The organism is Flavobacterium sp. (genome assembly GCF_043778725.1).
In the GTDB taxonomy this organism is placed as follows: domain Bacteria; phylum Bacteroidota; class Bacteroidia; order Flavobacteriales; family Flavobacteriaceae; genus Flavobacterium.
The window spans coordinates 1-57,671 of sequence record NZ_JAYWFT010000068.1 but is presented as its reverse complement, the minus strand read 5'-3'; the positions used below and the strand labels follow the sequence as shown (position 1 = coordinate 57,671).

General features: G+C 31.8%; 50 protein-coding genes and 1 other RNA gene (1 of these 51 running past the window's edge). 29 read left to right on the top strand and 22 right to left on the bottom strand.

Annotated elements, in window-relative coordinates; translation table 11 throughout:
* The 6 genes from ACH2CG_RS05950 to ACH2CG_RS05925 form a co-directional block, all read right to left on the bottom strand.
* Positions 1-1,638: the beginning of a PAS domain S-box protein gene (locus ACH2CG_RS05950; protein ID WP_395063180.1), read on the bottom strand. Its footprint begins 2,349 nt before the window's first position; only the first 1,638 of its 3,987 coding nucleotides appear in the window; it begins with the start codon at positions 1,636-1,638; its stop codon lies off the left edge, out of view.
* 118 nt (positions 1,639-1,756) lie between these two features.
* Positions 1,757-3,085 carry an aldehyde dehydrogenase gene (locus ACH2CG_RS05945; protein ID WP_395063178.1) on the bottom strand — a complete coding sequence of 443 codons (1,329 nt, stop codon included), beginning with the start codon at positions 3,083-3,085 and terminating at the stop codon, positions 1,757-1,759.
* 2 nt (positions 3,086-3,087) lie between these two features.
* Complete coding sequence (locus ACH2CG_RS05940) at positions 3,088-4,464, bottom strand: hypothetical protein (protein ID WP_395063176.1); 1,377 nt, start codon at positions 4,462-4,464, stop codon at positions 3,088-3,090.
* Between the two features lie 73 nt (positions 4,465-4,537).
* A complete protein-coding gene (locus tag ACH2CG_RS05935; RefSeq protein WP_395063174.1) occupies positions 4,538-5,233 on the bottom strand; it encodes an RluA family pseudouridine synthase in 696 nt (231 codons plus the stop codon).
* Between the two features lie 34 nt (positions 5,234-5,267).
* Positions 5,268-6,086 (bottom strand): 3-methyl-2-oxobutanoate hydroxymethyltransferase, encoded by an 819-nt coding sequence (gene panB / locus ACH2CG_RS05930; protein WP_395063172.1) that lies wholly within the window; start codon positions 6,084-6,086, stop codon positions 5,268-5,270.
* Positions 6,087-6,216: 130 nt separating this feature from the next.
* Positions 6,217-8,691 carry a glycoside hydrolase family 3 C-terminal domain-containing protein gene (locus ACH2CG_RS05925; RefSeq protein ID WP_395063170.1) on the bottom strand — a complete coding sequence of 825 codons (2,475 nt, stop codon included), beginning with the start codon at positions 8,689-8,691 and terminating at the stop codon, positions 6,217-6,219.
* Between the two features lie 162 nt (positions 8,692-8,853).
* Between ACH2CG_RS05925 and ACH2CG_RS05920 the strand changes: the two genes are divergently transcribed.
* On the top strand, positions 8,854-9,600 hold the full coding sequence (locus tag ACH2CG_RS05920; RefSeq protein WP_395063168.1) for an NUDIX domain-containing protein: 747 nt from the start codon (positions 8,854-8,856) through the stop codon (positions 9,598-9,600).
* Positions 9,601-9,801: 201 nt separating this feature from the next.
* Here ACH2CG_RS05920 and ACH2CG_RS05915 read toward each other — a convergent pair whose 3' ends face one another.
* The gene (locus ACH2CG_RS05915; RefSeq protein ID WP_395063166.1) at positions 9,802-10,275 is read right to left on the bottom strand and encodes a PA2169 family four-helix-bundle protein; all 474 of its coding nucleotides are present in this window, start codon (positions 10,273-10,275) and stop codon (positions 9,802-9,804) included.
* Positions 10,276-10,455: 180 nt separating this feature from the next.
* Here ACH2CG_RS05915 and ACH2CG_RS05910 point away from each other — a divergent pair, with 180 nt between their 5' ends.
* The 10 genes from ACH2CG_RS05910 (at position 10,456) to ACH2CG_RS05865 (ending at position 21,546) form a co-directional block, all read left to right on the top strand.
* The gene (locus tag ACH2CG_RS05910) at positions 10,456-11,793 is read left to right on the top strand and encodes a sigma-54-dependent transcriptional regulator (protein ID WP_395063165.1); all 1,338 of its coding nucleotides are present in this window, start codon (positions 10,456-10,458) and stop codon (positions 11,791-11,793) included.
* Between the two features lie 170 nt (positions 11,794-11,963).
* Positions 11,964-12,245 (top strand): hypothetical protein, encoded by a 282-nt coding sequence (locus tag ACH2CG_RS05905; protein ID WP_395063163.1) that lies wholly within the window; start codon positions 11,964-11,966, stop codon positions 12,243-12,245.
* A gap of 83 nt (positions 12,246-12,328) precedes the next feature.
* A complete protein-coding gene (locus tag ACH2CG_RS05900) occupies positions 12,329-12,406 on the top strand; it encodes a potassium-transporting ATPase subunit F (protein WP_073246669.1) in 78 nt (25 codons plus the stop codon).
* 79 nt (positions 12,407-12,485) lie between these two features.
* Positions 12,486-14,186, top strand: coding sequence for a potassium-transporting ATPase subunit KdpA (gene kdpA, locus ACH2CG_RS05895; protein ID WP_395063161.1), 1,701 nt, complete (start codon positions 12,486-12,488; stop codon positions 14,184-14,186).
* Positions 14,187-14,196: 10 nt separating this feature from the next.
* The gene (gene kdpB / locus ACH2CG_RS05890; protein ID WP_395063159.1) at positions 14,197-16,215 is read left to right on the top strand and encodes a potassium-transporting ATPase subunit KdpB; all 2,019 of its coding nucleotides are present in this window, start codon (positions 14,197-14,199) and stop codon (positions 16,213-16,215) included.
* Positions 16,216-16,304: 89 nt separating this feature from the next.
* Positions 16,305-16,865, top strand: coding sequence for a K(+)-transporting ATPase subunit C (locus ACH2CG_RS05885; protein WP_395063157.1), 561 nt, complete (start codon positions 16,305-16,307; stop codon positions 16,863-16,865).
* A 106-nt stretch (positions 16,866-16,971) separates the two neighbouring features.
* Positions 16,972-18,054 (top strand): porin, encoded by a 1,083-nt coding sequence (locus tag ACH2CG_RS05880; RefSeq protein ID WP_395063155.1) that lies wholly within the window; start codon positions 16,972-16,974, stop codon positions 18,052-18,054.
* 87 nt (positions 18,055-18,141) lie between these two features.
* Positions 18,142-19,269, top strand: coding sequence for a sensor protein KdpD (locus ACH2CG_RS05875; protein ID WP_395063153.1), 1,128 nt, complete (start codon positions 18,142-18,144; stop codon positions 19,267-19,269).
* A gap of 117 nt (positions 19,270-19,386) precedes the next feature.
* On the top strand, positions 19,387-21,105 hold the full coding sequence (locus ACH2CG_RS05870; RefSeq protein WP_395063151.1) for an ATP-binding protein: 1,719 nt from the start codon (positions 19,387-19,389) through the stop codon (positions 21,103-21,105).
* A gap of 93 nt (positions 21,106-21,198) precedes the next feature.
* Positions 21,199-21,546, top strand: coding sequence for a hypothetical protein (locus ACH2CG_RS05865; protein ID WP_395063149.1), 348 nt, complete (start codon positions 21,199-21,201; stop codon positions 21,544-21,546).
* Here the strand turns inward: ACH2CG_RS05865 and ACH2CG_RS05860 are convergent.
* Positions 21,543-22,970, bottom strand: a complete 1,428-nt coding sequence (locus tag ACH2CG_RS05860) for an L-serine ammonia-lyase (protein WP_395063147.1) — start codon at positions 22,968-22,970, stop codon at positions 21,543-21,545. The genes ACH2CG_RS05865 and ACH2CG_RS05860 overlap by 4 nt on opposite strands.
* A gap of 229 nt (positions 22,971-23,199) precedes the next feature.
* On the opposite strand from ACH2CG_RS05860, the gene ACH2CG_RS05855 reads away from it, so the two are divergent.
* Positions 23,200-24,093, top strand: coding sequence for an EamA family transporter (locus ACH2CG_RS05855; protein WP_395063145.1), 894 nt, complete (start codon positions 23,200-23,202; stop codon positions 24,091-24,093).
* 2 nt (positions 24,094-24,095) lie between these two features.
* Here the strand turns inward: ACH2CG_RS05855 and ACH2CG_RS05850 are convergent, their stop codons facing one another.
* The 3 genes from ACH2CG_RS05850 to ACH2CG_RS05840 all read right to left on the bottom strand — a co-directional run bounded on the left by ACH2CG_RS05850 (position 24,096) and on the right by ACH2CG_RS05840 (position 32,705).
* Entirely contained in the window at positions 24,096-26,372 is a 2,277-nt protein-coding gene (locus ACH2CG_RS05850) for a BamA/TamA family outer membrane protein (RefSeq protein ID WP_395063143.1), read from the bottom strand.
* Positions 26,365-31,374 (bottom strand): translocation/assembly module TamB domain-containing protein, encoded by a 5,010-nt coding sequence (locus ACH2CG_RS05845; protein ID WP_395063141.1) that lies wholly within the window; start codon positions 31,372-31,374, stop codon positions 26,365-26,367. The genes ACH2CG_RS05850 and ACH2CG_RS05845 overlap by 8 nt, the downstream gene beginning before the upstream one ends.
* Before the next feature lie 80 nt (positions 31,375-31,454).
* Positions 31,455-32,705, bottom strand: coding sequence for an NAD(P)/FAD-dependent oxidoreductase (locus ACH2CG_RS05840; RefSeq protein ID WP_395063139.1), 1,251 nt, complete (start codon positions 32,703-32,705; stop codon positions 31,455-31,457).
* A gap of 323 nt (positions 32,706-33,028) precedes the next feature.
* Between ACH2CG_RS05840 and dnaK the strand changes: the two genes are divergently transcribed.
* The 7 genes from dnaK to ACH2CG_RS05805 all read left to right on the top strand — a co-directional run bounded on the left by dnaK (position 33,029) and on the right by ACH2CG_RS05805 (position 39,497).
* A complete protein-coding gene (dnaK, locus tag ACH2CG_RS05835; protein ID WP_395063137.1) occupies positions 33,029-34,915 on the top strand; it encodes a molecular chaperone DnaK in 1,887 nt (628 codons plus the stop codon).
* Positions 34,916-35,089: 174 nt separating this feature from the next.
* Positions 35,090-35,281, top strand: a complete 192-nt coding sequence (locus ACH2CG_RS05830; RefSeq protein ID WP_395063135.1) for a hypothetical protein — start codon at positions 35,090-35,092, stop codon at positions 35,279-35,281.
* Positions 35,281-35,553: a type II toxin-antitoxin system YafQ family toxin gene (locus ACH2CG_RS05825; protein ID WP_395063133.1), complete on the top strand. Its 273-nt coding sequence runs from the start codon at positions 35,281-35,283 to the stop codon at positions 35,551-35,553. The genes ACH2CG_RS05830 and ACH2CG_RS05825 overlap by 1 nt, the downstream gene beginning before the upstream one ends.
* A gap of 147 nt (positions 35,554-35,700) precedes the next feature.
* Positions 35,701-36,561, top strand: a complete 861-nt coding sequence (locus ACH2CG_RS05820) for a helix-turn-helix domain-containing protein (protein ID WP_395063131.1) — start codon at positions 35,701-35,703, stop codon at positions 36,559-36,561.
* Positions 36,562-36,633: 72 nt separating this feature from the next.
* On the top strand, positions 36,634-37,032 hold the full coding sequence (locus ACH2CG_RS05815) for a heme-binding protein (protein WP_395063129.1): 399 nt from the start codon (positions 36,634-36,636) through the stop codon (positions 37,030-37,032).
* Between the two features lie 363 nt (positions 37,033-37,395).
* The gene (locus ACH2CG_RS05810; RefSeq protein WP_395063127.1) at positions 37,396-38,400 is read left to right on the top strand and encodes an adenine-specific methyltransferase EcoRI family protein; all 1,005 of its coding nucleotides are present in this window, start codon (positions 37,396-37,398) and stop codon (positions 38,398-38,400) included.
* Entirely contained in the window at positions 38,397-39,497 is a 1,101-nt protein-coding gene (locus tag ACH2CG_RS05805; RefSeq protein ID WP_395063125.1) for an HNH endonuclease family protein, read from the top strand. The genes ACH2CG_RS05810 and ACH2CG_RS05805 overlap by 4 nt, the downstream gene beginning before the upstream one ends.
* A gap of 67 nt (positions 39,498-39,564) precedes the next feature.
* Here ACH2CG_RS05805 and ACH2CG_RS05800 read toward each other — a convergent pair whose 3' ends face one another.
* On the bottom strand, positions 39,565-40,449 hold the full coding sequence (locus tag ACH2CG_RS05800; RefSeq protein WP_395063123.1) for a Brp/Blh family beta-carotene 15,15'-dioxygenase: 885 nt from the start codon (positions 40,447-40,449) through the stop codon (positions 39,565-39,567).
* A 116-nt stretch (positions 40,450-40,565) separates the two neighbouring features.
* Here ACH2CG_RS05800 and ACH2CG_RS05795 point away from each other — a divergent pair, with 116 nt between their 5' ends.
* A complete protein-coding gene (locus ACH2CG_RS05795; RefSeq protein ID WP_395063121.1) occupies positions 40,566-41,291 on the top strand; it encodes a bacteriorhodopsin-like in 726 nt (241 codons plus the stop codon).
* A 121-nt stretch (positions 41,292-41,412) separates the two neighbouring features.
* Positions 41,413-42,000, top strand: a complete 588-nt coding sequence (locus tag ACH2CG_RS05790) for a hypothetical protein (RefSeq protein ID WP_395063119.1) — start codon at positions 41,413-41,415, stop codon at positions 41,998-42,000.
* Positions 42,001-42,280: 280 nt separating this feature from the next.
* Here ACH2CG_RS05790 and ACH2CG_RS05785 read toward each other — a convergent pair whose 3' ends face one another.
* Positions 42,281-43,357, bottom strand: a complete 1,077-nt coding sequence (locus ACH2CG_RS05785; RefSeq protein ID WP_395063117.1) for a glutaminyl-peptide cyclotransferase — start codon at positions 43,355-43,357, stop codon at positions 42,281-42,283.
* A gap of 87 nt (positions 43,358-43,444) precedes the next feature.
* Between ACH2CG_RS05785 and ffs the strand changes: the two genes are divergently transcribed.
* The 5 genes from ffs to fsa all read left to right on the top strand — a co-directional run bounded on the left by ffs (position 43,445) and on the right by fsa (position 46,764).
* An RNA gene (ffs, locus tag ACH2CG_RS05780) (signal recognition particle sRNA small type) lies at positions 43,445-43,542 on the top strand.
* A 49-nt stretch (positions 43,543-43,591) separates the two neighbouring features.
* Entirely contained in the window at positions 43,592-44,590 is a 999-nt protein-coding gene (locus ACH2CG_RS05775; protein WP_395063115.1) for an enolase C-terminal domain-like protein, read from the top strand.
* Positions 44,591-44,627: 37 nt separating this feature from the next.
* Positions 44,628-44,996 (top strand): bleomycin resistance protein, encoded by a 369-nt coding sequence (locus ACH2CG_RS05770; RefSeq protein WP_395063113.1) that lies wholly within the window; start codon positions 44,628-44,630, stop codon positions 44,994-44,996.
* Between the two features lie 81 nt (positions 44,997-45,077).
* The gene (locus ACH2CG_RS05765; RefSeq protein WP_395063111.1) at positions 45,078-45,881 is read left to right on the top strand and encodes an SDR family oxidoreductase; all 804 of its coding nucleotides are present in this window, start codon (positions 45,078-45,080) and stop codon (positions 45,879-45,881) included.
* 226 nt (positions 45,882-46,107) lie between these two features.
* Positions 46,108-46,764 carry a fructose-6-phosphate aldolase gene (gene fsa, locus ACH2CG_RS05760; RefSeq protein ID WP_395063109.1) on the top strand — a complete coding sequence of 219 codons (657 nt, stop codon included), beginning with the start codon at positions 46,108-46,110 and terminating at the stop codon, positions 46,762-46,764.
* Between the two features lie 97 nt (positions 46,765-46,861).
* Here fsa and ACH2CG_RS05755 read toward each other — a convergent pair whose 3' ends face one another.
* A complete protein-coding gene (locus ACH2CG_RS05755) occupies positions 46,862-47,680 on the bottom strand; it encodes a 2,3,4,5-tetrahydropyridine-2,6-dicarboxylate N-succinyltransferase (RefSeq protein ID WP_395063107.1) in 819 nt (272 codons plus the stop codon).
* 154 nt (positions 47,681-47,834) lie between these two features.
* On the opposite strand from ACH2CG_RS05755, the gene ACH2CG_RS05750 reads away from it, so the two are divergent.
* The 3 genes from ACH2CG_RS05750 to ACH2CG_RS05740 all read left to right on the top strand — a co-directional run bounded on the left by ACH2CG_RS05750 (position 47,835) and on the right by ACH2CG_RS05740 (position 49,471).
* Positions 47,835-48,419: an META domain-containing protein gene (locus ACH2CG_RS05750; RefSeq protein WP_395063105.1), complete on the top strand. Its 585-nt coding sequence runs from the start codon at positions 47,835-47,837 to the stop codon at positions 48,417-48,419.
* Positions 48,420-48,545: 126 nt separating this feature from the next.
* Positions 48,546-48,959 (top strand): Holliday junction resolvase RuvX, encoded by a 414-nt coding sequence (gene ruvX / locus ACH2CG_RS05745; protein ID WP_395063103.1) that lies wholly within the window; start codon positions 48,546-48,548, stop codon positions 48,957-48,959.
* A 35-nt stretch (positions 48,960-48,994) separates the two neighbouring features.
* Complete coding sequence (locus tag ACH2CG_RS05740; protein WP_395063101.1) at positions 48,995-49,471, top strand: Lrp/AsnC family transcriptional regulator; 477 nt, start codon at positions 48,995-48,997, stop codon at positions 49,469-49,471.
* Here the strand turns inward: ACH2CG_RS05740 and argH are convergent.
* From argH to ACH2CG_RS05700, 8 genes are read right to left on the bottom strand one after another with little or no spacing between them, the layout of a single operon-like run.
* Positions 49,468-50,778, bottom strand: a complete 1,311-nt coding sequence (argH, locus tag ACH2CG_RS05735) for an argininosuccinate lyase (protein ID WP_395063099.1) — start codon at positions 50,776-50,778, stop codon at positions 49,468-49,470. The two genes, ACH2CG_RS05740 and argH, sit on opposite strands and share 4 nt — an antisense overlap.
* Positions 50,779-50,781: 3 nt before the next feature.
* A complete protein-coding gene (locus tag ACH2CG_RS05730) occupies positions 50,782-51,852 on the bottom strand; it encodes a M20 family metallo-hydrolase (RefSeq protein ID WP_395063097.1) in 1,071 nt (356 codons plus the stop codon).
* On the bottom strand, positions 51,830-52,621 hold the full coding sequence (gene argB / locus ACH2CG_RS05725) for an acetylglutamate kinase (protein ID WP_395063095.1): 792 nt from the start codon (positions 52,619-52,621) through the stop codon (positions 51,830-51,832). The genes ACH2CG_RS05730 and argB overlap by 23 nt, the downstream gene beginning before the upstream one ends.
* Positions 52,608-53,567: an acetylornithine carbamoyltransferase gene (locus ACH2CG_RS05720; protein WP_395063093.1), complete on the bottom strand. Its 960-nt coding sequence runs from the start codon at positions 53,565-53,567 to the stop codon at positions 52,608-52,610. Before ACH2CG_RS05720 ends, argB begins: the two co-directional genes overlap by 14 nt.
* Before the next feature lie 3 nt (positions 53,568-53,570).
* A complete protein-coding gene (locus ACH2CG_RS05715; RefSeq protein ID WP_395063091.1) occupies positions 53,571-54,707 on the bottom strand; it encodes an aspartate aminotransferase family protein in 1,137 nt (378 codons plus the stop codon).
* Between the two features lie 11 nt (positions 54,708-54,718).
* Positions 54,719-55,693, bottom strand: a complete 975-nt coding sequence (argC, locus tag ACH2CG_RS05710; RefSeq protein WP_395063089.1) for an N-acetyl-gamma-glutamyl-phosphate reductase — start codon at positions 55,691-55,693, stop codon at positions 54,719-54,721.
* A 7-nt stretch (positions 55,694-55,700) separates the two neighbouring features.
* Positions 55,701-56,900: an argininosuccinate synthase gene (locus tag ACH2CG_RS05705; RefSeq protein WP_395063087.1), complete on the bottom strand. Its 1,200-nt coding sequence runs from the start codon at positions 56,898-56,900 to the stop codon at positions 55,701-55,703.
* Positions 56,875-57,450 (bottom strand): GNAT family N-acetyltransferase, encoded by a 576-nt coding sequence (locus tag ACH2CG_RS05700; RefSeq protein WP_395063085.1) that lies wholly within the window; start codon positions 57,448-57,450, stop codon positions 56,875-56,877. Before ACH2CG_RS05700 ends, ACH2CG_RS05705 begins: the two co-directional genes overlap by 26 nt.
* Positions 57,451-57,671: the final 221 nt, after the last annotated feature.

Here is a 57,671-nt window from a genome sequence, read left to right as displayed (position 1 = left end):
TGTTTCTATTGCCTTAAAATAGTTGGGATAGTCTTTTTTATAAAGCACAAATCCTTTTTCAAAATAGTCTTTGTTGGCTATATATAACTCTGAACATTTTATTTTATCGGTATGGTAGTTCCAAAAACTTACTCTGTTTACATCAATTTTTTCGGCAACTATTTTAAGTACATATTTTAAAAATGCATCAAAACTTTCTTGGCTAGAAAAACTTTTTAAAGTAAGTTTATAGATAACATCATTATAGCGTCTTATTTTTTTTTCTCTTCTTAAACTTTCAATTTCAATATTTTTTACAACTGTAATATCTCTTGCAATAACTGTAAATCCAATAATTCTATTGTTTTCATTTCTTTTGGCAGATACATTTTGTGATAACCAAATGGTATTGTTGTATTTGTCTAAAACAGGAAGAATAAAGGTTGGATAGACATCAATATCTTTCAATAATTTATTGTAAAACTCTTGTGCTTTCTCTTTATAATCTTTTCTAATAAAAAAGGAAAAATGTTTTTTATACATTTCCTCTATCGAATACCCCATTATTTTTTCAGAATATTTATTGATATAGGTGTATTTTCCTGTTGTATCAGTTTCATAAATTATATCTGTGGCATTTTCTATAAGATTTCGATGTTGGTTTTGAATATGAATTTGTTCTGTAACATCTTGACCAATTCCAATTATTAAATTTTCATTAAATTTTTTATCCTTCCATTGAATGTATTTGAATTCTCCATTTTTGCATTTTAAACGTCTTACATACAGCCTGTTATCGGTATAATTGTTGTGGTATTCTTGACCTATAAATTCTGGATCTTCGGTGAGTTTCCAGAAATTCATTCCCAATACTTCTTGCGGTAAATAGCCTAAAAAATCTTTTACTTGATCGCTACAATATGATAATTCTCCTTTTTTATTGGTTGCTATAGTGATTGAATTTCCTTTATTTACGATTTCATTTGCAAATAAAAATTTGTTTTTGGTATTTACTAATGCAATGTGTCTAGCAGTGTGAATGGCTATAATTGCCAAAAAAGAATTGAATAGAATAATAACTAAATTGGTATTTATTAAATTTTGGTGGTACAAACTAATGGTGAAAAATAAAACTATAACAGAGAAAACCCAATACTGTATTAAACTTTTAAATGCATTATAGGCAAGAAAAAAAGTGATTATAAGTTCAATATATGATACTAGTTCAAAGCCTGAAAATAGTATTGAATAGAAGCTGTAACCAAAATAAAGTAGGTACAGAAATATGAAAATACAGTTTAAATAATTTTTTATTAAGTTGGTTTTGGTACTAATAAAATAGGTTATTACCAGTACGCCGCCAAAAATGCAATTGGGAATTAAAAATGAGGTTGCTCTCACTTTAAATATTTCAAAAATGAGTTCTACCAGAGGCAAAGTTATGCCCAAAAAAAGTAGGTAAAGGTTGTACTGTTGCTCTTTGGGTTCAAATTCTGAAAAATCATTTTCAAAATTTAATTGAAAATTGCGGGTTTTATCTGCTATTGTATAGATTAGGTATAAAACCAAAACAAGAACGGCAGCTAAAATCCAACCATTATTGTAAAAAAAAGTGAACGATGATTCTTTAATAAATAAAATGCAATAAATAAATTTCATAAAAGCACTATTCAATTTCACATTGAAAAAAAAAAGTACTGCTTTATTAGAGGTTAACATTGATATTATGTTAAAATTATCAAAGCAATATACAAATAATATTTAAATAAATTTACATTTAGAATAATTGTAGTATTTTTTTTAAAAATTTAAGTTTATTGCTGTAAGGTGCATATCTAAAAGGAATGTCTAGCCAAGTTGCTTTTTTTACTATTGCTTTTTGGTGCGAGAAGGCATCGAAACTTAATTTTCCATGGTAGGCTCCAATTCCGCTATTTCCAACGCCACCAAAAGGTAATTTATTATTAGAAAAATGTACTATAGTATCATTAATGCAACCTCCACCAAAAGAATATTTTTTTACTATTTCTTTTGCCCATCTTGTATTGTTTGAAAAAACATAGAGCGATAATGGCTTTTCATATCTTGAAATTATGGCATCAATTTCGCTTTCGTTTGCATAACTGATAATTGGTAAAATGGGTCCGAAAATTTCATCTTGCATGACCAAGCTTTCCAATTTAGATTCGTCCAAAAGGGTAGGCGCAATGTAACAATTGGATGCATTTGATTGTCCGCCACAAAGTACTTTTTCATTAATTAGAGAATCATGAAGACGTTGCCAGTTTTTAGTATTTACAATTCTCGCAAAATCGGGTGATTTTTCTGGATTTTCACCATAAGCGAGAATTATTTCTTCTTTTATGGCTGCACTAATTTTAGATTTTATTTTTGCATTTACCAATACATAATCGGGTGCAATACAAGTTTGTCCTGCATTAAGAAATTTTCCCCAAACAATTCTTTTGGCGGTTAATTTTATATTACAATTTGCATCAATAATACATGGGTTTTTTCCGCCAAGTTCTAATGTTATAGGTGTTAAAAATTGGGCTGCTGCTTTGGCAACCACTTTTCCAACGGCTACACTTCCTGTAAAGAAAATATAATTCCAACGTTGCAACAATAATTCTTGCGAAACTTCAATGCCGCCTTCTTTCACCATTACATGATTTTCATCAAATACTTCGGTAATTATTTTTTTAATTATTGACGATGTATTTAGTGTTAATTCGGACGGTTTAAGTACCACTTTATTTCCTGCAGCAATTGCGGCAATTAATGGACAAAGTGCCAATTGATAAGGATAATTCCATGGTGAAATTATTAAAACACTGCCATAAGGTTCGCTTAAAACATAATCTGACGATGGGAAATTAAAAATAGAAGCCGCGACTCGTTTGGGTTTTGCCCACTTATTTATGTTGTTTATGGTTTGTTTTAAATCGGAAATTACATAGTTTGTTTCAGTGATAAAGGCTTCAAATTCTGGTTTTTTAAAATCATTATACAAAGCCATAGTTATATCATTTTCATATTTGATAATAACATTTAAAAGTTGTTTTAACTTTTCTTTTCTGTAATTGACATTAAATTGGTAGTCCATTTTTAAAGAAATGCGTATCTAAAACCTGCATAAAAATCGCCTTGTTTGCTGTCGTTTATCAATGCCGTTACAATAGAACTTGAGCCAAGATAAAAGCCTGCAAGTCTAAAACCTATTCCGCCATTTAAACCAGAAATTTCGCTTTGTGTCCATGGCGAATAGACTTCAAAAAAGCCTAAATTTACTCTTGGAGTTATTGTAAAACTATTTTGAACCGAGATTTGATCGTTGGCATTATCATCATTCACTTTATGTTGAATATATCCAGTTATGTGTAAAGTTGAGATAATTTTCACATCGGCATAAGCAGAAAAAAGTGTAGGTAGTTTTACTTTAAAATCTTTTTTAGAGGGTACAATATTTAGATAACCTTGATTAACAAGTAGCGTTTCAATATCTTGAAGATTATCTATATTTTCAAATTGATTAAGGTTCAATCCAAGCGGTCGTGTTGGTGTTGATTGAATGTTAAGCTGATAATTGGTATTGTAATTATTATCATCTTTAAACGTCATAGCACCCATATTTCTCAATGCCAAACCAGCATTTATTATATATTTATTTAGATTTTTCTTCGGATTGGTTTCTGGTTTGTCTTTCCATTGAAAATTGACGCCAATATCTCCAGAAAAACCATTTAAACCGCCAAAAACGGATTGTGAATAATCACTAAAATTAGAAAAACTATTGGCCAATCCGCCCGAATAAGCAATATTTAAATTGGCTGTTGTGTTATTTAAATATACTTGACCAGCATTGTTTGTTATGGTACCTTGAAATTTATCTAATCCAAGATTGGCATACGATCCAGGAAAAAGAAGTTTGAAAGTTGCTCCAACATTTAATTTATATTTTTCTGTATCCAATAAATTTCTTGATAATGTAAATCCAACTTCACCCCAAGTTGTACCACTCAATCGTTGGTTGTAATCATTTTTTATCGTTGATGAACCAAAGATACTATTGGCTCCGGCATTAACCAATGCATCTCCAAGTCTTGGGTCAACATCAATAACGTCTAATCTTCCGTTGGCTTTCGAAGTAATAGCTAAACCCCATTTTTTATACTTCATAGCTACTCCTAAACCATAAATTTCAGTAGTTGCTCTTAAATTTACCGGTTCATTTCCTTTAAAGAGTAGGGTTTCAAAATCTGTATCAGAAAATAAATCGCTATAACCAACTTTATTATTAGAAACATTTACGCTCAATCCTACAAGATTTATTTCAAACTTATTAGACATATTTGCTAATTCGGCAGGATTTATAGATGTGCTCATAATTCCTACACGACTTGAAGTGCTTAATCCAGCAAAATGATCTTGGGAAAACCCCATAAAAGTTGTTAGTAATAAGGCAATTAAACTTGATTTTTTCATGTTTTTAAATTTTAGGTTAGGTAGTATAAAGGTAGGACAACTATTTAATAAACGAAAAAAATGTAGAAATAGTTTAAACCGCTTTCCAAATTACGTCATCTGGTGTTGGTGCAACAATTTCAATATTTTCTTTAGAAACAGGATGTATAAAAACCAATTTTCTGGCATGAAGATGTATGCCACCATCGGGATTGCTTCGGTCAAAGCCATATTTTAAGTCGCCTTTTATTGGACTTCCAACGGCTTGCAATTGTGCACGAATTTGATGATGTCTTCCAGTATAAAGATTGATTTCTAGAGCGAAATAATTATTTAATTCTTTTATAATTTTATAATCTAAAGAGGCCAATTTGCTGTCTGGAACTTCTCTAGAATGTGCTTTAGAAGTATTGTTTTTTTCATTTCTTTTTAGATAATGAATAAGTTTATCTTGGGTTTTGGGCGGTTTGTTTTTTACCACTGCCCAATAGGTTTTTTGAGTTTCTCTATTGCTAAAAAGTTCGTTTAAACGTGTTAGTGCTTTACTTGTTTTAGCAAAAACTACAATTCCGGTTGTTGGTCTGTCTAACCTGTGAACTACACCCAGAAAGACTTCGCCTGGCTTATTGTATTTTTCTTTAATATATTCTTTTACAACTTCAGAAAGCGGTTTATCGCCAGTTTTGTCGCCTTGTACAATATCGCCAACGCGCTTGTTAACCACAATGATGTGATTGTCTTCGTGAAGAATTTGGAGATTGGATTTATTGGAAACTATTTTTTCTGCCAAAATTGCTGTTTGCTAGTTACTAAATAATTAATTACTAATATTGCTCATTAGCATTAGGGAAATCTTTACTTTTTACATCGGCAACATAATTTCCAATTGCTTTTGTCATTTGATCGTATAAATCTAAATATCTTCTCAAAAATCGTGGACTGAATTCATTATTCATTCCAAGCATATCGTGAATTACAAGAACTTGACCATCAACACCGCCACCAGCTCCAATTCCTATTACTGGGATCGAAATACTTTGGGCTACTTTTTGGGCTAAGTGCGCAGGAATTTTTTCAAGTACAACTGCAAAGCAGCCTAGTTTTTCTAAAAGTTTGGCATCTTCCATTAATTTTTCTGCTTCTTCATCTTCTTTAGCACGTACAGAATATGTTCCAAATTTATAGATTGATTGTGGTGTCAACCCTAAATGTCCCATTACAGGAATTCCAGCGTTTAATATTTTTTTTATAGATTCTTTTATTTCGCTTCCACCTTCAAGTTTTACTGCATGTCCGCCACTTTCTTTCATAATTCTTATAGAAGAGCGCAATGCTTCTTTAGAGTCTGATTGGTAACTTCCAAAAGGTAAATCTACCACAACTAATGCACGTTCTATGGCGCGAACAACACTTGATGCGTGGTAAATCATTTGATCTAAAGTTATTGGCAACGTAGTTTCGTGACCAGCCATAACATTACTTGCAGAATCACCAACTAAAATCACATCTACACCTGCAGAATCAACAATTTTCGCCATTGTATAATCGTAAGCTGTTAGCATGGAGATTTTTTCGCCATTGGCTTTCATTTCAATTAATGATTTTACTGTAATTCTTTTGTAATCTTTTTTGGCTACTGACATTGAATATTATGTTTTAGATTTCAAATATTAGATTTAAAGCTGTAAAAGTAGTAAAACATATTCTTATGAAACAAAAAAAATGGATTTGATATAATTCAAATCCATTTTTAAAAAAGTTAAAAAATTAAATTTATTTTTTTAAATCTGTAAATTTCTCATCTGCAGCAAATGATGCATTTGTTTTTTCAACAACCAATTCTTTTGCAACTTTAAAATCGGCCGTTTTCTTGATGTTCAATGATGAAGATCCAACAGCTACTTTATACGAACCAGCTTCGGCAATCCAAGCATTTTTAGAAGTAATAAACGATGCTAAATCTTTGGGATTTAATGTCATTGTTAAAGTTTGACTTTCACCTGGTTGTAATAAATTGGTTTTTGCAAATGCTTTTAATTCAGATGTTGGTTTGTCAATAGATTTAGAAGGAGCAGATACGTATAATTCAACCACTTCTTTACCAGCTGTTTTTCCTGTATTTTTTACAGTTACCGTAACGTTTAATTTACCTACAAAAGAGCTTGAACTCAATTTAATATCAGAATAATCAAATGTAGAATACGATAAACCATATCCAAATTCGTAGGATGGTTTTACATTGAATGTATTAAAATATCGATATCCAACATAAACTCCTTCTTGGTAGGTTACACTTGTAGGGTTTTCTACTGGTGTTCCTATCCAGTTTTTAGTTGCTGCGGCATCCTCATAATTTACAGGAAAAGTCATTGTTAGTTTTCCAGAAGGATTTACCTTTCCAGAAAGAATATCGGCTACAGAGTTTCCTCCTTCTTGTCCTGGTTGCCATGGTAAAATAATAGCATCTACTTTGTTTTTCCAGCTAGCAGTTTCAATTACACCACCAATATTTAAAACAACTATTACTTTTTTTCCTTTTGCATGAAAAGCTTTAGAAACAGCGTCAATCAAGACAACTTCATCTGGAGCCAAATTAAAATCTGCATCTACTTTTCTATCGTCACCTTCACCTGAATTTCTTCCAATGGTTAGTAAAGCAATTTCCGATGTATTGGCTTTGTTTTCAATCATATCATTGCTTAACATCAATTCTTCTATACGCTTAGGCGAAGCCATTAATCCACCATTTTTTTCACGACGTTCTAGTTCTTTAGCTTTTTGATCTGCCGAATAAGGTTTGTATAAACCTTCTAAATCTTTATCGATAGAAAACCCAGAATTTGTTAATCCGTCAATTAGCGAAATAGTATAAGCTTCATTTACATCACCACTACCAGTTCCGCCAGAAATAAAATCGTATGAGGTAACCCCAAAAACTGCTAATGCTGTTGTTTTAGATGTTAATGGTAAAGCATTGTTATCGTTTTTCAATAAAATTGTTCCTTCTGCCGCAGCTTGTCTAGTAACTTCGGCATTGGCTTTAAGATTTGGTTTGTCAGAATATTTATAATTATTCATTGACGGCGATTTCATTACCAATTCTAATATTCGAGTTAAATCTTTATTTACATCTTTGGCAGCTAATTTTCCGCTTTTAATATTATCTAAAATAGCTTGTTTTTGCGTAGGCATTCCGGGCATCAATAAATCATTACCAGCCGATAATTGTGCGGTAACATTACTAACCGAATTGGGTGCAAATGGAGAATTTTTACCTCCAAAACCATCATATCCACCAAACCAGTCACTCATTACTAAGCCTTTAAAACCCCATTCGTCTCTTAAAACAGTTGATAATAAATCTTTTCTTTCAGAAGTATATGTTCCGTTAATTAAGTTATAAGACGACATTATTGTCCAAGGTTGCGCTTCTTTAACCGTAATTTCAAATCCACGTAAATAAATTTCACGCAACGCTCTTTCACTAATGTGTGCATTTACGCCCATTCTATTGCGTTCTTGGTTGTTCGCTGCAAAATGTTTTACAGAAGTTCCAACGCCATTAGATTGAATTCCGTTTACAATTGCTGCCGAAATTTTACCTGTAAGTAAAGGATCTTCAGAGTAATATTCGAAATTTCTACCACACAATGGATTTCTATGAATGTTCATTCCAGGTCCAAGTAAAACATCAACACCGTATTCTTTAACTTCGTTACCCATTGCTTTACCAACATTTTTTATTAAATCGGTATTCCATGTCGATGCTAAAGCCGTTCCAACAGGAAAAGCCGTTGCATAATAATTGTTGGTGTCGTTGTTTCTTTTAGGATTAATTCTTAAACCTGCTGGACCATCAGAAACTACTACTGTTGGAATTCCTAATCTTTTTAATTCATAAGTTCCGCCTGCAGCTCCTGGAACTTTTCCTTGAAATCCTTCCGATGTAAATTTAAAAGTTTTAACATCAAATCCTGGCATTCCAATTCCAATTAGCATGTTTGCTTTTTCATCGTCGGTCATTTTGCTAATCAAATCTTTAATTCGATCATTCATTGGAAGACGGTAATCTTCATATTTATCTAATTTTCCGTTTTTATTTAAATCAGAAAATGTAAATCCGTCTATAGTTATTTTTGGATTTTCGTCATCCTTCTTCAAATCGTTGTTTTTCCAAGCGACACTTGATATAACTAGCGCAGTTAACAGTGAAGTTTTAGCAATTTTTGATAAAATTGGTTTTTTCATTAGAGTTGATTTTATGGTTATTTGTTTTAATGCTTCAATATGAAGCAATATTAATTATTTTTTTTCGATATTTGTAAAAAAAGAGTACTTATTTTTATAATATCCTATTTTTAAATGTTAAAATAGCAATCAATTTTGTATTTTTGTAATCAATTTATGACAATGGAGTTTAGAAAAATAATAGAAGAAAAATCAGCTACAGCTTGGGAAATTTATATTCCAAATTTATCAATAGATTGTGTTGTATTTGGTTTTCATGATACAACATTAAAAGTTTTAGTTACAAAAATTAAAGATCAAAATTTGTGGGCTCTTCCTGGAGGTTATGTTTTAAAAACAGAAAATTTAAGAGATGGTGCTTCAAGAATTTTATATGATAGAACTGGGGCTAAAGATATTTATTTACAACAATTTAGAGTCTTTGGAGATTTAAATCGTTCGGAAGATTTTTTTGAAGGTTATCCCGATACTCTCTGGAACAAGCAACGGTTTATTTCAGTTGGATTTTATGCATTGGTTGATTTTTCTCAAGTAAATTTAGTGGTCGATGAAATATCTGATGCTTGCGAGTGGAAATCTATCGATGAATTGTCAGATTTTATGATGGATCATAAAAGTATTTTTGATAAAGCATTACTTACCTTGCGCAAACAATTAAATCATAAGCCAATAGGATATAGCTTGTTGCCAGAAAAATTTACAATGCCCGAATTGCAAAAATTATATGAAATTATCCTTGGAAAAAAATTAAACAGAGGCAATTTTTATAGAAAAATGCTTCGTTATGATATTCTTGAAAAACTAGATGAGATTAGAAAAGGTGGTGCTCATAAAGCTCCAGATTTATATAAATTTGATGTAAAGAAGTATCAAGTCGCTTTAAAAAATGGTTTAAACGAAGGTTGGTAGTTTTTTTATTAAAGTAAAATAAAATAAACAGTGTAGAATTCTTTCTCAAATCTTAGCATTAAGTTTAAAATTAAAAATCTGAAAATTAATAAAAATACCTACAAAATGGTTGACAATTTGTAGGTATCAAAATTTAAACACAATTGTAAGCAATAAATCAGTAGTTATACTAATTAATTTCTTCTCAAATAACCCTATTTACTACTCAGTCAATTTTTTTTCATTAGCAATTGCATCCCTTAAATTTTTCACTTTGTCATGATCCACTTTTAATAAAGCGTAATGTTTATTGAGCATGTCTTGATCTATAGTATTTGTATCTTGATGCTCTTGAATTAACTTTTTTTTGTAGGTTTCAAGTATCACATCTTCACCATATTCGCAAGAGTCAAGTATTGTTTCTCTGTCGTTATTAGTAAATGCTGCTTTAACATCCATCCAAACTCTAAAAAATTTATCAGTAGCTCTAGTTCCTTCATCTGGTGTTCCGCCAAGCTTTTTAACTTCTTCCACCAATTCTTTTCGATTTTGGACACTAGTTTCCATCAAATCTGAAAAAAGCATTTTCAAATCTGTTTCTTTTGCTTCAGCCTCTGCAGTTTTGTACCCTTCAATTCTATCATTATTAATTATAATTAATGAGTTGAATACTTCAATTTTTTTTTCGTTGTCCATTTTGTTTTAAATTTTAATGATTTTTAGAAGTGTAAAATTCTCAAAAACAAACAATTAATGTGTTATAAAAATCTTTGAATAATTTGTAATATTCACTGCTGTTTTTTAGGGTAGTTTTTTTTCTAATTATATTTTTATATACTTTTACATGATAATTTTTGGAATTAAAATTTATTTGTATTGAAAAATATCCTCATTATTGACGACGAAGAAAAACTTCGTGGACTTCTTGCAAGAATTGTAAAATCGGAAGGTTTTGATGTTATAGAAGCAGGCGATTTAAAATCGGGTTTCAAAAAGTTAGAAGCGAATGATATCGACGTAATCTTATGTGATGTAAAACTTCCTGACGGAAATGGTGTTGATTTTCTTGAAAAAATTAAGTCAAATTTTCCTTTGGTGGAAGTAATTCTTTTAACCGCTTTTGGCAAAATTGCCGATGGTGTTCAAGCCATGAAAAATGGCGCGTTTGATTATATTGTAAAAGGCGATGATAACGATAAAATTATTCCGCTATTATACAAGGCATTAGAAAAATCGGAACTGCAAAAGAAAGTTCAAAAATTAGAAAAACGAATCTCAGATAAATATTCCTTTGATACCATAATTGGAAAATCAAAAGCTTTAGAACAAGTTATTGACTTAGCCAAAAAAGTAGCTAAAACCGATTCGACTGTTTTACTTACTGGAGAAACTGGAACAGGAAAAGAAGTTTTTGCGCAAGCGATTCACGAAAATAGTACTCGAGTTGGAAAATCATTCGTAGCTTTAAACTGCAGCACATTTAGCAAAGAAATTCTAGAAAGTGAATTATTCGGACACAAACAAGGCGCTTTTACTGGAGCTTTAAAAGATAAAAAAGGTTTTATTGAAGAAGCTAATGGCGGAACTTTATTTCTTGACGAAATAGGAGAGATGCCCATTGATTTGCAAGCCAAATTACTTCGTGTTTTAGAAACCAACGAGTACATTCCAGTTGGCGATACGACTACCAAAAAATCCAATTTCCGATTAATTGCAGCCACAAACCGAGATTTAAAAACGGAAAGTGAAAACCATACTTTTCGTTCCGATTTGTATTTCCGATTGAATATTTTCGAAATTAAAATTCCGCCATTGCGCGAAAGAATAAAAGACATTTCACCTTTGACGAGTTATTTTGTCAAACAATTTTCTGAAAAAACCAATAAAAAACAATTACAAATCTCGCTAGATTTTCTTCAAAAATTAGAAGCTTATCATTGGCCGGGAAATGTTCGGGAACTAAAAAACATCATTGAACGCTCGGTTATTTTAGCGGATGAAATTTTAACTCAAGACGTTTTGCCTTATGAAATTCAGCATCAGCAAGATAATTCTAATAAATCAATGTCTGCTTTTTCAATGCAAAGTATTGAGAAATTACACATTCAAAAAGTATTGAATTATACCAAAGGAAACAAAGCGGAAACCGCAAGATTATTAGAAATTGGGATTGCTACTTTATATAGAAAATTAGACGAATACACTATTCAATAAGTACATTAAAATACTTCCAAAACGATAAAAGCCTATCAAAATGATAGGTTTTTTTATACCTAATTTTTGACACATAAATCACAAAATCAACATTTACAATAGCTTACATAATTTTTAATTTATTGGAACAACTTTTGGCATTAGGCGAATGAACATAAAAATTCATACTAATGAAAAATCAGGTTACTACCATTTACAAACAAGCTGAACGGTTTGCTGAAATTACTAAGTCAGCCATCGTTTCTGGAAACATTATAAGAGCCAAAAAATGCTTGGCACTTGCCGAACGATTGTTTGCTACAGGAAGTTACGAAACCAAAAACGCTATTTCTAACGTTTACGTTTTCTCGGTTTCTACCTTCATGGAATTGCGTCATTGCAACATTTCCAATCTCTTTCCTCAAGCGCTTAAAGCGGAATATCTTAAACAAATAAACACCTCTGGAGTATGATGGCAATTATCCTTTCTATAAGCGGATTGATTTTATTCGCTTTGTTTTTTAAAATGATCGAAATTTTTGAAAAAATCTAAATTATGATACCACTTTTCATCATTGCCATAGCGGTTTTTATTTACATCTGCTATGTTTTAATTAAACCCGAAAAATTTTAATTAGAAAATTAGATATTGGAATAATTAGAAAATTCTAGTTTAAATCCTAAATCGAAATTCTAAAATCCTAAATAAAATTATGAACTCTGAACTACTCGGAATTATCGTTATGTATGGATTGGTTATGCTTTTAGCCCTTCCGCTCGGTCGTTACATCGGCAAAATATTCAATTATGAAAGCACTTGGTTGGACAAAATTTTTAATCCAATCGATAAATTATTTTTCAAAATTGGAGGAATTAATCCAACGAAAGAAATGAACTGGAAACAACATTTGATAGCACTTTTAACCATCAATGTTGTTTGGTTCGTAATTTCAATGTTCGTGCTTACAAATATGGTTTGGTTGCCTTTAAATCCAGATGGAAACCCTTCCATGAGTGGTGATTTGGCTTTTAATACTACAATAAGTTTTATAACCAATACCAATTTACAGCATTATTCTGGCGAAAGCGGATTGTCCTATTTAGGTCAGTTGACTTTGATGCTTTGGCAATTTATCAGTGCTGGTTGCGGAATGGCAATTTGTGCTGCTGTTTTTATGGCTATGAAAGAAAAAACATCAGAAACTTTAGGAAATTTCTATAGCTTTTTTGTTAAATCGTGTACTAGAGTTTTATTGCCTTTGTCATTTGTTGTAGCAATTATTTTGGTAATGAATGGAACTCCAATGACTTTTGAAGGAAAAGATACCATCACAACTTTAGAAGGAAAGGAACAAAATGTAAGTCGTGGTCCGGTTGCCGCTTTTGTGGCTATCAAACAATTAGGAACCAATGGTGGTGGATTTTACGGTCCGAATTCTGCCAATCCTATGGAAAACCCAAATTACTTAACTAATATAGTGGAAAATGTTTCCATCTTTTTGATTCCGATTGCGATGATTTTTGCTTTAGGATTTATATTAAAACGAAAAAAACTTTCGTGGACAATTTACAGCGTTATGACCTTGGGATTTCTGATTTTATTAATTCCAACAGTGATTAGCGAAATGAACGGAAATCCTGCGATTTCTCACATGGGAATTGCTCAAAATATGGGAAGTATGGAAGGAAAAGAAGTCCGTTTTGGTGCTGCTGCTTCCGCAAATTGGGCAACGTACACAACAGTTACAAGTAATGGCTCTGTAAATGCAATGCATGACAGTATGACGCCAATTGCCGGTATGACAACACTTCTTGGAATGATGATTAACTGTTTTTATGGCGGAGTTGGAGTTGGATTCTTAAACTTTTACATCTTCATAATTCTTGGTGTTTTCATCAGCGGATTGATGGTTGGTAGAACACCAGAATTTTTAGGTAAGAAAATTGAAGCCAAGGAAATGAAAATCGCGATGATTATTGCCTTGTTACATCCATTTTTAATTTTGGTTGGAACCGCTTTGGCAAGTCATTTATACGCTTCAAATCCAGAAGCATTAGCTAGTTGGTTAGCCAATCCTGGTTATCACGGATTTAGTGAAATGTTATACGAATTCACATCATCATCTGCCAATAATGGTAGTGGATTTGAAGGTTTAGGAGATAATACTCCGTTTTGGAATATTGCTACAGGAATTGTGATGCTTTTGGCTAGATATTTACCAATTATCGGACCAGTTGCTATTGCTGGAATGTTAGCCCAAAAACAATACATTCCAGAAAGTAACGGAACCTTAAAAACGGATACAGCCACCTTTGGATTGATGGTTTTTGCAGTTATTTTTATAGTAGCCGCTTTATCATTTTTCCCAGCATTAACTTTAGGTCCAATCGCTGAATATTTTTCAGCTAAATAATTAAAATATCATGAGTAAATCTCAAAATAATTTATTTCAAAAAGAGTTGGTAAACGAAGCATTAAAACAGTCTTTCGTGAAACTCAACCCCAAAATAATGTTCAAAAATCCAGTAATGTTTACTGTTGAAATTGGAACAGCTGTAATGCTTTTTGTATGTCTTTGGATTTTAAGTGGAGAAGGTTCACAAGGAAGTTTTGCCTATAATTTCATTGTTTTTCTTGTCTTATTTCTAACGTTGCTTTTTGCAAATTTTGCTGAAGCGATTGCCGAAGCACGAGGAAAAGCACAAGCCGACAGTTTAAGAAAAACACGTGAAGAAACGCCTGCAAAATTAGAAAACGGACAGACCATTTCGTCTGCACAATTGAAAAAAGGCGATGTATTTGTTTGCGTAGCTGGCGATATTATTGCAACCGACGGAGAAATCATAGAAGGTTTAGCAACAATAGACGAAAGTGCCATTACTGGAGAAAGTGCACCAGTAATTAGAGAATCTGGTGGCGATAAATCTTCGGTAACTGGAGGAACAAAAGTGCTTTCGGATAAAATAAAAGTAATGGTAACATCAGAACCTGGCGAAAGTTTCCTTGATAAAATGATTGCGTTGGTAGAAGGTGCAAGCCGTCAAAAAACACCAAACGAAATTGCATTGACTATTTTGCTAGCTGGATTTACATTAGTATTTATTATTGTAACTGTTACATTAGCGCCATTTGCAAAATATGCTAACGCACCAATAACCATAGCAGCATTTATTTCTCTATTTGTGTGTTTGATTCCAACAACTATTGGCGGATTATTATCAGCTATCGGAATTGCCGGAATGGATAGAGCGTTGCGTGCCAACGTAATTACAAAATCAGGAAAAGCGGTCGAAACTGCTGGAGATATTGATGTGTTACTTTTAGACAAAACAGGAACAATCACTATTGGAAACAGAAAAGCAACGTCTTTTTATCCAACAAAAGGAATTTCTCAAGAAGATTTTATCAAATCTGCTGTATTGAGTTCGCTTGCTGATGATACACCTGAAGGAAAAAGTATTGTCGAATTAGCTGGGCAAGATGTTGCCAATAAACTATCGATTGAAGGTGCAACCTTAATCAAATTTACTGCTGAAACTAGAACTTCTGGTGTGGTTTTAAAAGATGGAACTAACATTAGAAAAGGTGCGCAAGATGCAGCGAAAAACATTTCTGAAACAGCTGGAAATTCGTTTCCACAAGATACAGCGCAAAAAGTAATTGATATTTCGTCTAATGGAGGAACGCCTTTGGTGGTGATCAAAAACAATCAAGTTCAAGGTGTGATTGAGTTGCAAGATATTATCAAAACCGGAATGAAAGAACGTTTTGAGCGTTTGCGCAAAATGGGAATCAAAACCGTTATGGTTACTGGAGATAATCCGTTGACTGCCAAGTTTATCGCTGAAAAAGCTGGTGTTGATGATTTCATAGCCGAAGCCAAACCAGAAGATAAAATGAACTACATCAAAAAAGAGCAAGCCGAAGGAAGGTTGGTTGCCATGATGGGTGACGGAACAAATGATGCGCCAGCTTTGGCTCAAGCGAATGTTGGAGTTGCCATGAACAGTGGAACGCAAGCCGCAAAAGAAGCTGGAAACATGGTCGATCTAGATAATGATCCAACGAAATTAATTGAAATTGTGGAGATTGGAAAACAACTTTTAATGACTAGAGGAACGCTTACAACTTTCTCGATTGCGAATGACGTTGCGAAGTATTTTGCTATTATCCCGGCACTTTTCATTACTGCGATTCCAGCTTTACAAGGTTTGAATATTATGGGATTACACAGTCCGGAAAGTGCGATTTTATCGGCTGTGATTTTCAATGCGATTATCATTCCATTCCTTATTCCATTGGCACTTCGAGGAGTTGCTTATAAACCAATTGGTGCTTCAGCCTTGTTGCGTAGAAATTTATTTATATACGGAATTGGTGGTGTAATCATTCCGTTTATTGGAATAAAATTGATTGATTTAGTAGTGTCATTATTTGTTTAAGAAGATTAAAGAGAATAGAATAAAGAAAATTAAGAAACGAAATAAATAATTGAGGATCAGATTGCTTCGTTCCTCGCAATGACAAAATTATGAAAGAAAATATAATACCAGCAATTAGATTAACACTGTTTTGTGCGGTGTTCTTCTCAGGAGTTTACACATTGAGTATTCTTGGAATTGCGCAATTGGCTCCTAATCAAGGAAAAGGTGAAATTGTAAAAGAGAACGGAAAAAATCATCATATAAATGTTGCTCAGAAATTTGTAGAAAATAAGTACTTTTGGTCGCGTCCATCAGCGGTAGATTATAATGCTGCTGGTTCTGGTGGAAGTAATAAAGGAACAAATAATCCTGATTATTTAGCGGAAGTAAAAACTAGAATTGATACTTTTTTGATTAAAAATCCTTCAGTAAAAAGAAGTGAAGTTCCATCGGAATTGGTAACAGCTTCTGGAAGTGGAATTGATCCAAATATTTCGGTTCAAGGTGCGAAAGTTCAGGCGAAACGTATTGCTGAAAGTAGAAAAATTTCGGAAGAGAAAGTTTTGGAAGTAATTCAGAAAAACACTGAAAAACCACTTTTAGGAATGTTGGGTACTGAAAAAATAAATGTGTTGCAATTGAATATTGAATTGGATAAATTAAAATAGTTTTACATAACTCCGTCAGAGTTTTGAACTCTGACGGAGTTGAAATAAAAATAATAATTAATAAAAATTAGCATCGAAAGATGCTGAAATAAATTCAGCATAAAAAATGAAAAAAATAGTATTTACTGCTCTTGTAGCATTCAGATTTACAACTGTTAACGCTCAGGAAGTAGCAAAAGAGAAAAGTCCGTTAACGTTTTCGGGATATATTGAAACGTATTACAGTTATGATTTTGGAAAACCAGATAATCATTTACGTCCAGGATTTGTGTACAGTCACAACAAGCACAACGAGTTAAATCTGAATTTAGGATTAGCAAAAGTGAATTATGCAAAAGATAATGTGCGTGGAAATTTAGCAATTATGGCTGGAACTTATGCCGAATATAACTTGGCTGCTGAACAAGATTTATTGCAAAATGTATATGAAGCCAACATTGGGGTGAAAATTTCTTCGAAACATAATTTGTGGATTGATGCTGGAATTATGCCATCACATATTGGTTTTGAAAGCGCCATTGGAAAAGATTGTGCAACGTTGACGAGAAGTATTTTGGCTGATAATTCGCCTTATTACGAAGCTGGCGCCAAAATTGGATATACATCTAAATCTGAAAAATGGTATTTGGCAGCGATGTATTTGAACGGTTGGCAACGTATTCAAAAAATTGATGGTAATCAAACACCAGCTTTTGGAACACAAATTACTTACAAACCAAGTGGTAAAACGACTTTGAATTGGAGTACTTATGCCGGAAATGAACAACCAGATATTGATAGAAAATGGAGGTATTTCAATAATTTTTATGGACAATTTAAATTATCTGATAAGACAAATTTGACCGCTGGATTTGATATTGGTTCTCAACAAAGTGCCAATAAAAGTAATAAATACGACACTTGGTTTTCTCCAGTTTTGATTTTGCAATACAAACCGACAGCTAAAATTCAGTTGGCAGCAAGAGGTGAATATTATGATGATGAGAAAGGTGTAATCATTGCAACTGGAACGGAAAACGGATTTAAAACTTACGGATTTTCTACAAATTTTGATTATTTAATTTCTGATAATGTGATGTTTAGAATTGAAGCTAGAAACTTGGCAAGTAAAGACGAAGTATTTTTGAAAAACGGAAATCCGACGGATAACAATACTTTTTTGACTACTTCATTAGCGATTTCATTTTAATTTAAGCAATAGGCATTATGCAATAAGCTTTAGGCGTCGAGCTCAAGCATATTGCATAAAGCTTACGGCTTACAGCTTACAGCTTTTATGGAACAAGAAAAACAAAATAACGCACAGCATTTCCTCGATTTGATTCAGAAATCGCGAAAAGGAAAATTCAAAATTTACATTGGTATGAGTGCTGGTGTGGGCAAAACGTTTCGTATGTTGCAGGAAGCACACACACTTTTAAAAAACGGTATTGACGTTAAAATTGGTTATATCGAAACTCATTTTCGTAAGGAAACGCACGAATTGCTTGATGGTTTGCCGATAATTCCGAGGAGAAGTATTTTCTACAAAGGAAAAAATCTTGAGGAAATGGATGTGCAAGCCATTATTAATTTGCGTCCAGAAGTCGTGATTGTTGACGAATTAGCACACACTAACATTGAAGGAAGTAAAAATGAAAAGCGTTGGCAAGATGTTTTGGAAATTCTTGAAGCTGGAATTAACGTAATTTCTGCGGTAAATATTCAGCATATTGAGAGTTTGAACGAAGATGTCAAACGTATTACTGGCGTTGACGTTCAAGAACGTGTTCCAGATAATGTGTTGCGATTGGCAAATGAAGTTGTGAATATCGATTTGACTTCGGAGGATTTAATTTCGCGTTTGAAAGAAGGAAAAATTTACACGCAAGATAAAATTCAAACGGCGTTGACTAACTTTTTTAAGTCAGATCAAATTCTGCAATTGCGTGAGTTGGCTTTGAAGGAAGTCGCAAGTCAAGTGGTTCGAAAAGTAGAGAATGAAGTTCCGAAAAATCTGGCTTTAAAACACGAAAAACTTTTGGCATGTATTAGTAGTAATGATAAAACTGCCAAAATTGTTATCAGAAAAGCAGCACGATTAGCAAGTTATTACAACGGAAGTTGGTATGTTTTGTATGTGGAAACGCCAAAGGAAAGTCCGGATAAAATTGCTTTGGACAAACAACGTTATTTGATAAATAATTTCAAATTGGCCACACAATTAGGCGCTGAAGTAATTAAGATTGAAAGTTCCAATATTACTGATGCGATGTTGAAAATTGTGGAACAAAAAAGTATAACAACGGTTTGTATTGGCAAGCCACATTTTAATTTATTTAAAGTAATTTTGTCTACCACTATTTTTAGAAGATTGCTAAATAGTTTGTCGCAATCGAATGTAGATTTAGTGATTTTGTCATAAAAAAACGCCACGAATTACACTAATTTTCACTAATTAATTCGAGTTAATTTGTGTAATTCGTGGCTTAATAACCAATTAAATTAATAGGTGAGATTGCTTCTTACCTCGCAATGAACCATGAAAATTAAAACCAAATTAAATCTCGGAGTAGGATTGTTATTTATCTTGATAATTATCCTTTCATTGGTGAGTGCTTTTTATATTTTTTCAATAAAAAAAGACACTCAAAACATACTGAAAGCCAACTATATAACTTTGGAATATTCTAGAAATATGCTTTCGTCTTTGGATGAAATGACTAAAGACGAGCCAAAAGCTATTCTTCTTTTTGAGTCCAATTTAAAAAAACAATTGGCTAATATTACTGAAACAGGTGAAGATAGAGTTACTTATAATCTTCAGAAAAGTTTTCAATTATTAGAGAAAAATAGGTCTGATGAAACGATTAAAGCACAAATTCGTCAGGACATTTTTGAGATTATGAAACTCAATATGAATGCTATTAAAGTTAAAAGTGATATTGCAAAACGCACCGCCGAAACTGCCAATTTATGGATTGCAGTTGTGGGTACTTTATGTTTTTTAATTGCTTTTAATCTTATGGTGAATCTTCCAAATAACATTGCCAATCCGATAAAAGAATTGACAGGAAGTATTAAACAAATTGCCAATAGAAACTATTCGGAACGTGTTCATTTTCAGAATCATAATGAATATGGTGATTTGGCACGATCGTTTAATACTATGGCTGAAAAACTAGAGGAATATTCTAATAGTAGTTTGCACAAATTGACTTTCGAAAAAAAGCGACTGGAAACTTTGATTAACAACATGCACGATCCGATTATTGGATTGGATAACGCAGGAATAATTTTGTTTGTAAACGATGAAGCGTTGAAAATTATTGGTCTTAAACAAGAAGAAGTTATTGGTCAATTGGCTTCAACTTTGGCTTTGAAAAACGATTTGATGAAGTCATTAATCATTAACGAATTGGAAAGTCCAAAAGCGCATCCGATGAAAATTTTTGCTGATGGAAAAGAAAGTTATTTCGAAAAAGAAAATGTAAATATTACAATAAAACCAACTGGAGAAGACCAATCAATTGATATTGGAAATGTAATTATATTGCGAAATATTACCATTTTTAAAGAATTGGATTTTGCTAAAACAAATTTTATAGCAACCGTTTCACACGAATTAAAAACGCCGATTTCTTCTATCAAAATGAGTTTGCAATTGCTTGAAAATACTTCAACTGGAACTATAAATGAAGATCAAAAACAACTGATTGACAGTATTAAAGAAGACAGTCAGCGTTTGTTAAAAATTACTGGTGAGTTGTTAGAATTATCGCAGGTTGAAACAGGAAATATTCAACTAAATATTGAAAAAACTAATCCGTATGAAATTGCAAAATATGCTATTGAAGCTGTAAAAGTTCAGGCAGAACAAAAACAGATTGAAATTGTATTGGAAGCTGATGCTAATCTGTCAGAAGTTAAAGCTGATAGCGAAAAATCATCATGGGTTTTAATTAATTTTTTAACAAATGCTATTCGTTATTCTTCAGAAAATAGTGTGGTAACAGTTAAATTGAAACAAGAGAACAATCAAATTGTATTTCAGGTTTCGGATACAGGAAAAGGTATTGATAAACGTTATCAGTCGAAAGTTTTTGACAAATATTTCCAAATCCCAGGAAGTAATAAATCGGGTACTGGATTGGGTTTAGCTATATGTAAAGAGTTTATAGAAGCTCAAAATGGAACAATTGGAGTTGATAGTGAACTGGGTTTAGGAAGTGCTTTTTATTTTAAATTGGGAATGGTTTAACCTTGGATTTTTGATACATTATTAAATAATTATGTAACTATAAAACAATGATTTAGAATAACTTTATCGTATCAATAATTTAAAAATTAGGTCATGGAAGATAACGATTTAGGTTCAAAAAAAATGAACAACAAGCAAAGTAACAACGATGATTTATTGGATTTGAACAATCAAAATCATTCGGATTCTTTAATGAAATCTGAAATGGAAACCGATAAAAATGGAATTACAAGAATTGTACAACGAGCAAGAAATACAGATCATGATGAACAAAATCATGAACCTGAAACCGATAAAAATTTAAGTACAAAACCAAGTACGGCATCAGAAAATATAGGAAAAGTAATGCTTGAAAACAGAGATAAAAATTTTGATATTACTAGAAATAGATATTCAAATTCAAGTCCAGAAAATCAAGAAAATCCTAAAGAAAAAAATTAACAATCGGCCATATTCACAGCAATTGCCAGTCCGCCTTCTGAGGTTTCTTTGTATTTAGAATTCATATCTTGTGCTGTTTTCCACATGGTATCTACAACTTTGTCCAAAGGAACTTTTGCATTTTTAGCATCGGTTTCCATGGCCAATTCGGCTGCATTTATTGCTTTTATTGCACCCATTGTATTTCGTTCTATACACGGAATTTGAACCAATCCACCAATAGGATCACAAGTCAATCCAAGATGATGTTCCATTGCAATTTCGGCTGCCATTTGAACTTGATCTGGAGTTCCGCCCATAACTTCAACTAGCGCTGCTGCTGCCATTGCTGATGAAACTCCAATTTCTGCTTGACAACCACCCATAGCTGCAGAAATGGTTGAACCTTTCTTGAAGATACTTCCAATTTCTCCTGCAACCATCAAGAATTGTTTGATTTCTTTTTCGCCAGCTTCGTGGTTTTCAATTACCAAATAATACATTAAAACAGCCGGAATAACACCAGCACTTCCGTTTGTTGGAGCCGTTACAACTCGTCCTAACGCAGCGTTTACTTCGTTGACTGCCAATGCAAAACACGAAACCCATTTTAATATTTGACGGAATTTAACTTCGGTTTTTCTAATTTCTTCTAACCATTCTTGAGGATTGGAATAATTGGCTAATCCAATTAAATTTTGATGCATATCAAATGCTCTTCTTCTCACGTTTAATCCGCCAGGAAGAATGCCTTCAGAATGACAACCAATGTACATGCATTCTAACATAGTTTTCCAAATTCGCATTAATTCGTGATCAATTACGGCTTCTGTTCGCATTGATTTTTCATTCTCATATACGATTTCTGAAATGGATTTATTTTCGGAATGGCAATAGTTTAAAAGTTCTTCGGCATTTTGAATTGGGAAAGGAAATGCACATTTTATTTCTAATTTTTTCTTGGCATTGATTCGTTCTTCTTTTACTACAAATCCGCCACCGATGGAGTAGAAGGTCGTTTGATATTCTTTATCGTCTGATAAAAAAGCGGTAAAAGTTAATCCGTTGGCATGAAAAGGAAGAAAGTTTTTATTGAAAACAATGTCTTGTAAAAAGTAAAACGGAATTACAATTTCGTTACCCAAATTGATTTCATTTTTATCTTCAATAGTTTTGATAATTCCGTCAATATCTTGCACCGGAATGTATTCTGGATCTTGACCAGACAAACCTAACATGACAGCCAAATCGGTTGCATGACCTTTTCCTGTTAACGAAAGTGAACCGTACAAATCGACTTTTATTCGGGTAACATCTTGAAGAATACTTTCTGTTCTCAATTCCGATAAAAATCGTTCGGCAGCACGCCAAGGTCCAAGTGTATGCGAACTCGATGGTCCGACACCAATTTTTAACATATCAAAAACCGAGATGCATTCTTCCATAAAATGAAAAGTTTAGTTTGTAGTACAAATATAAGGTAAACAATTATTGAATTTTCATTATTTTAATGTTAAACTGATTTTTGTTTATTTTAAAATTGCATTTTCTGTTGATAGTTTAAAATAATAAACTGATTGTCAGAATTTTTTAGCAGTAATCAATTCCTAATTAAATGTTATATTTCACTTAACTTAACTTGGTATTTCTGTATTTTTGCACCAAATTTTTCTCGTGCAAATCAATAAATATTACGCTTCGGCACTGACTGCTTTTGTTATTTGGGGTTTCTTTAGTTTGGCTTTGAAACCGTTACATAACTATCCTTCGTTGGATATTCTTTTTTATAGAATCTTTTTTGCAACGGTTATTTTGCTTGCAATCAATCTTTTGTTTAGAAAATCAATTGTAAAAAATGACTTTATTGCTTTTAAAAATTTAGAAACTAAACTCAAATATCGGTTTTTATTTCTTACTGTTTTAGGCGGATTTCTATTGATAATAAATTGGTTCTTATTTATTTACGCCATGAATCATGTCAGTTTAAAATCGGCATCATTTGCTTATTTGATTTGCCCAATTGTTACTACTATTTTGGCATACTTTATTTTGAAGGAAAAATTAAGCAAATGGCAATGGTTTTCTGTCGCTTTGTGTATTGTTAGTTGCGGCATTTTATCGTATGGAAATTTGTTTGAATTGACTTACAGTTTGGTTATTGCGTTTTCATTTGCACTTTATTTAATCAGCCAAAGGAAGAACACTGTTTTTGATAAATTTTTAATTTTAACGGTTCAAATGGTCATTGCATCGGTAGTGATTATGCCTTTTTTTCCATTGTATTCTTCAGCAATTCCTACTGAACCATTATTTTATATTTTACTGCTTGTAATTGTAGTTTTGTTTACTATAATTCCGTTGTATCTTAATTTATTTGCCTTGAAAGGAATGAATTCATCTGCAGTTGGAATTTTGATGTACACCAATCCGCTACTGAATTTTCTATTGGCATTGTTCTATTTTCATGAAGAAATAAATGGGAATCAAATTATTTCTTATTCTTTAATTTTACTATCAATTGTTATTTTTAACGAACGATTTTTATTTAGAAAATCAGAAAATAAATAAGTCTAAAAAGGATAACCAATAGCTAGATTGAAGACCAAATTATCTTTTCGCCATGAACCACTTCCAAAACTTACTTGATCTAAAACCCATCGTTGTCCATCGGGAAAATAAGGTTTTCTTATTGGAAATGCCAAATCGGTTCGAAGTACTAAAAAGTCAAAATCAAATCGTAATCCGGCACCAATACCAACGGCAATTTCTTTGAGAAAATCTTTAGAAAATTGCGAACCAGGTTTATTTATATCTTTATTGGCAAGCCAAATATTTCCTGCATCTATAAACAATGCACCATTTATAAAGCGGTAAATTTTACTTCTATATTCGGTATTCATTTCTAGTTTTACATCGCCAGATTGATCGGGTAAAAAAGAGGTAGTTTCATTAGATCCATCATAACTTCCAGGTCCGAGTGAACGCGAACGAAATGCTCGTAAGCTGTTTGTACCACCAATAAAAAATTGCTTGCTAAACGGAATTTCATCTGAATTGCCATAAGCAAAAGCTACACCAGCAATTATTCTGCTTGCTATTTGTGAGTTTTCATTTATTTTATAATTGTGCTTAAACTCGTTCTGAATTTTAAGATATTGACTAAATGGAATTCCTAAAACCTTAATTGTATCTCCTTTTTTGATGTTTGCACCAGAAATTAAACCAACAATATTTCCTGAAAAATCGATACTTCCTTTATAAAAAATTGTGTTTTTTCTTTTTTTCTGCATCGTATTCGTATAGGAATAAGAATAGGTTGGTCCAAAAATTAGTTGCTTTTCGATTACATTTTTCAACGAGCTGTTTGCACTCGCTTGCTGGTTATATAAATCGGTAACATTTTGAGGACTTGCAAATGTAATTTCGGTAATATTTAGCTGATGTTCTTTTCGTTCGTTTTCCTTCCATGAATATCCAAAGGCTGCTTTAAACGTTTGAAGTGAATACAATTGCGTTCGGTTTTGATATTCATAGCCAAGTGTAGCTTTGGTTCTAGGTACAAATCCGCTTGCCGATTCAAATTTGATTGGCGCAATAATTCTAGGCCAAATAAGATTGGCTTCCGATCCAAATCTATAAACATTAAATCCGTTATTTTTTCCTCCCAGTTGTACTTCTGCGCCACCAAAAGCGGTGATGCTTAACAATTCTGCAGCATGAAAAGTATTGCGATTGCTCCAGTTAATATTAAGTTCTGTTCCTGTATAATTGGCAGAATTGGTTTTGGCAAGAATTTCAACTCGAATCGATTTTTGTGGCAGCGGAGTCAAATAATAATAGGTATCAAGGTAATCGCCAATGGTATCAGATACTTTAAATTGGTTTTTTACAAATTTAAAAGTGCCCAAATTTACTAATCTGTTCAGCGATAAATTGTGGTTGGTTCTGTTGTACAAATCTCCTTTTTTGAAATATAATGTTCTGTCAAAAATCTTTGGTTTGAATAACTTTTCATTTCCAATGATGGTAAAATCTTTATATTTCTCTGAACCAGTAATACTGTCAGAATTGATAGAATAATTTGGATAAACAAATATATTATTGATTTTGAAGGACTTTTTTGCCAATTGTGGCGTTTCATTTTTGACTTTTACAATCAAGGTTACTTCATGTTTAGCAACGGTACTATCAACTTGAACTTTAAGATAATCGGCATTAAAATAGAAAAATCCTTTCTCTTTTAATCTTGTATCAATGCGATTTCGTTCTTCTTTAATTATATCTAGACTGTATGGATTTCCTACTTTTAGTAAACTTCTACGTTGGGTTTTAGCAACCGCAATACCAATTGCAGAACTGTCTTCGGGAAATTTTATTTTTTTTATTTTGTATTGCTCTTTTGGATTTACATAATATTCTGCCACAACTTTTTTTCCGCTTTTAGTGCTATCGGCTGTTGTTTTTGCATTGAAATAACCATTATTTTCTACATAATTTTGGATCAAACTTTTGTTGTATTCCAAGTCTACTTGGCTCATTAAAACAGGCGGTTCACCTACGGTATATTTTAACCAATGTCGAAATCCTTTTTCTTTTTTTACGGTTCCAACCAAATTGTAAATGAACAATTTTGGACGCAATCCAAGAAACTTTTTATTAGGTTTAGGACGCAAAATTTCTGCTAATTTTGACTTTAGCAATTTGTGTTCTTTTTTAGAAATAATACTGTCTTCCACTTTTATTTTTCCGCCTACATAAAGCAATTCGCCTTCTGGCAAATACTTTGTATTACTACAAGATGTTGCAAAAAGCACAAAAAATATAAAGTATACTACGTTTTTAACCATTAGATTTCTTTTTAGGTTTAGGTTTTTCTTCGGCTTTATTTTTTTGAAATAACTCTCTAAATTTATTGTAATCGATGGTGATTATAAATCCAATTCCGGTTTCAATAACTTGACCTTGCAAAGCTACTTGATATTTATTTTTTCGATATGCACGAAGCTTATAACGGCCATCTTTAGATATTTGATAATCGGCAGAAATATCGCCAGCAATGTTATTTGTTTGTTGGTTTTCTTGTTTTGCTCCTTCAATTCCAAAACTACTTCCAACGGTAACTTTCAATCTATCGTTCAATAATTTTTTAGAAAGTCCAACGTTCAAATCGGTTTTATTTTCTTTTTGACCTGAAGTATAATCTTCGGAAGAATTCAAATCAAAATCCAATTCGAAACCTTTAATTAAATCGCCTGCAAGATTATTTAATTGTTGCGATAGTACTTTGCTTGCACTTTCTCTAGCTAACAATGAAGCCGAAGTTCCACCACTTTCACTCGAAAATGGATTTTCACCCACAAATCTGTTCAATAAAAGTAAGGCAAAAACTTGTTTGTTTAATTCATCCGGTTCTTGTCGTAATTGTACTAATTTTGCTTGAGTTGCTGTAATAATATCTCCAGAAACAGAGTTATTTCCTTCGGGCAAAATAATATCAAAAGTGATGTCAGGTTTTAATAAATCACCTTTCATTTTTAGTTCAGTTTCAAAAGGAATTCTTTGTTTGTAAGTATTTCTTTCTTCTGGTGAAAGATCGCCCAATTGGTCGTTTAATAAATCTATTGGAGCGGTTTCTGTTTTGTAAATGGCAGTAATATTTATGTCGGCTGTTGTTGGTTCACCTGTCCAAAGTAGGTAACTTCCTTTTTTGATGTCAAATTTTCTTTTTATCAAATTAAAACTCATTTCATAACTTCCTTCGGTCAATTCATAACGACCAGTTAGCGTTGTTTTTCCAGACGGATCAATGCCTCCAGTAAGTTGTCCTTCGCCTTTTAATTTCAAGAAATCACCGTTGGCTTTGTCAATAATCATTGACAGTTCGGCTTCTTTATCGATTTCAATATTTACCGATGCATTTATTCCTTTTACTTGTGTTTGGCTTAAATTTTCTTCAAGTGAAATTGTTGTAACTAGTTTTGGTTGATCTTGGTCTATAAATTCTACAATTCCTTCTCTATCAGCTATTGATGGATCGTCTTGTGGTAAAACTACAGTGAATTTTGTACCTTTATTAATTTTCATTGTGCCATCAACAACCGGATTGTTCCTGTCGCCTTTTATATTCAAATGATTGTCTAAAAACAATTCTCCGTAATACAAATCGTTGTCTTTGGCTTTAGAATTTACGGCTTTAAAATTATCAGAATCAACCGTTAAATCAAATCCTAAGTTTGTAAAATCTTGACTGTTTATCTTTCCGTTTATGGTTAAATCGTTGTCTTTTTCGTCTTTAATAACAAAATTGTCCAATGAAATTGTATTGTTAGAAAACACAATTTTATCATTCATCGATTTGAAAGTAGCATTAAGTTGCGTTGCAATAAAACCAACTTCATTAAATTTTAATTCGCCAATAATAATAGGTTGCACGCTTTTTCCTGTAATTTTTAAATTCCCATTCAAGAAACCCGTGCTTTGTTTTAAATTTCCAAAACTAAAACCTTGAAGACTTTTTACATTTAGTTTTTGAATGTCCAGATTCATGTCCAAACTGCTGTCGGTGGTTTTGTAATTTCCATTCAAATTCATTTGATTGTCAAAACCTGTCAGTTCAATTTTGGCGTTGTACGTATTTGCAGTTTGATTGTCAACATTTATTTTTAGATTTCCAACGGTATCTTTTTGAAAAGTAAAATTATCAATTGTTAAATCGGATGTAAAAATTGGTGATTTTTGCAACTCTTTTATCAAAGCGTTTCCATTGATTTTACCGCCAAATTGCAAAGAACTTTTTTGTGCAATATTGGTAATAGTTTCTATTTCAAAATCTTTAAAATCGACTGCTAATGGTGCATTTGGTTGTGTAGATTGCGATTGAATTTTAATGGAATTTCCACCTTTAGAAAGTTCAAAATTGTTGGCATAAATTCCATTTTTCCCGAATCGAATTAAATTTTCTTCGGATAAATTCCATTTTTCATAATTCAAAACTAGATTGGTTGGATTCAAACTAATGTCTGAATTTCCGTTTTCCGATTTTAAAGTTCCAACTATCAAATAGCGTTCTTTGTCTTTTACATCTTTCAATTGCAAAGTGTAATCAACAAGATTATTTGCTACTTTTCCTGAAATATTGGTGTAAGGCAATTGAAAATTTGAATTCTGAATATCATCTACAACCAAACTGTAAATCAATGCATTGTCTTGGGTGTCAACTTTAATAATTGCTCCAGAAATAGTGTTGGTTCCATAAATTAATTTAGGAATAGAACCATTTAAAACTATCGAATCGTTCACCGAATTGTATCTTCCCGAAAGTGCAATAGGCGATAAACTTTTTAGTTCTGGAATAATTTTTAATAAAATAGGATTGTCTTTTACGTCAATTTTAAAAGCAAATTGTTGGTTTTTAACTTGCGTTTTTTTAGAATCTGAATTGGTAGTATAGTATTTTGAAATCGAATTTTGTAATGCCGATGCGATTTTAGAAAGTTGGTATTTTCCATTAATATCAGCATTCATGAACTGTGATTTTAGTATCAATGTATTTTTTTCGGCTGTTGATGTTGCAATAATGTTTATCGAATCTAAAACAAATTGTTCCTTTTGATTTGCGATTATAAAATTGTTGGCGCTAACTTTTCCGTTCAAATAATCTAAATCTGCCGATTGAATATCTGCGTCAATTTCGCCTTTCAATTTTAACGGTCCAGCATGAAGATTGAGTTTGTTTAAATCGGCAATATCAACGTTTAACTTCAATTTTCCTGATGGATATTTTCCTCTAAAACTTCCATTAGAAATCATATTAAACGTCAAATTTGGATCGTTTGCATTGGCATTTACATCAAACAATCCGTTATTTATTTTTCCTTTTAATTTTAGATTTGTGTAAACATAATTATTGAAATCGGCTTTCAAAATCGTTCCATCAACAGTTGCATTTGCTGTTTTCGGATTCAATCCTGAACCTTTTACGTAGGCTTTTAATGATATTTTTCCGATGGAATCATTTTTTATCAATTTTCCTAAATCGAAATTATCTAGTTCGGTTTGGGCATTATATTTTTCGTAGTTTTTTCTTCGTTGGTCGAATGTGGCTTTAATTTTGGCAGTTCCAAAGCTGCTTACCAATTTTAAATCGGTTGCAAAATTGTTTATTGTTCCTTTAAAAGTTCCTTTGGTATTGAATTTTGATGGCAATTGAATGTTGTTCGGAATGGTCCCTTTTGGTACAAATTGGCTTACATCATTAGAACTTGATTCTAGATTTTTGATGTTCAAATCGAAATAAGCTTTCTTCATATCAGGAAAACCTACAATTTTTCCACTGGCATTTATTTTAGTACTTCCAATACCAGAAATTTCTAAATTCGGAATAGAAATATTATTCAACTTGCCTGAAATAACTGAATTTACCGAAATAATTGCATTTGGATTAGTATCGAAAGGGCTAGTATTGGCTAATGTTGGCGCGAATAATAAAATGTCTTTAAATCCAACTTTACTATTTTTTAAATTGGCTATCACACTCAGTTCTCCAAGATTTTCTTGAATACTTGCAACCGACGAATAACCAACAATTACTTCATCTTTAAGCGAAGTTTGGGGTGTTTTTAAATTCAATTTTTTTAAAGAAACGCCTTTATCATTATAATTGAAATCGGTTTTTAAGGCTTGAACATCCAATCCGCTTTTGTCTTTAATAGTAAGTGCATTAATTTTACCAGAAGTATTTTGCTCGCTATAACTGATATTTTCTGCATTTAAATTGAAATTTTGAATGTCTAAATGTTTGTAATCAACACCTTTATTAGTTGCGATAGAATTTTCATCATCAAATTTAAAATCGACTTTTTTCAAATTGGCTTTGTTGATTTTTATTTTCCAATTATTAGACGATGGAGTAGTGGTAACTTGGTTTTGAGTTATGATTTCTTGAAGTTTTCCAAGTGCTAAAGTTCCTTTTGTATTTTCTAATTCTAATGATTCAATATCAATTAATTCCTTATTTAAATCAAAAATGTTTACATCTACATTTAGTTTTTCAAGGTTTACTTTTGTTGCTAATTTTGAGGCTTCATTTTCATAAACTACATCAATTTTAGATAAATCGATTTTGCCTAATTTTAAATTTAAATTAGTTTCTGATCCTTTACTTGATGCTTTTGTAGTAGATTTTATTGCTGCAATTCCCTGTTTTAATTTTAATTTCAATCCGTCTATTTTGGTATTTGGAACATCAAATTCCATTTTGTTTAAATCGAATGTTTTTATTTTGGTATCAAAGTGATTCAAGTTTACTGAAATATCATTTTTAGAAACTGCATCAGCATAGTTGAATTTTACTTTATCTAAATTGATTTTATCAATAGAAAATTCCATTGGTGGAGAATCATTCTTTGGTTTTGCTGGTGATGCAAATGCTTTTATGATGTAATCAAAATTGAAAATTTCATTTTTATTACGAGAAATTTTAGCGGTTATTCCTTGTAAATCGACCGAATTAATTTCGATTTTGTTATTAAATAATTGAAACAAACTTATGTCTACTACCAATTTTTCTCCAGCAAGAAGTGTGTCTTTTTGTTGATCTTCAAAGTAGAATCCTTCAAGAATTACTTTTTTGGGAAGACCAATTTCGATTCTGTTAATAGTAACTTTAGTATGAATTTTTCCTTCTAAATAGTTAATCGCTTTGTCTTTGGCGTAATTTTGAACAGCAGGAATTTGTAATGCAATTACTAAAAAAAGAAAAATGGACAGCATTGAAACAATAATCCAAGCAAAAACTTTAAGTATTTTTCTTATGTATTTTTTAATCGTAACTTTAGTACTGACTTTCAAATTATTCAAAATTGGTTTGTACAAAGTTCAATATAAAATAGCAAATAAAGTTACATAATTACTACTGAGAGTTATAAAATTTAGTCTAAATGATTTTTTATGATGTTTTCTGCTACTGTTCGCCCAGATTTCATGGCTGCATTTATTGATCCGTTAAGTAAATGATCACCACATATAAAAAGATTTTCATTAATTTTAAAGTCACTTTCAAAATTATTTTCCTTGAGAGATTTTAAATTTGGCAAAGCATAATTAATTTTATAAATCTTCAGTAATTCCCAGTTTTCAACTTGATTTCCAAACCATTGTTTTAGTTCGTTTTTAATATTGGATGCTAAAACTTCCTCTTCAATATCAACTATTCCATTAATAGAAACCGATAATAAAACCTTGCCTTTTGGTGCGTAACTACTAGATAAATTGGTCATAACGGACAAATTATTCACCCATTTTTTATTTTTAGAAGCGTTTAAAATTACAACAGCTTTGTTTGTTGGAGCTCCATTTGCTTGAAAATATATGTTAGTTACCTGATGCGATTTGGTTTGTGTTTCGGGTAAATATCTTTTGGCAAATCCTGTCGCTTCGGTTGCAATGATTATTTTATCAGATGTAAAAATTGATCCGTTTTCTGTTTCAATTGTATTGTTCTGAATGTTGGTAACTTTTACATTGTATTTTATGGTGTCTTTTGGTAAAATTGCCGCCAATTGTTTCGGAATTTCTTCCATTCCCAATTCTGGAATTGCAGCATCGCCTTGTGAAAACATTTTCATTACAAAATCGAACATTCTGTTGGAAGTTGATAATTCATTTTCTAGAAAAATTCCTGAGAAAAAAGGTTTGTAAAATCGGTTAATCATTTTATCACTAAAACCATATTTTGATAATTGCGAAAGTGTAGGTTCCTCTTTTTGATTAAAGATTTCGGGTATTGTAATTTTTACTAATTTATTTTTTAAAAACAACGTATTTATTTTGTCTTTGATTGAACCAACAGGAGCAAAGAGTGTTGAAAAGGTTGCTGACGGACGACGAAAAGGATCTGCAATTTCGAATTGACCACCATCATAAAGTACCGTTGCACCGGGTAAAAATCGTTTTAGATTTAGTTTTTTGTAGTTTAATAACGCTTTGCATTCGGGATATTCTGTAAGTAAAACTTGAAATCCTCTATCCAATCGAAATCCGTTAACAACATCCGTTTTTATTCTGCCACCAGCACGATCTGATGCTTCTATTATTTGAATATTAAATCCGTTTTGGTGCAAATAAACGGCAGCTGTTAATCCAGAAATTCCAGCACCTATAATTGTAATTGTTGGTTTCATTTTTAAGCAATTGAATATTGTTCAAAAATAAATAATCTTTGTAACTTAAACTATGTAATCAATGTTTTTTAATTTTTATTGTGTTTGGATTGCTTTAGTAATTTGTTGAATCTTAATCAATTTAGAATTAAAAAGCATTTGAACGAATCTTGAAACGGACTAATAGTTACTTGAAAACTTATATTTTGTGTCAGTTTGTCAGATGAATTTGTGTCAGTTAGGTATATTTATGACAATTTATTACCTTTTTTGATGTGGCACAATCATTGCTTTTTACAGACAAGTTTAAAAAGTGAATTTTCTAAAATTAATTAAATATAAAAATGGGAAAAATTATTGGAATTGATTTAGGTACAACGAACTCTTGCGTTTCTGTAATGGAAGGACAAGAAGCAGTAGTAATTCCTAACTCAGAAGGAAAAAGAACGACACCCTCTATCATTGCATTTGTGGAAGGTGGCGAAATTAAAGTGGGTGATCCAGCTAAAAGACAAGCTGTGACTAATCCAACTAAAACGATTGGTTCTATCAAACGTTTTATGGGACATACTTTTTCTGAAACTACAGAAGAAGCGAAAAGAGTACCTTATTCAGTAGTAAAAGGTGACAACAATACGCCACGAGTTGATATCGATGGTCGTTTATATACAGCACAAGAATTGTCAGCAATGACACTTCAAAAAATGAAAAAAACTGCAGAAGACTATTTGGGTCAAACAGTTACAGAAGCAGTTATTACTGTTCCTGCTTACTTTAACGATGCGCAACGTCAAGCTACAAAAGAAGCTGGAGAAATTGCTGGTCTTAAAGTAATGAGAATTATCAATGAGCCAACTGCTGCGGCATTAGCTTACGGATTAGACAAAAAAGGAACAGATCAAAAAATTGCAGTTTACGATTTAGGTGGTGGTACTTTTGATATTTCTATCCTTGAATTAGGAGATGGAGTTTTCGAAGTATTGTCTACAAATGGTGATACGCACTTAGGTGGAGACGATTTTGACCAAACTATCATTGACTGGTTGGCAGATGAATTTAAAGCTGAAGAAGGAATTGACTTGAGATTAGATCCAATGTCATTACAAAGAATCAAAGAAGCTGCTGAAAAAGCTAAAATTGAATTATCATCTTCTGCGGAAACTGAAATCAATTTACCTTATGTAACAGCTACTGCTTCTGGACCAAAACACTTAGTTAAAAAATTATCTAGAGCTAAATTTGAGCAATTATCAGATTCTTTAGTGAAACGTTCTATGGAACCAGTTGCTAAAGCGTTGAAAGATGCAGGTTTATCTACATCTGATATTGACGAAGTTATCCTTGTTGGAGGTTCTACAAGAATGCCAAGAATTGCTGACGAAGTTGAAAAATTCTTTGGTAAAAAAGCATCTAAAGGAGTTAATCCTGATGAAGTTGTAGCCATTGGAGCAGCTATTCAAGGTGGAGTTTTATCTGGAGATGTAAAAGATGTATTGTTACTTGACGTTACACCTTTATCTTTAGGAATTGAAACTATGGGTGGAATTATGACTATTTTGATTGAATCAAATACTACTATTCCAACTAAAAAATCTCAAATTTTCTCTACAGCTGCAGATTCTCAACCAACTGTTGAACTACACGTTCTTCAAGGTGCAAGAGCAATGGCTGCTGATAACAAAACTATTGGTCGTTTCAACTTAGATGGTATTCCACCAGCACCAAGAGGAGTTCCTCAAATTGAAGTAACTTTTGATATTGATGCTAATGGTATCATCAAAGTTTCTGCAACTGATAAAGGAACTGGAAAATCTCACGATATTCGTATCGAAGCTTCTTCTGGTTTAACAGCTGAAGAAATCGAGAAAATGAAAAAAGATGCTGAGGCAAATGCTGGAGCTGATAAAATTGCAAGAGAAAGAGCTGAAAAAATTAACGAAGCTGATAGTTTGATTTTCCAAACGGAATCTCAGTTGAAAGAATTGGCAGACAAAATTTCTGATGAGCACAAAACAGGTATCGAATATGCATTAACTGAATTAAGAATGGCACACCAATCGCAAGATGTTGAAGCTATCCAAAAAGGTTTAGACAATGTAAACGCTGCTTGGAAAACTGCTACAGAAGCGATGTACGCTCAAGGTGAAGCTGGACAAGCACAAGATGCGCAACCACAAGCTGAAAATCAAGGTGATAATACACAAGATGTAGAATTTGAAGAAGTGAAGTAATCTTTTCAAATAAATATAATTAGGAGAAACCGAATAAGAAATTGTTCGGTTTTTTTGTGTTTAAAAATGATTCTAAAATTAGTTACTTTCAAAAAATTTAATTTTGCTTGAAGATAGTTTTTACTCTTATTAGATAATTTATTATATTTGTTATTAGAAAAAAATAAAGACGTTATGGCAGAAATCACTTTAAAATTTGACAAGAGAAACGTTATTGCAAAAAAAACTCTTGAATACATACTTTCACTTGGTGTTTTTAAAACAGTTAATAAAACTGCATTAAATATGTCTTTGGAAGATGTAAAAAAGGGACGCGTAAATAAATATAAAAACACGGATGAGCTTTTTGATAAAATTTTGAATTAATGTATTCCATTAGTACAACCAACAGATTTGAAAAGGAAATGAAACTTTGTAAAAAACGAGGTTATGATATGTCATTGTTACAAAAAACAATTTCAATTCTAGCTGAAACAGGATCGCTTCCATTAAAATATAAACCTCATAAATTATCTGGAAATTATGATAATTGCTGGGAATGTCATATCAAGAGTGATTGGCTTTTGGTTTGGCTACAAAACGAGGAAGAATTAATCTTACTATTTCTTAATACTGGTACACACAGCGATTTATTTTAATACTATTTAAAGAGATAAGTGTTTGCTATTCAAACTTTTTTAGATATAATATAACAGGCTTTTAGATAATAGACTAAACCGAATAAGAAATTGCTCGGTTTTTTTTGTGTTTTCAAATTAGTATATTTACCAATAAATTCCCCAACAATGTCGATACAAAATATTCCTGAATCCTTAATTTTTGATGCATCTATTCCATCAGATTTGTTTATTTATGATTTAAAAATGACTCAAGATGTAATAAATAGTAAGGTTAATTTGGGTTTGAATATGTTTAGTTTTTTGCAAATTGGACATAAAAAAGTACATTTTGCGGATACTTCGGTAGCCGTTAATGAAAATCAATCGGTATTAATTAAAAATGGTAATTGCTTAATGACCGAATTGATTGGGAAAGATAAAGAGTATTATTGTAAATTATTTTTCTTTAGCTCTAAAAAAGTCAGACAGTTTCTGGATACAAATAACTATAAACGAGGTTCAGAATATAATGAAAAACCCTATTTTATCATTGAAAATGATAGCTTTATTACAGATTATATAAGTTCATTATCCTCTAAATTGCATTCTAAAAATAAAGAGCAACAAGATTTTTTACAATTAAAATTTGAGGAAATCATTCACTATTTGATTCATAAATACAATCAAAAGTTTATTGATTTTTTGTTGCAGCTTATCAGTGAATATGATAAATCACCATTTAAAAATAAGATTGAAACCAATTCTAATCTTAATTTAAAAGTAGAACAACTTGCTTTTTTATTCAATATGAGCATTTCAACTTTTAAGCGAACTTTTGAAAATGAATATGCAATTTCTCCCGGTAAATGGTTTCAAGAAAAACGTTTATTAAAAGCCAAAAGGTTGTTAGAAAATGGAACAATGAAATGTATTGATGTCCATTTAGAATGCGGATATGAAAGTGCCTCTAATTTTAGTAATGCGTATAAAAAGCGATTTGGAAAAAGTCCCAAAAAAGATATAAAAATTGGCTCATTAAGCAATTAGTTTGAACTAATATCATAATTTTTTGATTATTTTAATTTTTAATTTTGGAACTCAATTTAAAAAAATATAGTTATGAATATTACATTAGAACAAGCAGAAAAAGCAATTGCAGTAGCAAAAGCAAAATCGGTAGCATTAGATACCAAAATGAACATTTCAATTGTAGATGCCGGTGCCAATCTTTTAGCATTCGCTAGAATGGATGGTGCATGGTTAGGATCGGCAGATATTTCATTGAAAAAAGCTAAAACAGCACGTTTTTTCGATTTCCCTACAGGTGTTATTGGAAGTCTTTCGCAACCTGGAGGATCACTTTTTGGAATTGAGCATTCTAACGGCGGATTGATATCTTTTCCTGGTGGAATTCCAATAAAAAATAGCAATGGCGATGTTATTGGAGCAATTGGCGTAAGCGGAAGCACTGTAGAAAACGATCATGCAGTTGCAGAAGCAGGAGCAAATTCGTTATAAATTTTGCGCGCAATAGAGTAAAAACCGAGTAAGAAATTGCTCGGTTTTTTTGTGTTTTGTAAACAACTTTAAAAATGTATATTTGTGAATAATTAAAAATAAAAATTATAAAATAGAAACATAAAATATTAACATATTGTTGAGCTTTTAGCTCTTATTCTCTCAATTCAGAAACCTAGGAAATTTCAAAATGTGTATGAGAATAAGTCGCGAGAGTTCACGTCCGTTTGGGCGTGAGCTGTTCGTGCTTATTTATACACACGGTCTCTCCTAGGTACCTTGAATTGAAGATAAGCACAATGGACAGTTTCACGTCCTTTTTGTTTATCGGTTTAAGAGCAAGTTTCGCTTTTAAACTAAATTATGGCAATAAAATCTTCAAATAAAACTTTACGGAAAGCAAGTAAATCAAAGAACGATGAGTTTTTTACTCAACGTACAGATATTGAAAAAGAGTTAAGACATTACAAAGAACATTTTAGAGATAAAGTTGTTTTTTGTAATTGTGATGATCCAAGAGTTAGCAACTTTTTTTATTATTTCTCTTATAATTTTGAGAGTTTAGGACTTAAAAAACTTATAACCACTTGTTACAAAAGTCAAGATATGGAGTTGTTTAGTGAAAATAAATCTGAAAAAGCTATTTATCTCGAATATTTTGGAGATAAAAATGGTAATAAAATACCTGATATTGAAGAAATTGGCATAATACATTTACAAGGTGATGGCGATTTTAGAAGTCCAGAAAGTATTGAACTTTTAAAAGAAGTAGATATTGTGGTTACTAATCCACCATTCTCATTATTTAGAGAATATGTCGCTCAACTAATAGATTTCAATAAACAATTTTTAATACTTGGAAGCCAAAACGCGATTACATATAAAGAGATTTTTGAGTTGATTAAAAAAGACAAAATCTGGTTAGGGATGGATAATGGCGGGACAAAATGGTTTGAAGTACCATATGAATATGATATTACAACTGAATCAAGAAAGAAAATTGAAGATGGAAAAAAGTTTTTTAGCATGGGAAATATCATGTGGTTTACAAATCTTGACAATAGAAAACGTCATGAAGATATAATTCTTTACAAAAAATATAGTCAAGCTGAATTTCCAAATTATGATAATTATAATGCTATAAATGTGAATAAAGTTGCAGATATTCCATTAGATTATTCGGGTTTTATGGGCGTACCAATTACATTTATTGATAAATATAATCCAGAACAATTTGAATTATTAGGAATTATGAATACTGGAGAAGTAAATAAAGGAATACGATATGAAAACACACCACACGGAAGACCAATCGTAAATGGCGTTGAATTATATTTACGTATCATTATCAAAAACAAACGACTATGAAAATAGAACTAAAAGAAATAACGGTTCGTGAACTAACCAATGGTTACCAAGACAATAATGAAAACGGTATTGTTGGTTTTGGAGGAATACTCGATATTCGTCCGCCATATCAGCGTGAATTTATTTATAAAGACAAACAGCGTGATGCTGTTATTAATACGCTTACCAAAGATTATCCACTTAATGTGATGTATTGGGCAGTTCGTGAAGATGGTAATTTTGAAGTTATTGACGGACAACAACGTACCATTTCTATTTGTCAATATGTTCAAGGCGATTATTCGGTTATGGTGGGTAATATTCCAAGTCAACGTGCTTTTCATAATTTGCAAAATAATGAGCAAGACCAAATTATGAATTATAAATTGATGGTTTACATTTGTAGTGGAACAGAAAGTGAAAAGTTAGAATGGTTTAAAACCATAAATATTGCTGGAGAGAAGTTAACGGAACAAGAATTACGAAATGCAGTATATTCTGGTTCTTGGGTTTCAGATGCAAAAAAATATTTTAGTAAAACTGGATGTGTAGCTTATCAAATTGGTAATAAGTACTTAATAGGAGCAGTAAACCGACAAGACTATTTTCAAACAACTATTGATTGGATTTCAAAAGAGAATATTGAAGTGTATATGTCCAACCATCAACATGACCCAAACGCAAGTGCTCTTTGGCGATATTTTCAAGATGTAATTTCTTGGACGGAAGCAACTTTTACAGTATACAGAAAAGAAATGAAAGGTATTAATTGGGGTTTTCTTTATAATGTATACAAAGATAAAATTTTTGATACTAAAATGTTGGAAAAAGAAATCTCAGACTTAATGCAAGACGAAGATGTTTCAAAAAAGTCGGGAATTTACGAATATGTTTTAACTAGAAAAGAAAAATATTTAAGTATTCGTTCTTTTACTGATAAGCAAAAAAGAGAGGCATTTGAAAGGCAAAAAGGAATTTGTATAAAATGCAACGTTCAATTTGAATTAAACGAAATGGAAGCCGACCACATTACACCATGGCACGAAGGAGGAAGGACAAATGCTGAAAATTGTCAAATGCTATGTAAAAACGATAATAGAATAAAATCAGGAAAGTAATTTTTATGCAAATGAGATATGACTTTTAGATTAAGGACAAAACCGAGTAAGAAATTGCTCGGTTTTTTTATTTTTTATTTTGCATTTTTATAATAATTATAGTGTGCGGAAAAGTAATAGCAGCAAGAAAAGAAAAGAATAATGCGGTAAATAATTGCTTGTCTTTAAAAACTAAAAACAAAATTAAGATTCCGTTTAACGATACTATCCAATAAATAAATGCAGACTTAAAGTATTTCTGGAAATTACGCAATGTAAAATCTCCATACAAATAATTTATTTGTTCATTAATGGATGGCAAGCTATGCCAAACTACAAAGTAAATTGCAAATGCCCATATTAAATCGGCAGTTTTAAAAATTATTGCAAAAACAAATATGTAAAAAATATTAATTACAATTTGATTTTTGAAAGTCAATGATGCTCTAGCCATAGAAATAGATGATAAAACTAAAGCGATTCCTGATGCTAAAGTTATCCAAGCAAAATTTATTGAACCAATAGAAAAATTAATTATTTTACTTACTATCAATTTAACTTCTTCTTCGTGAAAATAAAACAGCAATGAAAATATAAACAATCCATAGGTGGTTTGAAAAATGATACTCGAACATCTATTTTTAGAATCTTTTAAATTATTCCAATGTTGTTCCCCAAAATGATATCCACTAAAAAGTAAAAACAATAATAAAGCTAGAGTTGGGATACAATAAAATAGTATAAATCCAAAAAAGATAACCAAAAGGTAGTAAATCAATATTTTTTTAAATGATTTATTAGAATTCTCGTGGTCAATTTTTGTGTACAAAGCTAAATCGTTTGCGCCATGAAGAATTCCGAATAAGAATATTACTACAAATCCAGCAAGTTGTTGATACTTAAAAGAAAAATAAACATTTATCCAGAGAGCAAAAAAACTTACTACAATTGCGAATTTATTGGATCTAGTCATCTATTGTGGGGTTAATATTTTGTTTAAATTTAATAATAAAAAGCTAAACAAAATTATTTATTTTGTTTAATATTTTTTAATTTTGGTTAAACAAATAATCTTAATACATTTTAACTATGTCAAATTTATTTTTATTTCCATCGCTAGTAGCGAAAATGCTTCCTACAGATTATGTAGGTTTTACTTTCTTTGTTGGTTGCATGGCCATGATGGCAGCATCAGCTTTCTTTTTTCTATCACTAAACCAGTTTGATAAGAAGTGGCGTACTTCTGTATTAGTCTCTGGTTTAATCACTTTTATTGCTGCGGTCCATTACTTTTACATGAGAGATTACTGGGCTAGTTTTGGTGAATCACCTACATTTTTCAGATATGTAGACTGGGTTCTTACTGTTCCGTTAATGTGTTTAGAGTTTTATTTAATTCTTAAAGTAGCTGGAGCAAAAACATCATTATTGTGGAAAATGATTATTTATTCACTTATCATGTTGGTAACTGGATATTTTGGTGAAGCCGTAGATCCAGGAAATGCATGGATTTGGGGATTAGTTTCAGGGTTAGCATATTTTGCTATTGCTTATGAAATTTGGTTGGGTGAAGCATCTAAATTAGCTTCGGCCGCAGGAGGAAACGTTTTGGCTGCGCACAAAATTTTATGTTGGTTTGTATTGGTAGGATGGGCAATTTATCCATTGGGTTACATGTTGGGTACTGATGGCTGGTACACTGGATTACTTGGAAAAGGTAATGTAGATGTTGCTTACAATATTGCTGATGCAATTAACAAAATCGGTTTTGGATTGGTTATTTATAATCTAGCCTTAAAATCGCAAAAAGATTAGTTTTTAATTTTTTAGTTTTTGAATAGAACCGAGTAAGAAATTACTCGGTTTTTTTTATTTAACAGTTGCGGTTTAAATAATTTTGTATATTGGTCATCTATAAATAACCCAAATTGTAAAAATGAAAAAAATAGTTTTATTAGTTATTGTAATACTGATGAGTACTACAATTTATGCACAGAAAAAGAAATCTTCTAAAGCGGTGAAAGCAAGTCCGGTTGTTGCCAAAGTTGATAATCTCGTTGCCGAGGTAAAAGCAGGAAATTTTCAATTAACAATTAATGAAAACGGAAAAGCTAAAGACGCTATAATCATTAAAACTGCTGATGCTAAATTTGCTCCTAAAGATTCTAAATTGATTGCATTTACTGCAAATGGAACTAAATTGTATTTATTATCTTGGACAGAAATCACACAAAATAAAACCGATTTAAAAACTGAAGATATTACTACTATTTATTCTAATATTTATGAAGTTACTTCAAAGAAATTGGTTCTTTACAATACACAATTGACCAATCATATTGTTGAAAAAGTATTCTTAGACAGGCTTAAAAATGCATCAGAAACGCAAGAAAAAATGCGAAGAGAAGGATTTGAGTTTACATTAAATCCTGATGGCACTGTAACACAAAAGAATAAAACGCAAGAAAATAAGTTAGTTTACGATGTTACAAAAATGGAATACGTTAACGCTAAGAAAAAATAAAAAATTAAACCGAGTTAGTAGCTCGGTTTTTTTATTTTCTAAATATGAAGAAATCAGAAATTTTATCAATCAATCTTGGTTTGCTTTTACTATAATTGGTAGTATAGGAATTGGAAGATTATTTTAAACGTTTATCATCGTAATTTTCACCACTTTCATTTGTAAAATCAAATACATTTTTCTTGACACAAAGTACAAAAACGTACTTTCTCTTCTGCATTGAGTTCCAGCCAGTTTTCTTGACAAGGTTTGGGAATTACAGATTTTATTTTACTAGACATTATTGATTTATTTTAATCTCAAACATTTTATCCCAATTTTTACCCGTTACAAAGAATGTTTTAGTTTTTGGGTTGTACGCAATTCCGTTAAGGACATCAACATCGGCAAGTTTTGTTATTTTATTTTTCAAATCATATAAGTCTAACATTGCTTCAACAGCACCATTTTTCGGATTAATGATAATAATAGCATCTCTTTGATAAATATTACTGTAAATTTTTCCATCTACCCATTCCAGTTCATTTATTGCATCTATTTTAGCATTTCCAGAATACACATTGATATTGTCAATTTGCTTAAAAGTTTCAGAATCTACAATATGAATTTTCTCTGAACCATCATCATAATATAAGTTTTTACCATCATTTGTCATTCCCCAACCTTCCATTTTTTTATAGTAAGGTAACGTTTTTATTTTTTCAAAAGTAGTTACATCATATACATAACATTCGTTTTGCTTATAAGTAAGTTGATAAATTTTACCGTTCAATATAGAAATTCCTTCCCCAAATATTACTTCGGGATATTCTACTTTCTTCAATACTTTTCCTGTTTTATAATCTACTTTTCTCATACTAGAAATGCCTCTTTTTTGAGTATCGTTTCCTTCGCCATTTCCTGTTCCTTCATATAAATAGTCTTTATAAAACTCCAATCCTTCAGTGTAAGCTTCATGATCGTGGGGATAAGTATTTACAATTGTATAAGTCAAAACCTTCGGAGTTACATCCGAAATTAATTCTACTCTTGACGAATCGATTTCTTTTTCTCCTTCAAAATAAATGTTGGCTTTTAGATTTTGATACCCCAATTTCTGATCTTTAAAATCAAATGAAAATTTATCAGTTCCTTTTACAGCACCAACTTTTTTATCATTAATAGAATAGATAATACTATCAATTTTTTTGTTTTTAGGATTTAATACTTCCAATTTCAATGCTTCTTTTGGAGTATATTGTGCTTTTAATACGTCTTCGTTAATACTAAAAAAGCTTTCTGTTGTATTTTTGTCTTTACAACTTACAACTGATAAAGTTGCTAATAAAATGAATACTAATACGTTATATTTTCTCATTACAAAAAGGTTGATTTTTATAAATACAAATGTATTATTTAAGATGTTAATTTCTTGCAAAAATATAAAAAGATTGTATATTTGCAGCGGCAAGTCCTACACGACCAGCTCCTACAGAATCCTCCAGGATGGGAACATAGCAAAGGTATGCGGTTGAGCGGTGCGATGTAGGTCGCTTGCCATTTTTAATCTGAACTTAGTTTCAGATTTTTTTTTAACTTCAATTTTCCTTTAATGAAATTATCTTGGCAAATAGTTCGATTAAATTTAAAGGAAACATTCTCAATCGCTTACGGAAATTATTTTTACAGAGAAGCGCTAATTATTTCGTTACAATCAAACCATTTTTCGGGTCAAGGCGAATGTACAGCTATTGATTATTATCAAATAAACTTAGCAGATTTTGTGCTGAAATTAGAAATAATTCAACAAAAAATAGAAAAGCAATCGATAAATCATCCAACTGATTTTTACACTTTTCTTTTAACATTAGATCTTCCTAGTTTTCTTCGTTCGGCATTAGATTGTGCTTATTGGGATTTATTTGGAAAATTAGAAAATAAAAGTTTTTTAACTCTAAATTCGATTGAAATAAACCAACTTCCAGAATCGTCAATTACAATAAGTGTTGCTCCAATTGAAACTCAAATTCAGAAAATTAAAGCTTCTTCTTGGAGTAAGTTTAAAGTAAAATGCAATCATTTTAAGGAGCAAGAAATCAAAGCGTTATTACAATTAAATCACAATATTGCTTTAGATTCTAACGGAAGTTTTAGCAAGGAAGATTGTATGTGTTTAGAAAATGAAATAGGAACAGAGAAGTTTTCTTATTTAGAACAACCTATGAAAAAAGGTTCTGAAAATTTTTCGGTTTTGAATTCTAATTTGCATGCCAATTGGATGGCAGATGAGGATTGTCAAGACGCAACTTCGTTAGAACAATTAAAACCACATTATAGAAGTATCAATATTAAATTGGTAAAATGTGGCGGATTGACACCTGCGTTGCAAATGATTAAAATTGCTAAACAATTGAATTATAAAATAATGATAGGTTGCATGACCGAATCTACCATAGGAATTTCTGCTGGTGCTGTTTTGGCTCCTTTTTGTGATTATGCCGATTTAGATGGTGCGAATCTTATAGAAAATGATTTGGCGTTTGGATCTAAAATTGACAACGGAAAAATCCAACTTTCAGAAAAACCAGGATTGGGAATTTCTATAATTTAGAATAGAATTTCTATCTTTATCCAATAATTTATATCAGATGAAATTTCAGCCTATAGTTCCAATGATTTGGACAAAAGAATTACAAAAAACAGTCGATTTTTACTGTGATATTCTAGGATTTACTTGTGGAAACCAAAACGAAGAATGGGGTTGGGCAGCAGTTCATAAAGACGAATGCGAAATTATGATTGCCGAACCCAATGGACATACACCATTTGAAAGTCCTTATTTTTCGGGAACTTTTTATATAAAAACAGATGATGTTGATGCACTTTGGACTAATTTAAAAGACAAAGTAAAAGTAGCGTATGATATTGAAGATTTTGATTGGGGCATGCGTGAATTTGCCATTTATGACAATAATAATTACATGATTCAATTCGGACAAGATTTGTGGAAGAAATAGAAAAAAGAAAATAGAGAAAAGAAAATAGAGTGTAGGTTTAACTTTGAGAAGTCTATTTTCTTTTATCTAAAAAATATAGTTATGAGTAAAGTAGTATTAATAACAGGAGGTTCATCGGGAATTGGAAAATCTATTGGAGAATTTCTTCACGAGAAAGGATTTGTAGTTTATGGAACGAGTAGAAATCCTGAAAAGGTTTTAGGTTCGGTTTTTCCGTTGATTGCTTTGGATGTTAGAAATAAAGAAAGTATTCAAAAAGCGGTTTCTGAAATAATTTTACAATCGGGTAGGATAGACGTAGTTATTAATAATGCTGGCGTTGGAATTACTGGACCAATTGAAGAAATTCCAACTGAGGAAATCCAAAATAATTTTGAAACCAATCTTTTTGGACCAATTGAAGTAATGAAAGCTGTTTTGCCACAAATGCGAAGTCAAAAATCGGGTTTGATTATCAATATAACTTCGATTGCAGGTTATATGGGTTTGCCTTACCGCGGTATTTATTCGGCATCGAAAGGCGCTTTAGAATTGATTACTGAAGCATTGCGTATGGAAGTAAAATCATTCGGAATTCATATTACTAATGTAGCGCCAGGTGATTTTGCTACGAATATTGCAGCAGGACGCTTTCATGCGCCATTGATAAAAGGTTCAGCTTATGAAATTCCATATGGAAATACGCTAAAAACAATGGACGAACATGTAGATTCTGGAAGTAATCCGAACGAAATGGCAGCAGCAATTTATAAGATTATCCAAACTCCTAATCCAAAAGTGCATTACAAAATTGGAGCTTTTATGCAAAAGTTTTCTATTGTTTTAAAGCGAATTCTTCCTGATAAGGTTTATGAAAAAATGTTGATGAATCATTATAAATTGTAAAAAAAGTAATTACAAAATTCAAATTCAAAATTCAATTTTATTTGAATTGATTTTTGAAAATGAATTCGTAATTTTGCACGCGATTGCGTTAAGGATAGAAGTGGAAAGCCCGGAAACTTACTGGAACGTTAGTGGAAGTAAGTTGAGGACTTGGAACGGATAGCCTGACCCGAAGTTTTTCACGTAGGGTAACGCCCAAATAATAAAACACAACTAAATATATATTATGAAATTTTTTATTGACACAGCCAATTTAAACGAAATCAAAGCAGCTCAATCACTTGGTGTTCTTGATGGCGTTACAACCAATCCTTCGTTGATGGCTAAAGAAGGAATTACAGGGAAAAACAATATTTTAAAACATTACGTTGATATTTGCAACATTTGTGACGGTGAAGTTAGTGCCGAAGTAAATGCGGTTGACTACGACGGAATGATTAAAGAAGGCGAAGAACTTGCTGAATTACACGATCAAATTGTGGTGAAATTACCAATGACAAAAGAAGGTGTAATGGCGTGTAAATATTTTTCTGATAAAGGAATTAAAACCAATGTTACTTTAGTATTTTCGGCTGGTCAAGCGTTATTGGCTGCTAAGGCTGGAGCTACTTTTGTATCGCCTTTTATTGGTAGATTAGACGATATTTCTACTGATGGATTGAACTTGATTCAAGAAATTAGAGAAATCTATGATAACTATGGTTATGAAACTCAAATTCTGGCAGCTTCTGTTCGTCATACAATGCACATTGTAAACTGTGCAAAAATTGGTGCCGATGTTATGACTGGACCATTATCTGCAATTTTAGGATTGTTGAAACACCCATTAACCGATATTGGATTGGCACAATTTATTGCTGATTTCGAGAAAGGAAACAAGTAAAAGTAGAAGATACGAAGTACAAAATACGAGAAATAAAAAGCCGATTTTCACATTGAGAATCGGCTTTTGCTATTTTAATAAAACTAAAAATCTAAAACTAAACCGCTACATCATATTCTCTAAGTGCATCGTTTAATGATGTTTTTAAATCGGTAGATGGTTTTCTTTTTCCTATAATTAATGCACATGGAACTTGAAAATCTCCTGCAGCAAATTTCTTGGTGTAACTTCCCGGAATTACAACTGAACGTGCAGGTACAAATCCTTTATATTCTATAGGTTCACTTCCTGTAACATCGATTATTTTAGTAGAAGCAGTTAGACATACATTGGCTCCAAGAACAGCTTCTTTTTCTACACGAACACCTTCTACAACAATGCATCTTGAACCTATAAAAGCGCCATCTTCAATAATTACTGGTGCTGCTTGTAAAGGTTCAAGAACACCACCAATTCCAACACCTCCAGAAAGGTGCACGTTTTTACCAATTTGGGCACAACTTCCTACAGTTGCCCAGGTGTCGACCATTGTTCCTTCGTCGACATAAGCACCAATATTTACATAGCTTGGCATTAAAATTACACCTTTAGAAATATAAGCGCCATATCTTGCAACTGCTGGTGGAACAACTCGAATTCCTTTTTCGGCATACCCGGTTTTAAGCAACATTTTATCGTGGTATTCAAAAATTCCAGATTCTAAAGTTTCCATTTTTTGGATAGGAAAATACATTACAACGGCTTTTTTAACCCATTCGTTTACTTGCCAACCTTCATTTTCTATAGGTTGAGCAACACGCAAGCTTCCTGCATCAAGCATAGCTATTACTTCTCTAATGTTTTTTAAAGTCGTTTCGTCTTTCAATAATTCTCGGTTTTCCCAAGCACTTTCTATACTAGTTTGCAAATTTTTCATCGAATGTATTTTTTACAAATATAAAATCTTTTCGTTAATTTTAGTCCATCTAAATGTCCAAAACTATATAAAAGATTAAAATAATTATGTAACAAATTAGGTTTCAATAGTACTTAAATTTGTCAAAAATATAAATATTTAAAACTAACTTATTATGAAAAACTTTTATCTTGTTGCAACAATTGCATTATTATCATTTTCTAGCTGTCAGAAAAAAGACGAAGCTGCCTCACAAATGGCTAACGACACAATTACAGCAATAGATACAACTGTAGTAGACGAGAATGTTGTTGTAGATTCTACAGTTGCAACTGACACTACCGATGTGTCTAATGTTGATTTGCCCAATGAATTATCAACTAAAACAACAACTGTAACAACAGATCCATCCAAAGGTAAATATGCTTTGGCAGAAACTAAATGGAAATTGGTAGAATTAAATGGTAAAGCTGTAAAAAGTAGTACTAACAAAGATTATTTTATTAATTTAGATTCTAAGTCAGGTAAATTTGCTGCGTATGCAGGATGTAATAATTTTGCTGGAACTTTCGTAATGAAATCGGCAGAAAAACTGGCTTTTTCTAAAATAATGGGAACTAAAATGGCATGTCCAAACATGGATTTTGAAAATAATTTTATTAAAACCATCGAGAAAACTGACAATTACATGATTGAAGGAACAATGTTGCATCTTCATAAAGGAAAAAAAGCTATTGCAAAATTTGAAGCTGTGAAATAATTTAAATTAATTTTTAAATACAATTCTATAAAGGTGTTCTGTAAAGGATGCCTTTTGTTTTTTATTTAATTTTGAAAAATATATTTTGCACAATTCTATAGCTTATATTTGCATTAAAACTACAAAATGCCAAGAATTCTATCTATTGATTACGGAATGAAACGCACCGGAATTGCCGTTACCGATGAATTGCAAATTATTGCATCAGGTTTAACTACAATTCCATCCGAAACTGCTATTGCCTTTCTAAAAGACTATTTTTTAAAAGAAAAAGTAATTAAAGTTTTAATTGGCGAACCCAAACAAATGAACGGATTGCCATCTCAAAGTACTGAAATAATTGAGAAATTTGTAACTAAATTCAAAACGGCCTTTCCAGATATGGAATTGGAACGTTCAGACGAGCGATTTACGTCGAAAATGGCTTTTCAAACTATGATTGATAGCGGATTGAATAAAAAACAACGTCAAAATAAAGCTTTGGTTGATGAAATTGCAGCAACAATAATGCTTCAAGATTATCTTCATAATAAGAAATAGTTTTTATATTTTTGAATTCAATTTAAGCACTACAAATGAAACATCAGTTAGATACAAAAGATTTGGCAATCTTAGAAATACTTCAAAAAGATTCGACAATTTCAGTAAAGGAAATCGGTGAAAGAGTAGGACTTTCGTTCACTCCAACCTATGAAAGAATCAAAAATCTTGAGAAAGACAATGTAATAACCAAGTATGTTGCCTTAGTTGATCGATTTAAAATTGGTATTCAAATTGTAGTTTATTGTAACGTAACTTTAAAAGAACAATCTAAAGCCGCACTCGATTCGTTTGAAGGCACAATAACTGCAATTCCTGAGGTTCAAGAAGTAATTAGTCTGTCTGGAAATTATGATTACATGCTAAAAATCATTGCAGAAGATATTAAATCGTACAATAATTTTGTGGTAAATGTGATTTCTAATATTCCAAATATTGGGCAATATCATAGCAGTATTGTTCTAAATGAAGCCAAAAAAGAAACAGCTTATATTTTGCCAAAAATAGATTAATTAAACTTCGAAATAACCTTGTTAAAAGCGTCTTCGATTAATTCATTACATAAATTTCCAAGGCTTCCTTCGTGGGTGTGATTGATATTGTAATTTGGGATAAACTCCTTATTTTCGATTGCTAATCCAATATTTATATACGCATCTCTAAACGGAATTCCATCCAAAACTTGCTCGTTTACATTTTCTACACTAAACATATAATCGTATTTTTTATCTTTTACAATATCGGTTTTAATTTCTATATTTTGTAACATAAAATCAAGCATTTCCAGACATTCTTTAAGTGATTTTATAGCCGGAAATAATCCTTCTTTTGTAAGTTGGCAATCTCTGTGATAACCTGAAGGCAGATTGTTTGTTAAAATAATCAACTCATTTGGCAACGCCTGAATTCTGTTGCAACGTGCTCTCATAATTTCAAAAACATCTGGATTTTTTTTATGTGGCATAATGCTGCTTCCAGTAGTCAACGAATCTGGAAACGAGATAAATCCGAAATTCTGATTTAGATACAAACACATATCATAAGACAATTTGCTCAATGTTCCAGCCAATCCAGATAGTGCCATTGCCATTACTTTCTCCGATTTTCCTCTAGTCATTTGGGCATAAACCGAATTCACATTCAACGATTTAAATCCCAATAATTCTGTCGTTAAAGTTCGATTTAAAGGAAAGGAAGTTCCGTAACCTGCGCCAGAACCTAATGGATTTTTATTGATAATGTTGTATGCAGCCAAAAATAATTCTAAATCATCAACCAAACTTTCTGCATAAGCGCCAAACCATAAGCCAAACGATGATGGCATTGCAATTTGTAAATGCGTATAACCAGGAAGTAAATTGTTTTTATGTTTATTGCTTAATGAAATTAATGTTTTAAATACGGTTTCTGCAAGCGAAGTAATTTCTAAAATTTCTGATTTCAAATACAATTTCAAATCGGTTAAAACCTGATCATTTCTAGAACGACCACTGTGAATTTTTTTGCCAGTTTCACCAATTCGTTGAATCAATAGATGTTCTACTTGTGAATGGATATCTTCAATTCCGGGTTCTATTTCAAATTTATTTTGTTCAATTTCAGTTAGAATATGTTTCAATTCTTTCTCAATAGATATCCATTCTTTAGAAGTTAAAAGTTCGATTGAATGAAGCATTTCACAATGTGCCAATGAACCCATAACATCAAATTTTGCCAGAACATAATCAAACGCCACATCGTTTCCGACCGTAAATTGCTCCACAATTTTAGCATGCAGATCATTATCATTAGCCGATTTTTGCCAAATTTTATGTGTCATTTTTTAAAGTATTTGAGTTAAAACAGCATTGTAAATTTGGATTGCATCTTTAATTTCATGTGTAAAAATAAATTCGTCGCTGCTGTGAGAACGAGTTGATAATCCTGGACCCATTTTTAAGGATGGACAAGGAATTACCGCTTGATCGGACGAAGTTGGCGAGCCATAATACGTTCTTCCAATTTGTAAACCAGCTTGTACAAAAGGATGCGATAACGCAATTGACGATGAATTTAACCGTAACGAACGCGGTGTAACCTCACTTTTTATGTTTTCTTTTATAATATTAAAAATTTCGGTATTCGAATATAATTCTGTGGTTCTTACATCAACTGTAAAACGGCACGAATCAGGAACAACGTTATGTTGTGAACCACTATTGATAATGGTTGGCGTCATTTTTACTTCGCCTAATAAATCAGAAATTTTATCAAATTTGTAATTTGTGAACCAATTTATATCTTCAATTGCATTTAAAATGGCATTGTCATGGTTTGGATGTGCTGCATGAGAAGGCGTTCCTTTGGCTACGCAATCTAAAACTAATAATCCTTTTTCGGCTATTGCCAAATTCATTTCGGTAGGTTCGCCAACTATTGCAAAATCAATGTTTCCCAATTTATTATAAATCGATTCGATACCATTTATTCCTGAAATTTCTTCTTCGGCAGTTGCTGCGATTACCAAATTGTACTTTAAATTTTCTTTGTCCCAAAAGTGGATAAATGTTGCTATTAAACTCACTAAACAACCTCCGGCATCGTTGCTTCCTAAACCAAATAATTTTCCGTCTTTTTCAATAGCTTCAAACGGATTTAAGGTGTAACTATCATTTGGTTTTACCGTGTCGTGGTGTGAATTTAAAAGGATTGTTGGTTTGGAATCATCATAATATTTATTGAAAGCCCATACATTATTCATCACGCGATGTGTTGGAATACCATATTTTGCAAAGAAATTTTCAATGCAATCTGCAGTTTTATCTTCACTTTTACTGAACGAAGGAATGGCAATTAATTCTTTTAATAGCGCATAAACCGATTCAAATAACTTATTTAATTCTTGTTCCTTCATTGTTGTTTTTAGTTATAAAATTAACGCAGTTTTGAGCGTTGATAATTCCAATTTCTTTAACTCCATTTGCCAAAGCTTGAAAACAATTTTCGATTTTCGGAATCATTCCTTTATTGATAATTCCTTTATTTTTTAAATCCTGAAACGTCTCAAAATTAAGGCTTTCAATTACAGAATTCTCGTCTTCTGAATTAAGTAAAACACCTTTTTTTTCAAAACAATAAAACAGTTTTACTTCAAATAAATGAGCCAAACAGGTTGCAATAACATTCGCAATTGTATCGGCATTGGTGTTTAATAATTGACCTTTTTTATCGTGCGTAATGGCACAAATTACAGGAGTTAATCCTAAATTTGACATCGATTCTAAAAAGGAAATATTAATGCTTTCTTTTGAAATGTCGCCTACAAATCCGTAATCAATTTCATTGTTTTTTCTTTTTTTAGCTTCAATTAAATTGCCGTCAGTTCCTGATAATCCAATACTATTGATATTATTTTTCTGCAATAATGCTACAATAGTTTTGTTGATGTAACCAGCATAAACCATCGTTGCAATTTTTAATGTTTCAGCATTTGTAACGCGTCTTCCATCAATTAATTGCTGTGGAATGTTTAGTTTTTCTGCTAAATCGGTTGCCAATTTTCCGCCACCATGAACCAAAATAAAAGGTTCGTTTAAGCTCGAAATGGAAGCTATGAATTCGCTCAATTTCATTTCATCATCAATGATGTTGCCTCCAATTTTTATAATATTAAGCTTGTCCATCAGATTCTAATATTTTTTCAAGAATAATTTGAGCCGCAAAAGTTCTGTTGTTGGCTTGATGATAAATCAACGAATTTTCACTGTCCAAAACTTCGTCGCTTGCTTCTACATTTCTTCTAACAGGTAAACAATGCATGATTTTAGCATTATTGGTCGCGTTTAATTTTTCATTTGTTAATAGCCAATCTTCTTCTGTTGGAAGAATTTTTCCGTATTCTTCAAACGACGACCAGTTTTTAATATATACAAAATCAGCATCTTGAAGCGCAATTTCCTGATTGTATTCGATAATTGCATCCTGAGTGAATTTAGAATCCAATTCATATCCTTTTGGATGCGTAATTACAAATTCGCAATCTATTTTACTCATCCATTGAGCAAAAGAATTTCCAACAGCATGAGGAATCGATTTGATATGTGGCGCCCAAGTCAGCACAATTTTTGGCTTCTTGTTCTCGGGTTTGTGCTCTTCAATAGTAATGCAATCGGCCAAACTTTGTAACGGATGTAATGTTGCCGATTCCAGCGAAATAACAGGAACAGTGGCGAATTTTTCAAACAATGAATACACTTTTTCAGAAGTATCGTCTTCCTTATTTTCTAAACCTGCAAAACATCGAATACCAATAATATCACAATACTGACTCAAGACATTTGCCGCGTCTTTAATATGTTCAACAGTGCTGCCGTTCATGATTGCGCCGTCTTCAAATTCCCATGTCCAAGCTTCTAGATTAGCATTTAGAATTATGGTATTCAAACCCAAATTTTGTGCTGCTTTTTGAGTACTCAATCGCGTTCTCAAACTGGAATTTAAGAACACCAAACCCAATGTTTTGCCTTTACCTAAATCACTTTTTTGTAAAGGAGCTTTTTTTATTTGAATTGCATTTTGAACCAATTCATCAATATTTGCAACATCATCTGCAGAGAAAAATCGTTTCATAGTTTACAAATTTGAGTTAGAAATAGTTTTAAAAGCAGTAACAAATAAATCCAATTCGGTTTTTGAGATGTTAAGAGCAGGAAGAATTCGCAACGTATTTGGACAAGAAGCATTTCCTGTCAAAATCTTAAATTCATTCAATAATTTACTTCGAAATGGCGCACACGGAACTTTTAATTCAATACCAAACATCAAACCTTGAAATCTGATTTCTTTAATTAATATATCCTCTTTTAATTGTTCAAATAGATAATTCCCTAATTCAGTAGCATTTTGCATCAAATTTTCAGTTTCAATAGTTTCCAAAACTGCTATTGATGCGGCGCATGCCAGATAATTTCCTCCAAAAGTAGTTCCAAGCAAACCGTGTTTTGCCTCAATTTTTGGATGTATCAAAACGCCACCAACCGGAAAACCATTTCCCATTCCTTTGGCAACTGTAATAATATCAGCTTTTATATTGGCATGTTGATGCGCAAAGAATTTCCCAGTTCGTCCATAACCCGATTGAATTTCGTCACAAATAAAAATAGCCTCGTTTTCATCACATAAAGTTCTGATTTTTTGCAAAAATGCAGCATCTGGAATCTGAACACCGCCAACACCTTGAATTCCTTCAATAATTACAGATGAAATTTCGTGGTTCTGGAACGCTTCTTCTAACGCAGTTGTGTTGTTAAAAGGAACAAAAATAAAATTGTCGGTTTCATTCACCGGAGCAATAATACTTTTGTTGTCGGTTGCTGCTACTGCAGCTGCAGTTCTTCCATGAAAAGCTTTGGTGAAACAAATAGTTTTCTTCTTTTTAGTGTGAAAAGAGGCTAGTTTTAATGCGTTTTCGTTGGCTTCAGCACCCGAATTACACATGAAAAAAGTATACTCTTCATAATTACTCATTTTACCTAATTTCAGTGCTACTTCTTCCTGAATTGGAATTTTAACCGAATTTGAATAAAAACCAATTTGTTGCAATTGTTCAGTTACTTTCTGAACATAAGTTGGATGGCTGTGACCAATTGAAATAACGGCGTGACCACCATATAAATCAAGGTATTTTTCGTTTTTATCATTCCACAAATAACTGCCTTGAGCTTTTATAAAGTTTAGGTCAAATAGTGGATATACATCAAATAATTTCATTTTTTTCTTTTTTAAAATGCCGAAGCTTTTAATTTTAATCCGAGAGTTGGTTCCCATCCAAACATTAAATTCATATTTTGAATCGCTTGCCCAGAAGCGCCTTTTAGTAAATTGTCAATCACAGAATGTATGACAACATGGTTTTCGTCTTTCTCAATAAATAGTAAACATTTATTGGTGTTGACAACTTGCTTTAAATCGATGTTGTTTTTAGACAGAAATACAAACGGATTATTTTTGTAAAAATCTTCATAAAGCGCCTGAATTTCATTTAAACTCCAATCAGTTAAAATTGTAGAACTGGTAAAAATTCCTCTTGTAAAATCGCCGCGCCATGGTACAAATTCTAAATTTATATTTTCATCATTGAAGCCATTTAGCGTTTTGCAGATTTCGGCAACATGTTGGTGTTGCAATGTTTTGTATGCCGAAATATTGTTGGTACGCCAACTAAAATGAGAGGTTTCTTGCAATTGTTGTCCTGCGCCTGTCGAACCTGTAATTCCAGTTGTATAAACCGTTTTTAAGATTTTGGCTTTCGCTAACGGAAGCAATGCCAATTGAATAGCGGTAGCAAAACAACCCGGATTTGCAATATAATTGGCTTTACTGATGAATTGTTCGTTAATTTCGGGCAAACCGTAAATGAAATTTCCGTTTTCAAATGCGCCATCAATTCTGAAATCATTTCCTAAATCAATCACTTTTATAGTTTCAGATAATGGATTATTTTCCATCCAAATTTTACTTTCCTTGTGAGGAAGACATAAAAATAAAACATCAACTGTATTTGAAAAATTATTAGTAAAATTTAATTCTGTTTCTCCGATTAAATCAGTGTGAATTTGATTAATTTTTTTACCAATTTGGCTTCTGCTCAAGGCAAATTCTATTTCGCTTTTAGGATGATTCAACAACAATCGGATGAGTTCACCGCCAGTATATCCGGCAGCGCCAACAATTCCTATTTTGATTTTTGATTCCATTTGAGATTTATAGTTTACTTTCGTTTATCTGATGATAAATAGTAAGTGAATTACTGATTATTTTTGAATATCCTTTTACATCTTCGCCAGACCAGCCTAAATTCATTTCGCCGTAACTTCCAAATTTAGAAGCCATTAAATCATTATCTGATTCAATTCCGTTCAAAATAAATCGATAGGGTAAAAGCGTCACGAATACTTTTCCGTTGACCGTATTTTGTGTACTGTCAAAAAAAGTTTCAATATCACGCAACGCTGGATCTAAAAATAAACCTTCGTGCAGCCAACTTCCGTACCAATCGGACAATTGATTTTTTAAGTTCAATTGAAATTTTGAAAGCGTATGTTTTTCTAATAAATGATGCGCTTTTAAGATGATTATTGCCGCAGCAGCTTCAAATCCAACACGTCCTTTGATGCCAACAATTGTATCGCCAACATGAATATCTCTGCCAATTGCAAATGGTGAAGCCAATGTTTCCAAATGCAATATAGCCTCACTTGGATGTGAAAATGTTGCGTCATTTATGCCTAATAATTCACCTTTCTTGAAATGCAAAACAACTTCAGTTTTGTCAGTTTCTGATTTTTCTAACTGAGAAGGAAAAGCAGTTTCAGGCAAATTTAAATTAGAAGTCAAGGTTTCTTTTCCGCCCACAGAAGTTCCCCAAAGTCCTTTATTTATGGAATATAATGCTTTTTCAAAATTCATTTCGACATTATTTTCTTTCAGAAATTCAATTTCGGCTTCTCTTGATAATTTCAAATCACGAATTGGCGTTATTATTTCAATCGATGGACAAATAATATTAAAAATCACATCAAATCGAACCTGATCGTTTCCTGCGCCAGTGCTTCCGTGAGCAATTGCATCGGCATTAATTTGCTTGGCATAATCAGCAATTGATTTTGCCTGAATCGTTCTTTCGGCACTTACAGAAAGCGGATAGGTATTGTTTTTTAATACATTTCCAAAGATTAAATATTTGACACAAGTATCATAATAGGTTTTCACCGCATCAATGCACGTGTAGGAATGCACGCCAAGAGTCAAGGCACGTTTTTCTATATCTTTTATTTCATCATCAGTAAATCCGCCAGTGTTTACGGTAACTGCGTGAATTTCATATCCTAATTTTTTAGATAAATAAACGGCACAAAATGAGGTATCTAAACCGCCACTATATGCTAAAACTACTTTTTTCATTGGATTCTTCTTGTTTTAAATCTGATTTTGGTTCGTATAACATGGCGGTACACAAACAATTTTTTTTATCTTTTGCGATTAAAATTTCATAGTTTACGCAGCTTTTGCATCCGCTCCAGAAATTTTCATCTTGCGTCAATTCAGAATAGGTTACTGGTTCATAACCTAACTCACTATTTATTTTCATAACCGCCAAACCAGTTGTTAATCCGAAGATTTTAGCCTTTGGAAATTTCTCTTTGGACAAGGAAAAAATGGCTTGTTTTATCTTTCTTGCCAAACCGTATTTTCTATATTTTGGAGCAACAATTAGTCCTGAGTTAGCCACAAATTTATCGTGACTCCAAGTTTCTATATAACAGAATCCTGCCCATTCGTTGGTTTCCGTTAGGGCAATAATTCCGTTTCCGTCAATAATCTTTTTACTTAAATATTCTGTCGAGCGTTTTGCAATTCCTGTTCCTCTCACTTTAGCAGAAAGTTCCATTTCTTCGATTATGGCTTCGCAGAAAACTAAATGTTGAGAATTTGTTTGCTCAATTTTAATCATCTTTCTATAAAATTTTGACAAAAATAAATATTATTTACTATAAAACAACATATAAAAGATAAAAAATCTTTTTATAACAAATATTTAAGATTTTTAATCTTTTAAAATTTAATTTTTACTTTTGTAAACAACTTTAATTTGTGCAAAGAATTTATTATTTTTGTGAGATTGTTAGATTCTATAAAATTGTTAATATATGGAAAATCCTGATGTAGTATTGG

Excerpts from the sequence above, each read along its gene's own strand:
- ACH2CG_RS05945 (WP_395063178.1), bottom strand. The coding sequence starts at position 3,085 with ATGGACTACCAATTTAATGTCAATTACAGAAAAGAAAAGTTAAAACAA.
- ACH2CG_RS05940 (WP_395063176.1), bottom strand. The coding sequence starts at position 4,464 with ATGAAAAAATCAAGTTTAATTGCCTTATTACTAACAACTTTTATGGGG.
- panB (WP_395063172.1), bottom strand. The coding sequence starts at position 6,086 with ATGTCAGTAGCCAAAAAAGATTACAAAAGAATTACAGTAAAATCATTA.
- ACH2CG_RS05925 (WP_395063170.1), bottom strand. The coding sequence starts at position 8,691 with ATGAAAAAACCAATTTTATCAAAAATTGCTAAAACTTCACTGTTAACT.
- ACH2CG_RS05920 (WP_395063168.1), top strand. The coding sequence starts at position 8,854 with ATGGAGTTTAGAAAAATAATAGAAGAAAAATCAGCTACAGCTTGGGAA.
- ACH2CG_RS05915 (WP_395063166.1), bottom strand. The coding sequence starts at position 10,275 with ATGGACAACGAAAAAAAAATTGAAGTATTCAACTCATTAATTATAATT.
- ACH2CG_RS05905 (WP_395063163.1), top strand. The coding sequence starts at position 11,964 with ATGAAAAATCAGGTTACTACCATTTACAAACAAGCTGAACGGTTTGCT.
- ACH2CG_RS05900 (WP_073246669.1), top strand. The coding sequence starts at position 12,329 with ATGATACCACTTTTCATCATTGCCATAGCGGTTTTTATTTACATCTGC.
- kdpA (WP_395063161.1), top strand. The coding sequence starts at position 12,486 with ATGAACTCTGAACTACTCGGAATTATCGTTATGTATGGATTGGTTATG.
- kdpB (WP_395063159.1), top strand. The coding sequence starts at position 14,197 with ATGAGTAAATCTCAAAATAATTTATTTCAAAAAGAGTTGGTAAACGAA.
- ACH2CG_RS05885 (WP_395063157.1), top strand. The coding sequence starts at position 16,305 with ATGAAAGAAAATATAATACCAGCAATTAGATTAACACTGTTTTGTGCG.
- ACH2CG_RS05880 (WP_395063155.1), top strand. The coding sequence starts at position 16,972 with ATGAAAAAAATAGTATTTACTGCTCTTGTAGCATTCAGATTTACAACT.
- ACH2CG_RS05875 (WP_395063153.1), top strand. The coding sequence starts at position 18,142 with ATGGAACAAGAAAAACAAAATAACGCACAGCATTTCCTCGATTTGATT.
- ACH2CG_RS05870 (WP_395063151.1), top strand. The coding sequence starts at position 19,387 with ATGAAAATTAAAACCAAATTAAATCTCGGAGTAGGATTGTTATTTATC.
- ACH2CG_RS05865 (WP_395063149.1), top strand. The coding sequence starts at position 21,199 with ATGGAAGATAACGATTTAGGTTCAAAAAAAATGAACAACAAGCAAAGT.
- ACH2CG_RS05860 (WP_395063147.1), bottom strand. The coding sequence starts at position 22,970 with ATGGAAGAATGCATCTCGGTTTTTGATATGTTAAAAATTGGTGTCGGA.
- ACH2CG_RS05850 (WP_395063143.1), bottom strand. The coding sequence starts at position 26,372 with ATGGTTAAAAACGTAGTATACTTTATATTTTTTGTGCTTTTTGCAACA.
- ACH2CG_RS05840 (WP_395063139.1), bottom strand. The coding sequence starts at position 32,705 with ATGAAACCAACAATTACAATTATAGGTGCTGGAATTTCTGGATTAACA.
- dnaK (WP_395063137.1), top strand. The coding sequence starts at position 33,029 with ATGGGAAAAATTATTGGAATTGATTTAGGTACAACGAACTCTTGCGTT.
- ACH2CG_RS05830 (WP_395063135.1), top strand. The coding sequence starts at position 35,090 with ATGGCAGAAATCACTTTAAAATTTGACAAGAGAAACGTTATTGCAAAA.
- ACH2CG_RS05825 (WP_395063133.1), top strand. The coding sequence starts at position 35,281 with ATGTATTCCATTAGTACAACCAACAGATTTGAAAAGGAAATGAAACTT.
- ACH2CG_RS05820 (WP_395063131.1), top strand. The coding sequence starts at position 35,701 with ATGTCGATACAAAATATTCCTGAATCCTTAATTTTTGATGCATCTATT.
- ACH2CG_RS05815 (WP_395063129.1), top strand. The coding sequence starts at position 36,634 with ATGAATATTACATTAGAACAAGCAGAAAAAGCAATTGCAGTAGCAAAA.
- ACH2CG_RS05810 (WP_395063127.1), top strand. The coding sequence starts at position 37,396 with ATGGCAATAAAATCTTCAAATAAAACTTTACGGAAAGCAAGTAAATCA.
- ACH2CG_RS05805 (WP_395063125.1), top strand. The coding sequence starts at position 38,397 with ATGAAAATAGAACTAAAAGAAATAACGGTTCGTGAACTAACCAATGGT.
- ACH2CG_RS05800 (WP_395063123.1), bottom strand. The coding sequence starts at position 40,449 with ATGACTAGATCCAATAAATTCGCAATTGTAGTAAGTTTTTTTGCTCTC.
- ACH2CG_RS05795 (WP_395063121.1), top strand. The coding sequence starts at position 40,566 with ATGTCAAATTTATTTTTATTTCCATCGCTAGTAGCGAAAATGCTTCCT.
- ACH2CG_RS05790 (WP_395063119.1), top strand. The coding sequence starts at position 41,413 with ATGAAAAAAATAGTTTTATTAGTTATTGTAATACTGATGAGTACTACA.
- ACH2CG_RS05785 (WP_395063117.1), bottom strand. The coding sequence starts at position 43,357 with ATGAGAAAATATAACGTATTAGTATTCATTTTATTAGCAACTTTATCA.
- ACH2CG_RS05775 (WP_395063115.1), top strand. The coding sequence starts at position 43,592 with ATGAAATTATCTTGGCAAATAGTTCGATTAAATTTAAAGGAAACATTC.
- ACH2CG_RS05770 (WP_395063113.1), top strand. The coding sequence starts at position 44,628 with ATGAAATTTCAGCCTATAGTTCCAATGATTTGGACAAAAGAATTACAA.
- ACH2CG_RS05765 (WP_395063111.1), top strand. The coding sequence starts at position 45,078 with ATGAGTAAAGTAGTATTAATAACAGGAGGTTCATCGGGAATTGGAAAA.
- fsa (WP_395063109.1), top strand. The coding sequence starts at position 46,108 with ATGAAATTTTTTATTGACACAGCCAATTTAAACGAAATCAAAGCAGCT.
- ACH2CG_RS05755 (WP_395063107.1), bottom strand. The coding sequence starts at position 47,680 with ATGAAAAATTTGCAAACTAGTATAGAAAGTGCTTGGGAAAACCGAGAA.
- ACH2CG_RS05750 (WP_395063105.1), top strand. The coding sequence starts at position 47,835 with ATGAAAAACTTTTATCTTGTTGCAACAATTGCATTATTATCATTTTCT.
- ruvX (WP_395063103.1), top strand. The coding sequence starts at position 48,546 with ATGCCAAGAATTCTATCTATTGATTACGGAATGAAACGCACCGGAATT.
- ACH2CG_RS05740 (WP_395063101.1), top strand. The coding sequence starts at position 48,995 with ATGAAACATCAGTTAGATACAAAAGATTTGGCAATCTTAGAAATACTT.
- argH (WP_395063099.1), bottom strand. The coding sequence starts at position 50,778 with ATGACACATAAAATTTGGCAAAAATCGGCTAATGATAATGATCTGCAT.
- ACH2CG_RS05730 (WP_395063097.1), bottom strand. The coding sequence starts at position 51,852 with ATGAAGGAACAAGAATTAAATAAGTTATTTGAATCGGTTTATGCGCTA.
- argB (WP_395063095.1), bottom strand. The coding sequence starts at position 52,621 with ATGGACAAGCTTAATATTATAAAAATTGGAGGCAACATCATTGATGAT.
- ACH2CG_RS05720 (WP_395063093.1), bottom strand. The coding sequence starts at position 53,567 with ATGAAACGATTTTTCTCTGCAGATGATGTTGCAAATATTGATGAATTG.
- ACH2CG_RS05715 (WP_395063091.1), bottom strand. The coding sequence starts at position 54,707 with ATGAAATTATTTGATGTATATCCACTATTTGACCTAAACTTTATAAAA.
- argC (WP_395063089.1), bottom strand. The coding sequence starts at position 55,693 with ATGGAATCAAAAATCAAAATAGGAATTGTTGGCGCTGCCGGATATACT.
- ACH2CG_RS05705 (WP_395063087.1), bottom strand. The coding sequence starts at position 56,900 with ATGAAAAAAGTAGTTTTAGCATATAGTGGCGGTTTAGATACCTCATTT.
- ACH2CG_RS05700 (WP_395063085.1), bottom strand. The coding sequence starts at position 57,450 with ATGATTAAAATTGAGCAAACAAATTCTCAACATTTAGTTTTCTGCGAA.